The sequence below is a fragment of the Roseomonas sp. OT10 genome (assembly GCF_020991085.1).
GTDB lineage: Bacteria > Pseudomonadota > Alphaproteobacteria > Acetobacterales > Acetobacteraceae > Roseomonas > Roseomonas cutis.
Map to the genome: position 1 here is coordinate 1 of NZ_CP087721.1, position 55,754 is coordinate 55,754.

Sequence of the window (55,754 nt, forward strand, 5' to 3'; positions counted from 1 at the left end):
GGATACCAGGGACACCAGCTTGAGGATTATCCGGGCCATGCTGATGGGGGGTCGTCGGGTGCGGAGCAGCCGAGAAGGCAGCCATGCCGGGCGATCCCGCACCCTGGTCGATGGTCAGGCCGTTCGGCGCTCGTGCGCTGGGCGCCGTAGTGACGTAACCGGCTTGCTGAGCAGAAGCGGTGCCAGGTGCTACAATAGCCGTCAGCATGAGGGCGACGGCGCCTCCGAGGGGCCAAGCGCGGACCGCGCCGCGGAGCTGGCCTATGAAGCCTGAAGACCGATGTAGTGTGTGGACAGGCATCTGAACCTCCTTGGTTGAGCGACAAGCGTTGCTCGCCGACGCAGCCAAGATAGAGGTCGTGCATTGCAGGAGCCTTCCTGGAAGGCGACAAGATATTTCTATGTGCCGGCCATGTGCGGCGCTCGTCACTGCAGCGGCGGCCCCGCGGTGAACGGGGTCGCCGCCGCATCAACTTAGGCGGCCATCGCGCGGCAGGACGCAGCACACTTTCGGCACTGCTCGGCGCATGCCTCCATACCCCCCACGGCGTCGCAGCTCGCCGCGCACTCCTCGCAGATCTCTGCACACTCACGGCAGGTATGCTTATGATGGTGGGTGCCGATCAGCATCATGTTCGCCGAGGTCTGGCAAATCTCGGCGCATGCCATCATGAGCTTAAAGTGGGCCGGTTCGACATGTTGGCCGCCGACCTCTAAGCAATGGTTCATGGCCATGCTCAGGCAGGTGCTGTGGCAGCGCAGGCATTCCTCGATGCAGGCCTGCATTTCGGTGGACATGTGGTGCATAGCGGTTCTCCGAGGACAATGGCGCCTCAATGAGACAGCGAAGGCGGCGTTGGTGGGTTTCGCTGTCGACGGCCGGTGCTCGGTCAGGCTGGCAGCTGGCACCGGCCCGTCTCTCAATCGAGCCTTAGCGGCCAGCTCAGGGTGTGCTGCATGTCTATGACGACGCGGAACGCGGGCGACTTCCCGGCAAATGCAGTGATCCAGCGCAGGATTTCAGAACGTCCATGCAGACTCGTGAGACCCTACGAATGTTACGCCTGGGGTGTGGGCGTAATGCTCACGAAGGACATTGAACAAGGCAACTAAGCTGAAGCCTATGGAGTGCTCGTGCATCGCTAGTGTCTCCGCCGATCCCTGCCATCGGCGCCGACCCGCCTTGACCTCGATCAAGTCGCCGTTCTCGGGCGCAGCGCGGCCTGTCCAGCCATCCTGGTCAATGCCGGGCCCACATCCGGTCAGCTCCACCGCCGAATAGGATGACCTCGTAGGGCGTCCCCGGGATGTCCATGCCCGGTGAGGAGGGCGGCATCCCCGGCGCGGCAAGTCCCTTGGCGCGCGGGCGCTCCGCCAGCAGGCGGCGGACATCGGAGGCAGGGACGTGGCCTTCCACGACGTAGCCGCCGACCGTGGCCGTGTGGCAGGACTGGAGCTTGTCCGGCACGCCGTTGACCGCCTTCACCGCCTGCAGGTCCGCGACCTCATGGACGGTCGCCTCGAAGCCCGCCGCGCGCATGTGCCTGACCCATCCCTCGCAGCAGCCGCAGCTCGGGTCTTTCCACACTTGGAGTGCTGGGCCCTGGGCCCGAACTACGCTGACGGGCAGCGCCGCAGCAGCCAGCCCGAAACCAAGGAGGGAGCGCCGGGCGGCGCCGCCCCTGAACCCCTTGCTCATGACATCGCTCCCTGGAAGCTGCTGATTGTGCTCTTGCCGTTCGCCTGTCGCAGGCTCCCGTCCTGACCGGCGTCATGGCCGCCGGCGGCGCAGTGGTCGCCTTCGGCAATCTCGTCGAGGATCGGGCACTCCGGCCGGTCGTCACCGTGGCAAGCGTCAGCCATACGCTCCAACGCCTCGCACATCCGGGTCATCTCGGCGACTTTGGCGCGCATTTCGGCCGCATGCTCGGTGGCAATGCGCTTCACGTCGGCGCTCGCACGATCCTCGTCCTGCCAGAGGCCAATGAGCCGCTTTATGCTGTCCAGCGGCAGGCCGAGGTCCCGCGCCCTCCGAACGAAGCGGAGGGTACCAATGTCCTGCTCCGAGTACACGCGGTAGCCCGCCTCAGTCCGCCCCGCCGCGGGAAGGAGGCCCACGCTCTCGTAGTACCTCAGCATCTTCGCGGAGACGCCGGACGCCTTCGCGGCCTGTCCGATGTTCATGGGGACCTCCTTTTCAAGGCACCGCAGTCCTGATCACGGCTAAGATGGAGATTCCCACTGTGGGAAGGTCAAGGCATCCCCCAGAGAATCCCCGTTCGGCAGCTGATGGTCCTTGACCTTCCCATCATGGGAAACACCACCTTCCCGGTCACCTGAGCAACGAGGGCCCGCCACGCGGCCCAAACCGGGGCGGCAAGCATGAGCAGTCACCACACCAGTCACGGGCATTCGCACCAGCACGGGCCGGGCTGCGGCCACGACCATCATCACGGTCCCGGCCCGGCCGCTGACGCCGGGCTCGTCACAGATCCGGTCTGCGGGATGAAGGTCGATCCGGCCACCTCGAAGCACCGCTTGGAGCATGCCGGGACGACATTTCACTTCTGCTCAGCTGGGTGCCGGACGAAGTTCCAGGCTGACCCCGACAAATATCTGAAGCCGAAGGAGGCCGCCGCGGCCCCGCCTCCAGCTCCACGGAAGGGCACCATCTACACCTGCCCGATGCACCCCGAGATCCGGCAGGAGGGGCCCGGGAACTGCCCCATCTGCGGTATGGCGTTGGAGCCGCTGGACGTCACCGCTGAGGCCGCCCCCAACCACGAGCTGGCCGACATGACCCGCCGGTTCTGGATCGGGCTGGCCCTCACACTCCCCGTGGTGGTGCTGGAGATGGGGGCTCACATCCCTGGCCTCGGGCTCCATCACCTGGTGCCGCCCAGGATCTCAGTCTGGATCCAATTCCTGTTGGGGACCCCCGTCGTGCTTTGGGCCGGCTGGCCGTTCTTCATGCGCGGTTGGCAGTCGGTCGTGAACCGCAGCCTCAACATGTTCACGCTGATCGCCCTCGGGACCGGCGCCGCATACCTCTACAGCTTGGTGGCGACCTTCGCCCCCGGTGTCTTTCCGGAAGGCTTCCGGGGCATGGACGGCACGGTGGCCGTCTACTTCGAGGCAGCTGCTGTCATCACCGTGCTCGTCCTTCTCGGGCAGGTGCTAGAGCTGCGCGCCCGGGAGCAGACCGGCGGTGCCATCCGCGCCCTACTCAACATGGCGCCGAAGACCGCGCGGCGCCTCAAGGAGAATGGAGAGGATGAGGAGGTTCCCCTGGCGGACGTCCAGGCTGGCGACCGGCTGCGGGTGCGTCCGGGAGAGAGCGTGCCGGTGGACGGCGAGGTATTGGAGGGCGGTGGCGCCGTGGACGAGTCCATGGTTACCGGCGAATCCCTGCCGGTGGAGAAGGCGCCCGGGTCCAAGCTCATCGGCGGCACAGTGAACGGAACCGGCGCGCTGGTGATGCGGGCCGACAAGGTCGGCTCCGACACCATGCTGTCCCGCATCGTCGCCATGGTCGCCGAGGCTCAGCGCAGCCGAGCGCCCATCCAGCGAATGGCCGACCAGGTGTCCGGCTACTTCGTCCCGGCGGTCATCGCCGTCGCGGTCCTGGCCTTCATCGCCTGGGCCGTCTGGGGCCCGTCACCGGCACTCTCCTACGGGCTGATCGCAGCCGTCTCAGTGTTGATCATCGCCTGTCCCTGCGCGCTCGGCCTGGCTACGCCCATGAGCATCATGGTGGGTGTTGGCAAGGGAGCCGGTGCGGGTGTGCTCATCAAGTCAGCTGAGGCGCTCGAGCGCATGGAGAAGGTCGACACCCTTGTCGTGGACAAGACCGGCACGCTGACTGAGGGCAAGCCCAAGGTCGTGGCCGTGGTCCCGGCACTGGGTCTGACCGAGGCCGAGGTGCTGCCCTTGGCGGCCAGCCTGGAGAGGTCGAGCGAGCACCCGCTGGCGGCGGCCATCGTGGCCGCGGCCCGGGAGCGCGGGGTCGAAATGTGGGAACCCGCCGAGTTCGACTCTGTGACCGGCAAGGGGGTCACCGGCACTGTCGGCGGACGGCGGGTGGCCCTGGGGAATGCCCGCCTAATGCAGGATCTCGGCGTGGACCTGGGCGGGCTGGCCACCACGGCGGACGAGCTCCGGCGCGAGGGAGGGACGGCGCTTTTCCTTGCGATAGACGGCAGGCCCGGTGGCGTTATCTCCGTAGCGGACCCAGTCAAGGCGACTACGCCATCCGCCCTGGAGAGCCTGCGCGCCGCGGGCGTCCACATCGTCATGCTGACCGGCGACAATCAAACGACGGCCGGTGCCGTTGCCCGGAAGCTCGGCATTGGCGAGTTCCAGGGCGACGTCCTCCCCGAGGACAAGCACCGCATCGTTCGCGATCTCAGGGCGCAGGGGAAGGTCGTTGCGATGGCCGGTGACGGCGTCAACGACGCCCCGGCGCTGGCCGAGGCCGACGTGGGCATCGCCATGGGCACCGGGACGGACGTCGCCATGCAGAGCGCAGGCGTGACGCTGGTGAAGGGTGACCTTGCCGGGATCGCACGGGCGCGGGCCCTGAGCCGGGCGACCATGCGCAACATCCGGCAGAACCTGTTCCTGGCCTTCATCTACAACGTGCTCGGGGTGCCGCTCGCGGCAGGCGTCCTCTACCCGTTCCTCGGGATACTTCTCAGCCCGATCGTCGCTGCCTTGGCAATGGCGCTGAGCTCGGTTTCGGTGATCGGCAACGCCCTACGACTGCGCACAATCCGGCTGTAGGGCGTGAAATGAGGAACTGCCTGGCACGCGCCGAATACGGCCGACAGGTGTCGTGGTGGCGGCGTCAGCCGCCACCACGGTGCCGATTACCGGGAGCGGGACCGTCCCTGGGACGAGCCGCCCATCATGTTGCAGTGCGCCATCATGGACTGCATGTCCGGCGGGATCGGCCGTCCCGCGCTGGCGTCCGCCTGCATCTGGCGACAGTGCGCCATCATGTCTTGCATGTTCATGCCGGACATGTTGTGGCCCTGCATGCCCGACATCCCCTGCATGTTCCCGTGGTTCATCCCGGGCATGTTGGAGTGGTCCATGCCCTGCATGCCCGCGCTGTCCGGACGCTGCATCGCGGCGCCCGGCGTCGTCGTGGAACGGCCCGCGGGCTGGACCGGAAGTTCCGCGGAAGTGGGTGCGGAAGCCTGTGGCGCGGACTGCGGCGCGCAAGCCACGGCTGTGAGCGCGAGGCCCAGGCCCACGACGAGACGTGCGGCCCACCCACTGCGAGAAGCGGCGTTCATGCGTCCTCCTATTCGCCATGCCACGCCGGACCGGGCTGGCGGATGCGGATGGAATCCCGTGTCCGGCGGGGCGCTCCCGCGAGGGGCGGCAGCCAGGCGCAGCGTACAAGCTCCCTTCCGGGCCGTCGTTGCCGGAAGGCTCGCTCAATTCTTACGTTTTATTGCCAGAGCCTCAGCGCGATTGATGAAGCCGGGGCGACCGTAGATATCCAATGCAACAGGCGGTGATGGTGCACGGCATCGCTCGCTGAGCACGCGCAACCGCAGCGCGCCGTCACTGCCACGCCTCCCGTCATTTCACGAAGGAGCTTCCGAGCATGGTTGAGGTTACGCTGTCGCGGCGCAAGATGCTCGCTGCTGGCATCGCCGCCCTCTCGGCTCCGGCTCTTCCGGGATCCGCCCTGGCTCAGCCGGCCGTCGGGCGGGCGATGCCCCGCGAGTTCAATCTCGCGATCGAGCACGTGTCGTTAAACATCACCGGCCGCAGCCGCCCGGCCATCGCGGTCAACCGCTCCGTTCCGGCCCCCGTCCTCCGCTTTCGCGAGGGCGAGGAGGTAATCATCAACGTCGCCAACCGGCTCCGCGAAGAGACGTCGATTCACTGGCACGGCCTGATCCTTCCGAGCAGTCAAGACGGCGTGCCGGGCATCAGCGATGGCTTTCAGGGCATCGCGGCAGGACAGACGCACCAGTACCGCTTCCCACTCGTGCAGTCGGGCACGTACTGGTACCACAGCCATTCCGGGACGCAGGAGCAGGCTGGCCTCTACGGTCCGCTGGTCATCGATCCGGTGCGCCCCGACCCTTACGGCTACGACCGGGACTACATCATCCAGCTCTCCGACTGGACAGACGAGAACCCGCACCGCGTCATCCAGAACCTCAAGCGCGACGCGGGCTACTACAACTACAACAAGCGCACCGCGGCGAGCCTCGCCAACGAGCTCGCGCGCGCCCCGAACGCACAGGCGCGCGAGGCCATCATCCGCGACCGGCTGATGTGGGGCGACATGCGGATGGACCCGACGGATATCGAAGACGTCACGGGCTACACATTCCTGGTCAACGGCCGGACGCCCGAGCAGAACTTCACTGCGGTCTACCGTCCCGGCGAGACGGTTCGCCTGCGCTTCATCAACTCCGGCGCCATGAGCCACTTCGACGTGCGCATCCCCGGGCTGGAGATGACCGTTGTCCAGGCGCACGGCAACAACGTGCAGCCGGTGGCTGTGGACGAGTTCCGCATCGCCCCAGCCGAGACCTTCGACGTGCTCGTGCGCCCCGCGGGCGGGCGCCAGTTCCAAATCCTGGCGGAGTCCATGGGCCGCCAAGGCTTCGCGAGCGCCAGCTTGGCCACCCAGAACGGTTTACCGATGATGCCGCTGCCCCCGCACCGCGAGCGGCCGCTGCTGACCATGGCCGATATGGGCGGCAACTACGGGCCCAAGGGCCTGGACCGCGGCACCCTGCGTCCCGAGACGGACCGGCCCGGCCAGATCGCCCCCATGGAATCCATGGACATGGGCGGCATGGACCACTCGGGGATGTCCGGCATGGGTTCCAGCAGTGCCCAGGGCGGCATGCAGGGCATGGATCACTCGAACATGCCCGGGATGAACCACGGAAATATGCCGGGAATGAACCAGGGCGCCCCGGCCCGGGGGACGGGCGGTGCTCGCCAAGCCCCGGCCAGGCCCCCGGCCATGGACCATTCGAACATGCCCGGCATGGATCACTCCAACATGCCGGGCATGGGCCGCTCGTCGTCCCTGGCACGGGATCCGGGCTTCCGCTTTGCCGTCGCGGACCTTCCGGTAGGTTCCGTGCCGGGCGCGGGCCTTTTCCGGTTGGCCCAGGCGAGCCAAGGCTCCATGCAGGGCATGGACCATTCGAACATGCTCGGCATGGACCACTCCAGCACGCCAGGGATGGACCACTCGAGCATGCCGGGCATGGGGCGGCCGCAGGGAGGTCAGCAGCCCCGGCCGCAGCGGCAGCAGGGGCGCCAGGGCCAGCAGCCCGCGCAGCGGCGCGACCAGCGTGGCGCCGCCCCAGCTGCGCCGGACCACTCGGCGATGGGCCACGGCGCGCCGGGCACCGGCCAAGTGGGTCAGGTCGATACTTCCGCGGCCAGCGCGCATGCGGGCCACGGGGGGATGGCGCCGCCCGACCCGTTCGCGGTGAACACCGGGGCGCCTCCGGGCACCCGTGTCCTGACATACCGCATGCTCCGGGCGCTCTCGAATCCCTACCCGGTACGCGAGCCCAACCGCATCATTGAGGTGCGCCTTACCGGCAACATGGATCGCTACTTTTGGGCCATTAACGGCAACCGCTTCAGCGAGGCGCAACCAATCGTGCTGAACCTCGGCGAGCGGGTCCGGATGCGGTTCATCAACGAGACCATGATGAGCCACCCGATGCACCTGCACGGCGTCTGGATGCAGCCGCAGGTGGGCAACGGCGCCCAGAACCCGCTGCTGCACACCATCAGCGTCAAGCCTGGCAGCACACTCGATGTGGATGTGGAGGCGGATGCCGAGGGCGGCTGGGCCTTCCACTGTCACATGCTCTTCCACATGGAGACCGGGATGATGCGGAAGGTCGAGATCCGACGTCAGCCGCGCGTCGCGTCTAACGGCTGATCACGAAGGACCGACACCCGATGCGACTTACGACCAAGGCGGCCGCCCTTCTCACGACCCTGCTCGGCTTCACCCTGGCCGGCGGGGCGTCGGCCCAGCAGGCCGCCTCCCAGAACGCGGTACACGATCCGGGCGCGCACGGCGCCTCGTCCCACGAGGTCTACTTCGGCGCCGTCCTTTTCGAGAAGCTCGAATGGGGCGTCGGCCTCAACGGCGCACCGAATATTGCGCGCTGGGACGGTCAGGCTTGGTACGGCACCGACTACGACAAGGTCTGGATCAAGACGCAGGGCGAGCTTGAGCGCGGGCGCCGCGCCGAGAATGCCGAGATTCAGCTGCTCTACTCCCGCCTCATCGGGTACTTCTGGGACTTCCAGGCGGGTGTCCGCTACGACCCGCGTCCGCGGCCGGACCGCACCTACGGCGTTATCGGCATTCAGGGCTTGGCCCCGGGCCTGTTCGAGGTGGACCTCCAGGGCTTCGTGAGCGAGAGGGGCGACCTCTCGGCGCGGCTTGAGCTCTCTTACGACGTCTACGTCACCCAGCGGCTTGTGCTGCAGCCGAACCTGGAGGTGAACGTCGCTGCCCAGCGCGTGCCGGAACTCGGCATTAACAGCGGGTTCAATGACATAGAGGCAGGTTTCCGCCTCAGGTACGAGTTCACCCGCGAGGTCGCGCCCTATGTCGGCGTGAACTATACAAGGCGCTTCGGCGAGGCCGCCAAGTACGCTCGCGCTGAGGGGGGGAAGGCCGAGGGTATTGAATTCGTCACCGGCATTCGTCTGTTCTTCTGAACGGGCCCGTCGAATGAATGCTTGCTGCGAGGACGAAGGTTCCGTCGGAGGGCCGCGTTGACCGAGCGTCCTGGAAGCGACGGTTCCCGCGGAGTGCCCGCCCCCAACCTTCCACCTATGTCGGGAGAGGGGCGACACGTTCTCGTCGTCGAGGACGATGGGGAACTGCGCAAGCTCCTGCTCACCCTTCTGCGCCGCAGCGGGTTCCGCGCCAGCGGCGCCCGCGACGGCATCGAGATGCGACGCCTCTTGGCATCGGCCCAGGTGGACCTCGTGCTGCTCGACATCATGCTGCCGGGTAAGTCGGGGTTCGAGCTCTGCCGGGATCTCCGTGCCGAGGGACGGATCCCGGTCATCATCCTGACCGCCCTGGCCGAGGCATCGGACCGCGTTGTCGGGCTGGAGCTGGGGGCGGACGACTTCGTTGTGAAGCCAGCCGACCCCCGGGAGCTGGTCGCCCGCATCCGGGCTGTCCTCCGCAGGGCCGAGGGCCCTGAGGATAACGCGGGCGGTAAGGGCCGTGAGGTGGCGCACTTCGCCGGGTGGTCCCTGGATACCCGGCGTCGCGAGCTTCTCAGGCCGGACGGCGTCGCGGTCGAGCTGACCAGCGGCGAATATGACCTCCTCCTGGCGTTCGTGGAGCGGCCGCAGCGTATCCTGACGCGGGACCAGCTCCTGGACATCGCCCGGAACCGCCCCTACGGCGGGCTGGACCGCTCGATGGACGTCCAGATCAGCCGGCTGCGGGCCAAGCTCGGATCCAGGCCCCACGAGGACGGGGAGCCGGGCCTCATCAAAACGGTCCGTGGCGTAGGATACCTGCTGTCGAGCCTCGTGGATTGGTCTGGGTGAGAAGGTTCCTCCCCCAGTCCCTTGCAGCACGGACCCTGGCGACCCTGACAATTGGCTTCGCGGTGCTCTTCGCCGCCATGGTCGGCATTCACGACGTGCTGCTCCGCCATGCCGTGGAGCGGGGGACCGAGGAGCTGCTAGCCCAGCGCCTGGCGACGATCCTGGATGCTGTAGCATCGGCACCGGAGGGCGACAGGGACCGGATCGCCCATGCCCTGTCGCGGGCGGACCTGGAGGTGCACTGGCGCCGCGACGCGGCCCCCACCCCCGAGCACCCCTCTCGCGAGGAGTGGCCGACCGTCGCGGCCCGAACAGCGGCCCTGAGCGGCGTGGCGACCGAGTTGCGCGTGCGCCCCGGACGCTACGAGGCCGCGTCGGACCGGCTCGTCGGCATCGGAGCGGTGGCCCGCCTACAAGACGGCTCCTGGCTGGAGGTGGAGCTCGCCTCCTTCACCGTGTTATCGGCCGATCAGGGCGTGCTGCACTCCTACGCGGCTACCGTCGGCTTAGCCCTTCTCCTGGCTGTCGGCTTCGCGGCCCGTTCTGTCTCGGCGCCGGTCTCGGCGCTGGCGAAGGCCGTTTCCCGCCTCGACCCCGAGGGCGAGCCGCCAGCCCTCTCTGCTTCCGGCCCGCGCGAGGTCCGCCAACTCGCGGAGGCGCTGACCGACATGTCCATGCGGACCCGTGACGCTTTCCGCCAGCGGACCCTGGCGCTCGGCGCGCTCTCTCACGACCTGATGTCGCCGATCGCCCGGCTGCGTCTCCGGGCCGAGGATCTGCCGGAGGAGGTTCAGCAGCCGATACGACGCGATCTGGCCGAGATGGAGACGATGGTCTCCGACGTCCTCGCCTACCTCCGAGGCGGGCACGGCGGTGAAGCCGTCCTGCCGCTGTCGATCGCGGCGCTCGTCCGCACCGTGGCCGACGAGTTTGCCGATGCGGGGACGCCGGTCGAGGAAGGGCGCATTGACGACGCCGTTGCCCCGGGGCGCCGGGTCGCCATCAAGCGGGCAGTGACGAATCTGGTCGCGAACGCCGTTCGGCACGGGCGCGATCCATGGATCGAAGTCGAAGCGCTCCCCGACGCAGTGTTGGTGCGGGTGGGCGACCGCGGACCCGGCATACCGCCCGAAGACCTCCCCAGGGTGACTGAGCCGTTCTTCCGGGGGGACCGCGCCCGTACCGCGGGCGGCGGCAGCGGCCTGGGCCTCTCGACCGCCCAGGCCATCGTCGAAGCCCACGGAGGGCATCTTGCCGTCGAGAGTGCGCTCGGGCGTGGGACCGTGGTCACCCTGACCCTTCCTCGCTGGCCGCAGGGCGCCGACGACGGCCAGCCAAGTAATAAAACGATGTAATCCGGCGCCCGCCGGACAGCCGCTGCACGGCGTTAGGGCCAGGCGGATCGGCGCCGGTTCCGGGGCACGTGTCGCGGTACCCCGTGGCAGGAAGTTCTCCCTGAATCGCTAAACTGCGCCGCATAAACAGCGAGGAAGGACGAGCCCGATGTTGACAAGAGGTCACGCTATTCAGGCCACTGCGGCGGCCGCGGCAGCGCTCCTATGGGCTGGCGCCGCGTCGGCCCAGAGCGCCGCGGGCCAGCAAGCCGGTCACCAGGGGGCCTCGGCGGGGTACCATGCTGCCATGGAGGCCATGAACCGCGACATGGCGGCCCAGCCTATGACCGGCAACGCCGACCATGACTTCGCCAGCATGACGGCGCGGCATCACCAGGCCGCCATCGACATGGCACGGGTCGAAGTCGAGCACGGGCGTGATCCCGAGATGAAGCGTAAGGCTCAGGAGATGATCCAGAAGCAGCAGCAGGACATCGCCGAACTGAGGACCTGGATGTCACGGCACCCGGCCCGCTAGGACTTTCGCGGCCCACGGCCCACGGCCCACGGCCCACGGCCCACGGTCTGCGGTCTGCGGCTCTGGGCGGTTGTCGCTGACTGGCCGGACGCCATGCCTGGGCTAACCGGCCCGCGCACGCCGCGGTCGCACCTCCAAGGAAATAGAGATGAGCTACCTCCGCTTCGGCGCGATGATCCTGGTGTCCACGGTCGTCATGTTCGGGCTTATGTACCTGAACACCTACGCATTCGAGCATGTGTTCTACAGCCAGACGCGGACGTGGATGGCCCTCATGATGGGCGGGGCGATGGCCGTCATCATGATGCTGTTCATGCTGAAGATGTATCACAGCAAGCGCGCGAACCTGGCCATTGTCGCAGGTGGGGCGGTCGTGTTCGCCGCGTCACTCTTCCTGGTTCGCAGTCAGGCGACGGTCGGTGATGTGGATTACATGAAGGCCATGATCCCGCACCACTCCATCGCCATCATGACTAGCGAGCGCGCCCATATCCGCGACCCGCGCGTGCGACGTTTGGCAGACCAGATCATCGAGGCGCAGGTCCGCGAGATTGGGGAAATGAAGCAGCTGATCGCCGACCTCGAGCGCAATCCGACCGCTCCAGGGGCGCCGGACCTGGAGCCGCGGGTGGCAAGCGCGGCTATAACAGGCCGATAACGTCGGAACGGGCGCTTCCGCTCCTCCGGACGCCCTCCCCCTCTTGCCTAGGCCGCCCCGTAGCGGAAGCCGGAGCGTGGACGCTTGCCCGGAATCTAGGCGCGCAGGTCTCTCCCCTTGACCTTGCCACAATGGGAAGCCCCACCTCCCGGCGACTGTCGTGGAAAGGGGAATGCCCATGCGCTTCATCGTCGAGAACATGCACTGCGAAGGCTGCGCCAAGGGCGTGACTGCCGTGGTGAAGGAAGCCGACCCTTCAGCACAGGTCGAGGTCCGGCTCGAAGACAAGTCGATTTCCATCAACGGCGGCCGCCTTGGCGGCGAGGCGCTTCGAAGCGCCCTGTACACGGCAGGCTGGAAAGCCGCCGGAATGGCTGGTTGACTGTAGGCGGGCGTCGGCCTGCAGCGGAAATAAATTGGTGCGCGATTGCCGCTGCCGCACTGCGGTGTCCCGCCTATTCATCCTGCAAGGCTTCCGCCGTCATCCCAGTCGCGGAATCGCCTCTACAGGAGAGACCATGCTTTCACGATTTGCCTTCCTTCGGAACGGCGCGCTCGCTGCGGCCTTTGCCGTCCTGATGGCTCCCGGTGCTGCGTCCGCGCATGCGATGCTGCACTCCTCCGATCCAGGCGACGGCGCAACCCTCAACTCGTCTCCGCGCGCGCTGCACCTGATGTTCACCGAGGAGTGCCGCGTGACGTCGCTGCGCCTGCTCGACGAGGCCGGGAAGGAGCGGCAGATCCGCCGTGAGGGCGGGCGGGAGGCGGCGAGCCACGCGACCGCGACCGTTCCCTCGTCGCTCCCGCCGGGAGCCTACCGGATCGAATGGCGGGCCATGGGCGGCGACGGCCATGTCATGAGCGGCGCAGTGCGCTTTGCCGTGACATCTTCGCGGTGATCTTGGAGCTGCTCGGGCCGGAGCCGGACCTTTACCGGGCGCTCTCGGCGGCGTGGCGCATCGCCTTCTACGTCACCTGCTTCGGGGCCGCTGGGCTGGGCGTCTTTGCCATCGGCTTCAGCCGCCTACAGACGCCCCAGGACGCCGCTTCGTGCCGTCGCCTGACCCGGACCATGGTGGCACTGGGCTTGGCGTCCAGCCTACTCTGGCTGGCAACGCAGGTTGCCTTGGCGTCGGACGGGGATCCGTTCGACGCTGAGGTCTGGGACATGATGGTCACCTCCCGTCCGGGGATCTCCGTCCTGATCGCCTGGACGGGCTTGCTCGCGGTGGCGGTTGCTACCTGGATGGGGCAGCCGAGCCTCGTCGTCGGCGCCGCAGGTATCCTGACGATTGCAGCCAGCTTCACAGCCGTCGGCCATACGACGCAGCACCAGCCACGGTGGCTCCTCGCGGCAGCCCTGGTGACGCACCTCGTTGCGGTCTCCTTCTGGTCCGGCAGCCTCTGGCCGCTCGCTCTGGCCTCTAAGCGGGGCGGTCCGGAGGCGGCACGGCTGGTCGAGGGCTGGGCTAGGGCCGCCACTTGGCTCGTGGGTGGCCTGGTTCTCGCCGGGGCGCTGCTGGCGTGGCTTCTCGTGGGCAGCCTCGAGACCCTGCTAACCACGGCGTATGGCTGGGCTTTGATGACCAAGCTGGCGCTGGTGGGCGTCCTGCTCGGCTTCGCGGCATGGCACCGCTTCCGGCTGACGCCTGCCCTTGCGGCCGGCACTCCCGGAGCGGGAAGGCGTCTTGCTGTCTCCATCGGGTGGGAGATCGCGGTCATGGTCTTGGTGTTCTGGGCCGTGGCCGAGATGACGTCCACCAGCCCCCAGGGCGAGGGATAGCTTCCAGCGGTGCCGCGCCTATTCCCTCCCGGTCCAGGCCCTGGACGTGGTGAAGGCGCGGCACCGCGGAATCCGGCCCCACTCACTGGCAGCACGCTGCGTCGGGGAAGGTAAAGCGGCTACTATTGCTCTTCCGGGCGACGTGCCATCAGCGCCATGCGGGTATCCGCACCGGAGTTTGGTGGCAGCAAATTCAGACCCGGAGGGCGCGTCCGAGCTTGCGTCGGTTGGTAGGTCTGCCGACGTGATCGCTTACGCCAATTTCCATGTGCAGCCCCGGGGTTCCACTCCAGTACATGGCAGCGCCAGCCGTTGGCGGTTTACAGCGTTGTCCTATGTGAATCTGGCGGCGGCTTAAACGAAGTTCGCGCAGTTCCCTGTCCGCTCAGTCCACAGGTAGACACTACATCATTTTGTTGCACGGTGATCCGCTGTTCGACTGAGCCGTTCTCATTGGCCGGTCACTGCGGGGGCTTGGAACTGCCTACCCTGCCCGGCCGGTACATTCCTCATCGTGCAAGGAAAACGCTATGGCACATAATCCGCAGCACTTTGGGCTGAGCAGTGGCCGCGATTTCCAGAGAGCGTTCGGTGACTATGACTTGCGCATTGGACAGGCGCACTTCGACTTTTTCTCCGGGTCAGACGCCATGGACGTTCAGTTTGGCCGAGCCAACGCGGACATCCTCCTCGGCAATGCTCAGAACGATGACCTGCTCGGCGGTCGCGGAAGCGATGTCCTCGTCGGCGGTGCGGGTATGGATCATATAGATGGAGGCAAAGGCAACGACCTCCTGATTGGTGGCGACGCCGCCGACGGGCTTCGGGGAGCGGACGGGCGAGACTACCTCAGCGAAGGGGTGGGCCACGGCGACCTCGAGGGCGGCGCTGGAAACGACGTGCTCTCCGGTGGGCTGGGCGGCGATGCGTTCATCGTCGACCCTACCAGCGGCCACGACATTGTCGTCGACTTCCAGGCTGGGCCTGGCATCCTCGATCACATCGCGTTCCGCGAGATCACGCCGGAGGAGCTGACGTTCCAGGACACGGCTGCTGGTGTGAAGATTAGCTGGGCGGATGGAGAGGGCTCGGTGCTGCTGGCGGGTATCGAGAAGGCGGATCTCGCCCAGGACGATTTTATGTTTGCGGATGACCGCTATCTTCTCCAGCCCACCAGTGCCGACGCGGACCACGTATCCGCCGTCAGCTTCGCAAAGGATGAGGGCTTCAACGTTTTCGCGCCGGACATCACCGACAGCACGACGCCCGCCACCACCATCCACTTCGACGAGTTCAATGTGCAGATCGGCGCTGCGCAGGCGGACGCCCTTGCGGGCACGGACGCGCGCGACTTCTACTTCGGTCTCGGGGGAGATGACCGGCTGTCAGGGGCAGCCGAGGACGACAACCTCACCGGTGATGCCGGAAACGACACTCTGGACGGCGGCATGGGCCAGGACCACCTAGTAGGCGGCGCCGGGGACGATCAGCTCTTCGGAGGTGACCAGGCCGACAACCTCATGGGCGAGGACGGGAAGGACACCCTGTACGCCGGTGCCGGTCACGACATGCTCGAGGGCGGGGGCGGCGACGATGTCCTGAACGGCGGGGACGGTGCCGACGCCTTCATCGTGTCTCCCGACAGCGGCAACGACGTGGTCACAGGTGGCTTTGATGCAGGCCCCGGCGCTTTCGACCACATCGCCTTCCGTGACATCACGCCCGATGAGGTCACGGTGGCCGACACGACTGGTGGAGTGCTGGTCAGCTGGACCACGGATCAGGGAACCGGGTCTCTGTTGCTCGAAGGCCTTACGAAGAGCGAGATGGCTCAGGACGACTTCATGTTCAATGCAGATGCAGGTACAAGCGGAGCTTTTGTGAACGATCCCGCCATTACGGATGAGGGCTCGTTGTACCTCTTCCGGGACGGAACCACGACCACTGATGTGCAGCAGGACTACCTGTTGGCCTAGTTCGCTTAGCGGCCCTGCGCCGCAGTGCGTGGCGCAGGGCCCGCGACCGGGGCACCAGGGAAGCCCGCCGGATTCCGCACCCAATCACCTGGAGTTCTCTCCTCCAGGACGAGTCTGGCGTCCCTGCAAAGCGTGCTCCCGTTCCGGCCAAGTGCTCTTAATAAACGCCAGCACCGTGCGGATCTCGGCGTCGGTCAGAACGTCGCCGAAACTAGGCTTATCGTGCGTTGGTTCCCGGCCAGAGGGGCAGGTTGGCCCGAACTGGCTGGGTTTTCGGATGGGCGCCGCGGAACGGGGCGGGGCCGCGCCCTCCCCGGCTGTGCCCGACGCGCGTCCGGGCGGCGGGCATGATCCTCTGGCCGGCACACCTCCCGCTAGTCAGGGCTGACGGGGTCGTCATGTCTCCCGCCCGAGCGTCCACTGCACCCTCGTGGGCGGACATCGAAGCGGCCCGCTGGAGCTCGTCTGCTACGGCGTGGTCTGGCCGATAGCAGCATGGCCGCTCTCGAGATCTGGAAGCGGCGAAGCCGACATAACGCGCTGCCGAGATCCGGTGCTCAGACTCCGCGGCGGGGTCGATCTGCGCCGGGATCGCGAACTCGACGTGTGAGAGCCAGCAGCGCGACCAGGGACAGCGCGGTGAGGGTGCTGGACAGCATGAGCGCCGCGTGCGGTCCGAGCGCATCCAGCACCAGCGCGAAGAGGAGGGGCGCCCCGCCCTGGAGGAGGCGCGCCGGGGCCGCGAGCAGCCCCGTGCGCAGCCCGTAGCCAGCCGGGCCGAACAGGGCGAGTGGCAGGGTGCCGCGCGCGATGGTCAGCAGCCCGTTCCCGGCACCGTGCAGCAGTACGAAGGGGATGGCGACCACCGGCCCGAGGAAGGCCAGGAGCGCCGCGCCGACCGGATGCAGGCCCGCGGCAAGCTGCGCCGTGACGAGGGGCGACGCCTTTCTGAGAAGAGCGAACTCGGCCACCCGGGCCGCCACCTGGGCCGGGCCGACCAGGGACGCCGCGAAGATCGCCGCGGTCGGTGCCGCGCCCAGGGCCTCGATGATCCGCGGCAGGTGGGTAGCAATGGCGGTGGAGACGAAGGTCGTGGCGGCGAAGACGGCCGCCAGGATGACCATGGTCCAGGGCACCCCGCCCGGCGCCGCGTCGGCCGGGACCGCGGCCGCGGCCGGAGGCGGCGGCGGGACCTTGGCGACGAGGAAGCGGTTCAGCGGCAGGGCCACGACCAGGTGCAGCACGGCCCAGGCGAGGCAGGCACCCCGCCAGCCCAGGGCGTCGATCATGAAGGCACTGGCAGGCCATCCCACCGTGGAGGCGAAGCCCGCGAAGAGGGTGATGCCAGTGATCGCGTTGCGGGCCTCGCGCCCGTACAGGCCGGTCACCGTGGCGAAGGCCGCCTCGTAGAGGCCGAACCCCATGCCGACGCCGATCACCGCCCAGGCCAGGGCCAGGGTGACCGGCCCAAAGGCGAAGGACAGCAACGCCAGCCCGGCCGCGAAGACGAGGTTCGAGGCCGCGAGGACGTCGCGGCCGCCGTAGGTGTCGATGAGCCGCCCGGCCGTCGGACCGACGAGGCCGGAGAGCAGCAGGGCGCCGGAGAAGATCCCGAAGAACAGGGCTCGGGACAGGCCAAGGGCCTCGCACACCGGATCCGCGAAGACGGCCGGGAGGTAGTAGGTGGACGCCCAGGCCAGGGTCTGCGTGATGCCGAGAGTGGTGGTGACAACCCCCCGGCGCCGCACGAGATCCGCGGCCTTCATCCCCGCTCGTACCAGCCCTTCGTCCGCATCACGATGTGGACCACCGAGAGCATGACGGGCACCTCGACCAGCACGCCGACCACGGTCGCCAGCGCGGCCCCGCTCTCGAAGCCGAAGAGGGCAATGGCCGCCGCGACGGCCAGCTCGAAGAAGTTGGAGGCGCCGATGAGGGCGGAGGGACCGGCGACGCTGTGCGCCGAGCCGCACTGCCGGTTCAGCAGGTAGGCCAGCCCGGCGTTGAAGTAGACCTGGATCAGGATAGGAACCGCAAGCAGCAGGATCACCAGCGGCTGCGCGAGGATCTGCTCGCCCTGGAACCCGAACAGCAGCAGCAGCGTGGTCAGCAGGGCCACCAGCGACACCGGGTTGATCGCCTTCAGCATGCGCCCGAGGGCCGCCTCGCCGCCCGATGCCAGCAGCGACCGGCGCCAGAGCTGCGCCGCGACGAGGGGCAGGACGATGTAGAGCAGGACGGAGAGGAAGAGGGTGTCCCAGGGCACCGTGATGGCGGAGAGGCCGAGGAGCAGGCCGACCACCGGCGCGAAGGCCACCAGCATGATCGCGTCGTTCAGCGCAACCTGACTCAGGGTGAAGTTAGCATCCCCGTCCGTCAGGCGGGACCACACGAAGACCATGGCGGTGCAGGGCGCCGCAGCCAGCAGGATGAGGCCCGCGATGTAGCTGTCTCCCTGTCCTGCGGGCAGCCAGGGCCGGAACAGCCAGCCGATGAACAGCCAGCCCAGCAAGGCCATGGAGAAGGGCTTCACCAGCCAGTTGATGCCCAGCGTCACGGCGATGCCGCGCCAGTGCCGGGTGACCTGCCCCATGGCGGCGAAGTCCACCCGGAGCAGCATGGGCACGATCATCGCCCAGATCAGGACCGCGACGGGGATGTTGACCTGGGCCACCTCCATGCGGCCGAGCGCCCGGAACGGCCCGGGCAGCACGGCGCCGAGCGCGACGCCCGCCACGATGCAGAGGGCGACCCAGAGGGTGAGGTAGCGCTCGAAGGTGCCCAAGGCCGCCCGGCGGTGCTGGATGGCGGCCTCGCGGTCCACGGCCGCGCTCATGCCGTCAGGCCCTTGGCGACACGCTGACCGGCGGCATCGACCACTGGCTCGCCGTCCTCCTTCGTGAAGCCCCCAAGCTGCGGGTTCGGCAGGATATTGAGTACAGCCTCGGAGGGCCTGCACAGCTTCACCCCGAGGGGCGTCACCACGATCGGCCGGTTGATGAGGATGGGGTGGGCCATCATCGCGTCGAGCAGCTGGTCGTCGGTCAAGGAAAGGTCGCCGAGGCCCAGCTCCGCGTAGGGCGTGCCCTTCTCGCGCAGGACGTCGCGGACCGGCACGCCCATGCGCCGGATCAGGTCGGCCAGGACGTCCCGGGTCGGCGGGGTCTTCAGGTACTCGATCACTTCCGGCTCCTCGCCGGAGTTCCGGATCAGGGCCAGGACGTTGCGGGAGGTCCCGCAGGCCGGGTTGTGGAAGATCGTGATGGTCATGCCGCAGGCTCCGGGGAGGGGCAGGCACAGGCCGAGAGGGCGGCGACCGCGGGGGTGCAGACCTCCGGGTGGCCCTGGCAGCAGTCCCGCATCAAGAAGGCGATGAGGCCGGATAGGGCGTCGTAGACGGCCGAGTACCGGATGGACCGGCCGTCCCGGCGCGACTGCACCAGCCCGGCCGCCTCGAGGTGGGTGAGGTGGAAGGACAGGCGCGAGGAGGTGGCGCCCATCGCCTCGCCGATGGCGCCCGCCGCCATGCCGTCCGGCCCCGCCGTCACCAGCAGACGCACGATCCGGAGGCGGGTCTCCTGCGCGAGGGCGCCGAGGGCATCGAGTGCTTGCGTTTCGTCCATGACCCCTTAATGTCTCAAGACACGTTGAGGTGAAAGAGGGAAGATGAACGCGCCTGCTCTGCCCCTGACCATCGGCTTCGTGGGTGACGCCTCGCTGGGCGCGGTGCTCGACGCCCTCCGGCCCCACGCGGCGCGACGGCTGGTCATCAGCTACGACGGGCGCCAGACCGAGCCCGGCTACCACGTGACCGAGGTGAAGGCGGGCTCCTTCGTCACCCTGGACTGCGGTGGGAACCCGGATGCCTGGCAGGAGACGATCCTGCAGGTGGAGGACCTGCCCGCCTCGGCCGAGAAGCCGGAGCACATGGAGGTCGGCAAGTTCCTCGCCATCCTCGAAAAGGTGGCGTCCCGGGTCAGCCTGCAGCCGGGCAGCCGCCTGACCTTCGAAGTCGGGCCGCCCGGCCGTCCCATGCAGATCTTCGACGTCGAGGCGATCCGGATCGAGGCGACCAGCGCCGTGATCGAGCTCGGGCCCCGGGCCGCCATCTGCAAGCCGCGGCACCGGGCGGAGCAGGAAGCGGCCCAGGCCGCCTCGCCCTGCTGCAAGCCGTCGAGCGGTTGTTGCTGAAACCAGTGCCACACGCCGGGAACATCGGCTGCGACTTCCGCTTTTGGGAGGTCGTGCGCGACCCGCTGATGGCCGGGTCGGGCGCGAAGCCGCCGATCTGGCCTCCCCTGAACATGTGCCGCGCGCCGGTCCTCGCGCCACTTCTCCTCCTGCGCCACGCCGGCCTGCACCAGCACGAGCCGTACCGGCGGCCCCGGCGGCTCCGGGCCGGAGAGGCGCCACGCGCCGAAGGCGGCGAGGGCCAGGGCCGCGGCCCCGCCCGCGAGCCAGGCCCGGCGGCGGTCGGGGAGGACCGGGAGGCCCGCGAGCAGGAGCGTCAGCAGGGAGAGGCCGTGCACGCCGACCACGGCCGCGCCCTGCACTGGTAGCGCCGCGAAGGCCCAGACGCCGCCCAGGGGATTCCACGGGAAGCCGGTGAACAGCACGCTGCGCAGCATCTCAGCGAAGGTCCAGGCCCCGGCGAAGCCCGCCAGGCGGCACCAGCCCGGAGGCAGGAACCAGGCGGCGAGCGCGGGTGGCACCGCGTAGAGAGCCATCACGGCGGCGAGCGCCGGCGCGGCGAGCGGCACGAGCCACCACCAGCGCGCCGGGTCTGTGAGCAGCGCCTCCGTAACCCAGTACAGGCCCCCGAGGCTGTGGCCGAAGCCCCAGGCCAGGCCGAGCCTGCCCGCCCGTCGCCACGACGTCGCGGCGCCGAGCAGCGCGAGCAGCCCCGGTACGGCGAGCAGCAGCACCAGCACCGCATGAAGCGGGGGCAGGGCGAGGGCCGAGAGCAGCCCGAGGGCGAGCGCCGCGGCGAGAGCCCGACGCGGCGGCAGTCCGGCAAGCCAGGTGAAGAGGCGGGCGACCGCGTCCGGTGGCGCGAACCCTTCCCCTCGGCCCGGCGCGGTCCCTCTCCGCCCCCCCGCGGCCTCGGGCTCGTCGCCCGTGCCGCCTCGAGAGGGCGAGGTGGAGGCGACGGCGCTCGGGATCGGGCGGCCCGCGCGCGTCCGGAGGGCGCCGCCGCTCATCCGATCCTCGCGAGCCATGGGAAGGCCACTAGCATCCAGTCCGCGAGCGCGGTGATCTCGCCGGTGGCGATGAGCACCCACATCAGCAGGCCGGAGGCGAACTGCGCGACCCTGACGGTGCCGCAGGAGCTCATCTGGTCAAGGTTGCTGTGGCGTCCATCCAGGCTTTCAGGCCGACCTTGAAAGCGTCCCGGCCCTTGTCCGTCAGGGTGTAGACCTTTCGCTTGCGGCCGGAGACGACCTCGGCTTCGGGGGGGCACGCGGCCGTTGGCTACCAGTTGAAACCTGTGTCGGCCCCGGAGTGCAGTGAAACATGGCGGAAGCGGACCACCTGGGCTTTGTGGTTCATCCGACACTGCGCGAAGATGCCCGAACAGCCGCGGGCACGGGCCAAGAGGCTGACGTTGATATCCGCGACAGCTATCCGGGCTCCGGGCTTGAACCGGGAGGTCTCTGCGAGAAGGACCCCGTTCTCATAGATCGAGGTCTGACCATCCCACGCGAGGTCGGTCGTCGATTCACCCTCGCCAGACGCCGTGTACAGATAGGCCGCCGTGCATCGCGCCGACTGAGCTTGGCACAGCATTCGCCGGGTGTCGGCTTTCCCGACTGTGATGTTGCTAGCCGACAGGTTCACCAGAACAGTCGCACCAGCCAGCGCCGCGATGGCGCTCGGCTGTATCGGCACCCACATATCCTCGCAAATCTCAGCGTGGAACACGAGCCCTGGGCGGTCCTCGGCCACGAAGATGAGGTCGGGACCGAATGGCACGTGCTGCTCACCCAGGCGGATCATGCTGCCTTCCGTACCTTGCCCGGACGCGAAGTAACGGCGTTCGTAGAACTCGCGGTAGTTTGGCAGGTGAACCTTCGGGACCACCCCGGCCACCCGCCCGCCATGGACCACCACTGCTGTGTTGTAGACGCGCCCCGCGTGGCGCAGGGGTGCTCCCACCACCATGACGGGCTGGATATGGACGGAAGCCTCCACAATACGCCTCAGGGCGGCCTCCGCAGCGTCCAGCACAACATCCTGAAGGAAGAGGTCGTCAATGGAGTAACCGGTCAACGCCAGCTCCGGGAAGGCGACCAGGGACACCAATCGTGCGTCGCAGGCACGCGCGGTCGTCAGCAGGGTGTCCGCATTCACCTCCGGGTCGGCAATGCGAACAGGAGTCGTGCAGGCGGCGACCCTTACCTGGGCGTCCGGTCCGGATGGCCCGGTGCTCTGCCCCGGAGGCAGCTCTGGCTGAACGTTCTCAGTCATTGGTTGCCTCACGCAGATCCGTCCTGGCATCGCGGACGATCGACCATGCCGATTGCAGGAAAAGCCCGGCGATGACGACGGCCACGGCGAGATCCGGCCATGCAGTTCCGGTCCACCAGACGAGACCCGCCGCGACCACCACGGCGAGGTTGCCGATGGCGTCATTGCGGCTGAATAGCCAGACAGCCCGGACATTGGCGTCACCCTCCCGGTGCGGGATGAGCACCGCCGCGGAGGCGACGTTGACCACCAGCGCGACGGTGCCGAAGAGGCCCATCAGTTCGGCCTCGGGCTGGTTCAGCACCAGCACCCGGTAGCCAGTGGTGGCGAGCACGCCCAAGCCGAGCGCCGCGAGGAACAGTCCCTGGATGAGGGCGGACCGGGCGCGCCAAGCGAGGCTCCAGCCGATGGCCAGCAGGCCGAGGAAGCTGATCAGGCCGTCGCCAAGGAAGTCGAGAGCGTCCGCCTTCAACGCCTGGCTGCCGGAGACGAAGCCGCCAACCATCTCCACGAGGCCGTAGCCGACGTTGAGTCCCACGACGATCCAGAGCGCCCGGCGGTAGGCGGGCGTGATGTGGCCAAGGTCCCGGGGCAGATCGTCGTCGTCGCTCATCCTATGCGTCCGAGCCCCGGGAAGAGCTCAAGCATCAGGATGGCGAAGTCGGTCAGGTGGCCCGTGATCATGGCCGCCCCCATCACTACCATGACGCCACCCGCTACGATCTGAAGAACACGGCCGAGGCGCCGCAGCCCGCGGAACGGGCCGCGCAGGAAGGCGTCCGCGAAGGCGGCGACCAGCAGGAAGGGCACGCCCAGCCCAGCTGCGTAGGTGGCCAGGAGCACGATGCCGAGGTGGCTGATCTCGCTGGTGGCGGTCAGCGCCAGGATGGCGCCGAGCACCGGCCCGATGCAGGGCGTCCAGCCAAAGGCGAAGGCCAGCCCGAGCACATAGGCGGAGAGCGGCGTGCCGCCGCTGAGGGTCGGCATGAAGCGGAGGTCGCGTTGCAGCGGCATCAGCCGCAGGACGCCCGCGGTCATGAGGCCGAACAGGATGACCACCACGCCGCCCACGATCCCGGCCTCGTAGCGGTAGCGCAGCAGGGCTTGGCTCAGCGCCGAGGCGCCCGCGCCCATCGCCACGAAGACGGTCGCGAAGCCCAGAACGAAGCAGAGGCCGAGGCCGACCGTGGCGAGGCGACCGGGCGCCGCGCGTTCGGCGGCGACCGAGCGACCGGCGACGTAGGAGACGTAGCCGGGCATCAGCGGCAGCACGCAGGGCGAGAGGAACGAGACCATCCCGGCCAGGAAGGCTGTCAGGAGGCCGGACATCTGGAGGAGCGGGTTCACGGCGGTCCCGCCCTCAGGGTCGCGCCGCGGAGGTCGGCGCGCCCGCCGGGTCGCGCCTCCCGCCGACGAGGAGCAGGAGCGCGACGCCGACGAAGATCGCGGTGTCGGCGAGGTTGAAGGCGGGCCAGTGGTACCCAGCCACGTGGAAGTCCAGGAAGTCCGTCACGGCACCGTGCCGCAGCCGGTCGACGACGTTGCCCAGGGCGCCTCCGACGATGAACCCGACCGAGGCCGCCATCCCCGGCCGCCGGTCGCGCGTCGTCCAGACGACGAGGCCCACGACGACGGCGAGCGCGAGGGAGGACAGGAGCCAGGGCGTCGCGGGGTGGTCCGCCGACAGCAGACCGAAGCTGACGCCCCGGTTCCATCCCAGCACCAGGTTGAAGAACGGGGTGATGGGGATGACGCGGGGCGGATCCATGAGATAGGCCAGTACCCACCACTTCGTCGCTTGGTCCAGCGCGAAGGCCAGCGCGGCCGTCGCCGCGCCCCCGGTCCAGGCGAGGCGCGCCCTGGGCAGGCCCTCAGCCATGCGCCACGCCCTTAAAGCGGTATCCGAGCAGACGCAGGGCGTTGAGGGTTACCAGCACCGTCGCGCCGGTGTCGGCCAGCACGGCGGGCCAGAGGCCGGTGATGCCGACCACCGTCGTTACCAGGAAGATCGCCTTCAGGCCGAGGGCGATGGCCACGTTCTGGTGGATATTGGAGAGCGTCGCGCGCGACAGCCCGACCAGGGCGGCCACGTCCACGACACGGCTGTTCAGCAGCGCCGCGTCGGCCGTCTCCAGGGCCACATCGGTCCCGCCGCCCATGGCGATGCCGACTGAGGCGGCCGCGAGCGCGGGCGCGTCGTTGATGCCGTCGCCGACCATGGCAACGGGTGCTTTTTCCTTAAGGGCGCCGATCTCCCGCAGCTTGTCCTCCGGCAGCAGCCCCGCTTTCACCTTGAGGCCGAGCGCCCCGGCGATGGCCTGACCCGTGCGGATGTTGTCGCCGGTCAGCATGACGGCCTCGACCCCGAGGGCGCCGAGCGCCCGGATGCCCGCGGCCGCGTCCGGCCGGGGCTCGTCGCGCACCGCGATCAGGCCGGTGTGGGCACCGTCCACGGAGACGACGACTACCGTCTTTCCTTGGCTCTCCCACTCGGCGACCGTCCGCGCCGCGTCGGCCGGGAGCGGCGCCTGCCCGGCGGCATGAGAGGGCGAGCCGACGGCCACGCGCTTGCCGGTCACGACCGCCTCAACGGCCTTGCCCGGGATGGCCCGCGAATCCTTGGCGGGGCGCAGTGGGATGCCATCGGCGTCCGCCCGCTCCAGGATGGCGCGGCCGAGCGGGTGGCTGGAGCCGTTCTCCACCGCGGCGGCGAGGCCGAGCATGGTACGCTCCGGGCCGGAGAGGGCGAGGAGGTCGGTCACGCGCGGGCGCCCTTCGGTCAGGGTGCCGGTCTTGTCGAAGGCGACGGCGCGGATCCGGCCGATGGTCTCCAGGGCGCCGCCGCCCTTCACCAGCAGACCCCGCCGGGTGCCGACGGCGAGGCCGGAGGCGATGGCCGCAGGCGTCGAGAGGACGAGGGCGCAGGGGCAGGCGACCAGCAGCAGCGCCAGGCCGCGGTAGATCCAGGTGTCCCAGTCTGCGCCGACGACAAGCGGCGGCGCGGCGGCGACCAGGGCCGCCACAGCAACCGCGATCGGCGTGTAGACGGCCGAGAACCGCTCGATGAAGCGGGCGGTCGGCGCCTTGGCATCCTGTGCCTCCTCCACCAGGCGGATAATGCGGGCGATGGTGTTGTCCGAGGCAGGCCGGGTCACGCGGACCTGCAGCGCGCCGGAGGCGTTGATGCTGCCCGCGAAGACGGAGGCGCCCTCGGCCTTGGGGACAGGGACGGACTCGCCGGTCACCGAGCTCTCGTCCACCTCGGACTCGCCCTCGGCTACCTCGCCGTCGGCCGAGACGCGGTCTCCCGGGCGGATCAGGACGAGGTCGCCGACCTTGAGGCTGGCAGCGGGCACCTCCCGCGCCGTGCCATTCTCGATGCGCAGCGCGGTTCTCGGCACCAGGGCGCCGAGCGCCTCGATGCCCGCGCGGGCACGCCCGGCCGCGACGTTCTCGAGCAGCTCGCCAATGGTGAAGAGGAACACCACCACGGCCGCCTCGGAGGTCGCGCCGATGGCGATGGCGCCGACGGTCGCGATCGACATCAGCATCTCGATGCTGAAGGGCGACCCGGCGCGTGCCGCGGCGATTGCCTTGCGGCCGAAGTAGACAAGGCCGAGCAGGGCGGCGGGCAGGTAGACCCAGTGGTCCAGGGCCGGGACAGCGAGCGAGACGGCAAACCCGGCCACCATGAGGGCGCCGATCGCTGCGGCGAGCCGCGCCTTTTTCCCCTTCCACCATGGCTGGCGTGGGCGAACAAGCGCCAGGTCGGCGGCGGCGCCAGGCTCGCCCGCGACCACCCGCGGCGCCTCGACGGGGGCGACGCCGTAGCCGAGCTTACGGATCTGCTCCTCGACGGCCGAGCGCGGCGTGGCCGCCTCGTCCAGCCGGAAGGCCAGAACCTGGCTGTGGTAGTTGACCCGGATGTCTTCGGCCCCGCCGAAGCGGCCAACCGCCGTTTCGATTTTCGAGGCGCAGGACGGGCAGTCCATGCCCTCCACGTGGTATCGCAGGGCCGACCTGGACCCAGGGGCCAGTTGAGCCGTTCCGCCGTCAGCCATCGCCGCCACCCAGTCCTTGCCAGTCACGCCAGAGGCGCGACGCCGTAGCCGAGCTTGCGGATCATATCCTCGACGGCCGAGCGCGGCGTGGTCGCCTCATCCAGCCGAAACTCCAGGGTCTCGGTCTTGTAGTTGACCTGGATGTCCTCGGTGCCGCCAAGGTGCTCCACCGCGTCCTCGATCTTCAAAGCGCAGCTGGAGCAATCCATGCCGTCGACCCGGTAGCGCAGGTCCACCCGCGTCCCGGGCGCCGTAGTTTCGCTGTTGGCCATCGTTTGCCTTCCCTTCCAGGAATGTGCCCGCCGGTTGGCGCGCGGACAGAAGGCTCCCTACATGGACCCTGTAGCCACTACAGGGTCAAGGGAATGGTTGTGGAAAAGCCCCTGAACATCGGCGCCCTTGCTAGGGTGACCGGAACGAAGGTGGAGACCATTCGCTGGTACGAGCGGGTCGGCCTGCTCCCGGTGCCCGCCCGCAGCGCGGGGAACTATCGAACCTACGGCGAGCCGCACCTCGGCCGCCTGAGCTTCATTCGGCGCGCCCGGGACCTTGGCTTCTCGCTGGAACAGATCCGCGCCCTGCTTGACTTGGCCGAGGACCGCGAGCGCTCCTGCGACGCGGTGGACGTCATCGCCCGCGAGCACCTGGACGAGGTGGACCGGAAGATCGCCGACCTGCAGGCGCTGCAGCGGGAACTGGCCTCCCTCATCGGGCAGTGCCGTCACGGCAACGTGGCGGAGTGCCGCATCATCGAGGCGCTTGCCCCGCCGAAGTAGACGTGTTGGATGCGCGTTGTTCTCGATGAATGATCAGGCGGGCCAACAGATCGCTCCGGGCAGGCTGAAGGCCAGCAGCGTCGAGGCATCCCTTCCCGGCGCAGACATGCTGACGTCCCTCATGCCGAGGGCTTCCAGGCGAGGAGGCGCAGGGCATTCAGCGTCACCAGCACCGTGGCGCCGGTGTCCGCGATGATGGCGGGCCACAGCCCGGTCACGCCCATCAGAGTCGTCACGAGGAAGACCGCCTTGAGCCCGACGGCGATGGCGACGTTCGCTTTCACGTTGGCCATGGTGGACCGCGACAGGCTGACGAGTTCGGAGACGCCGGTCACGCGATCCTTCAGGACCGCTGCATCCGCTGTTTCCAGGGCCACGTCAGTGCCGCCGCCCATGGCGACGCCCACCGAGGCTGCCGCCAGCGCCGGGGCGTCGTTGATGCCGTCACCCACCATGGCCACGGAGCCGGACGACCGGAGGGCTCCAATCTCGCGGAGCTTGTCGTCCGGCAGCAGCTCGGCCTTCACGTCCAGGCCCAGCCCCTTGGCGATGGCCGCCCCGGTCCGGGCGTTGTCGCCCGTCAGCATCACGGAGCGGATGCCGATCCGCGAAAGGGCGGCGATGCCCTCGGCCGCGTCGCCCCGAGGCTCGTCACGGAGCGCCAGGACGCCCGCGACGGTGCCGTCCGCCAGGATCACGACGGCCGTCTTGCCCTCGTTCTCCAAGCGGGTGACCGCCTCGGCCAGTCCGCCGAGTTGGGCGCCCGCCTCCGCGGCGTGGCGCGGGCTGCCGACGCTGACCTTGCGGCCGTCGACCGTGGCGGTGACCCCCTTCCCGGGCACAGCAGCCTGGTCGGAAACGGGCGGCGTCGCGACGCCCCGCGCTTCCGCCGCGGCCACGACGGCCTTGGCCAGGGGGTGCGAGGACCCCTGCTCGACCCCGGCCGCCAAGGTCAGCAGGTCGGACTCGGAGGTTCCCTGCGCGGGCAGGATGTCCGTCACCTTGGGATGACCCTCGGTCAGCGTGCCGGTCTTGTCGAAGGCCACGGTCTTCGCCGCGCCGATCTCCTCCAGGGCGGCACCTCCCTTGATAAGCAGGCCGCGCCGGGCACCGGCGGACAGGCCGGAGGCCATGGCGGCTGGCACCGAGATGACCAGGGCGCAGGGGCAGGCGATCAGGAGGACGGCCAGCCCGCGGTAGACGCTGGTCCACCAGTCCCAGCCCAGCAGGAAGGGCGGGACGAGGATGACCAATGCTGAGACGAGCATCGCGCCCGGCGTCCACCAGGTGGAGAAGCGCTCGATGAAGCGCTGCGTCGGTGCACGGGAGGCGGTGGCCTCCTCCACCATGCGGATGATGCGGGCGATGGTGTTGTCGGTAGCGGCTCGGGTCACGCGCACCCGCAGGGCGCCGTCGGCGTTGATGGAGCCCGCCACGACCGCCTCGCCGGGGCCGCGGGACACGGGGATGCTCTCCCCGGTGACGGGGCTCTCGTCGAGCGCGGACCGGCCTTCCTCAATGGTGCCATCGCAGGGCACGCGGTCGCCGGGGCGGACCAGGACGAGGTCGCCGACGGAGAGCTGGTCGGAAGGCACCTCCTCGGTGGAGCCGTCCGCCCGCAGGCGCCGCGCCGTCCGAGGCATGAGGTTGGCCAGGGCCTTGATGCCCGCCCGCGCCCGCCCGGCCGCCACATTCTCCAGCAGCTCACCCAGAGCGAACAGCAGGACGACCACGGCAGCCTCCTCGGCTGCCCCAATGACGGCGGCGCCCGCCGCAGCGGTCACCATCAGGGTCTCGATGGAGAAGGGTGTCCCGGCCCGGGCCAGGGCGAAGGCGCGGCGGCCGAACGGAACCAGGGCCACGAGGGTCGCGGCCAGGAAGAGCGGGTAAGTCAGCCGGGCGGGAAGAACCAGCGACAGGGCATAGGCGCCGAGGACCAAGGCGCCGAGCAGCCAGACCAGGCGTGCCTTGCCCGTGGCGTACCAGGGCTTCGTGGCATCGGCCGGATTCTCGTGGTCGGCATGTGAATGGCCGAAGGTATCGCCGTGGCCATGTTCGCCGTGATCGTGGTCCGCTTGGTCATGCCCGGCATGGTCACGCTCCTCCGCGGCATGGGCGTGACCGTCAGCAGGAGCCACGACATCGTTCGCCGGGAGCGGCCGAGCCGTGTAGCCGAGACCTGCCAGCGACTGCTCGATGGTGGTGGCGTCGGACGCGCCTGGCTCCAGCCGGACCGTCAGACGCTCCGCGATGAGGTTCACCGAGACGTCCTTGACGCCTGGAAGGCGGGTGACCGCCTTCTCCACCTTCGCCACGCAGGAGGCGCAGTCCATGCCCTCCACGCGCCAGGACACGGACTGCCCCTGGCTGCCGTTCCGTGTGCCGTCCATCTAGCGACCTCCTGCTGACGGCTTCTGAGATGGGACCTCCAGTGGCTGGAGGTTCAAGAGAGAATTTGCGGGCCGCCCTGGGGAAACGCCCGCCAGGGTCACCCGTCAGTGGCGGTGCCCTGCTTCCGCGGCGCCCCAGTTGTCCGTCGTGGTGCCCCCGTGGGCGCCCGCCAGCTCGGCCTGGACTGTCGCGTGGGTGATCCCGAACCTCGCGGCCAGCATGGCGCCCAGCGCATCCTCCAGGCGGTCCTCCCGGGCCAGGGAGGGCTCGACCACCACGTGGGCCGACAGGGCCACCTTGCCGCTGGTCAGGGACCAGACGTGCAGATCGTGGATGTCTCGCACCCCCGGCGTGTCCCGCATCGCGGTCTCGACGGCATCCAGATCGATGCCGCGAGGCACGCTCTCCAGCAGCACGTCGATGGCCTCGGACAGGAGGGTCCAGGTGCGTGGAAGGACCCATAGGGCGATGCCGATGCCGAGCACCGGATCCACCCAGGTCCAGCCGGTCGCCCAGATGACCGCCGCGCCGACGATGACAGCGATCGAACCCAGGAAGTCGCTCCAGACCTCCAAGTAGGCGCCCTTCACGTTGAGGCTGCTCTCGCTGCCGCCCGCGAGCAGGCGCATGGAGATCCAGTTCACCAGCAGGCCGAAGGCGGCGACGGCCAGCATGCCGACGGTGCCGACCTCGGCGGGCTCGCGGAAGCGCTGGTAGGCCTCGTAGAGGATGTAGATGGCCACCAGGAACAGCAGCGAGGCGTTGAATGCGGCTGCCAGGATCTCGAAGCGGTGGTAGCCCCAGGTCCGGCGCCTGTCCGCCGGGCGGCGGCCGATGCGGATGGCGACGAGCGCCACGGCCAGGGCTAGCGCGTCGGTCAGCATGTGGGCGGCGTCGGACAGGAGCGCGAGGCTGTTGAAGACGTAGGCGCCCGCCACCTCGGCGAGCAGAAAGGCGCCCGTCAGGGCGAGTGCCTTCGTGAGTGCCGCGGAGTTGGCGTTGCCCGCCCCGTGGTCGTGACCTTGTCCCATCGGACCTCCGCGTGCATTCGGCCGCCGATCCTGTTGAGCGGCGTGGTGCCAGGCGCCTCGCCAACGTTCGGCAAGGCGCCCGGGCCAGGGAGACCTCAGAACCGCGCCTGTCCGCTGCGCCCGGCCGGGTTCTTGATCTGCAGGGTGACGGAAGTCCCGCGGGCAACGGGGGTCGCCGCCGTGCCGGTCATCGTGTTCTCCGCCCCCGGGGCGAGCTGGACCACCTGACGGGACTGGCCAGAGCCGACCAGGGCCGAAGCCGTGTACCCGGCCGAGGGAACCGGCTTTCCGGCCTCGTCGTAGAGATGGACCGTCAGGGTCCGTTCGGCGGTCAGCAGCTCGGCGTGGACACCCACCACGTCCTGCATCTTCCCGCCGTGCGGGCCCTGATCGCCGTGGCTGTGGCCCTGCTGGGCCATGGCGCCGGTGGAGAGGGCGGCGACCGCGATGGCGGCGAGGATGGTCCTGCGCATGTCTGGATCCTTCTGGAAGGTTGGTCAGTTTCCGGGAGCCGCCCGGGAGGACGGCTCCCGGCACGCTCACTCGGCCGGGGCGTGCCCGGCCCCGACGGGGACGGACTCCTCGGCCGCAGGGACCTGCACCCGCCCGAACCGCACGTAGAGGGCGGGCAGCACGAGCAGGGTGAGCAGGGTCGCAGTGATGAGGCCGCCGATGACGACGGTCGCCAGCGGCTTCTGCACCTCCGCCCCGGGGCCGGTCGCGATCGCCATGGGTACGAAACCCAGGGACGCGACGAGCGCCGTCATGGCCACGGGCCGGAGCCGGGTCATGGCGCCCTGGAACACGGCGTCCCGCAGGGACAAGTGGCCGCAGAGGATGAGGTCTTTGATGGAGGTCGCCATCACCAGTCCGTTCAGTACCGCCACGCCGGAGAGCGCGATGAAGCCGACCGCGGCGGGCACGGAGAACGGCATGCCCCGCAACCACAGCGCCAGCAGCCCGCCGGACAGGGCGAGAGGCACGCCGCTGAACACGACCAGCGCGTCCCGCACCGACCCGAGCGCCGCGTAGAGCAGCACCAGGATCAGCAGGAAGCAGGCCGGGACTACCACCATGAGCCGCTCGCGCGCCTTGGCCAGGTTCTCGAACTGCCCGCCCCAGGTGATGGCGTAGCCGGGCGGCAGCTGCACCTGCTCCGCGACCTTGGCCTGGGCCTCGGCGACGATGGAGCCGATATCGCGGCCCCGCGCATTTGCCTGGACGACGACCCGGCGCCGCCCCTGCTCCCGGCTGATCTGGTTCGGCCCCTCCACCACGCGAAGCGTCGCGACCTGCTGGAGCGGCACCGATGCCGCAGGACGCCCAGCCATGGGGGGCAGCGGCACGGGCAGGCTCCGCAGCGTCTCAAAGTTCCCCCGGAGGTTCTCGGGCAGGCGCACCACGATGGCGAAGCGCCGGTCGCCCTCGTAGACCATCCCGGCCTCCCGCCCGCCGATCGCCGTCGCCACCACGGCCTGCACGTCGGCGACGCTCAGGCCGCGGCGGGCCACCTCGGCCCGGTTCACCGTGATCTCGAGGAAGGGCAGGCCCGTGGCCTGCTCTACCTTCACGTCCTCGGCGCCCTCGATGCCGTTCAGGATGCTTGAGATCTGCCCGGCCACCTGGAGCATCGGGCCGTACTCGTCGCCGAAGACCTTCACGGCGAGGTCGCCGCGCACGCCCGCCAGCAGCTCGTTGAAGCGCATCTGGATGGGCTGGCTGAACTCCAGCGCGTTGCCGGGGATACCGGCCACGGCCTGCTCGATGCGCTGGACCAGCTCCGCCTTCGGGAGGGACGGGTTGGGCCACTGGTCGCGCGGCTTGAGGATGATGAAGGTATCCGAGGCGTTCGGCGGCATCGGGTCGGTGGCGACCTCCGCTGTGCCGGTCTTGGAATAGATGACCTGCACCTCCGGCAGGCGGGAGATCCGCCGTTCCAGCACGGACTGCATGGCCTGGGACTGCTGCAGGGAGGTGCTGGGGATGCGGAGCGCCTGCATGGCGAGGTTGCCCTCGTCCAGGGTCGGGATGAACTCCTGGCCCAGGCGTGAGAACAGGGTGAGCGACCCCAGGAAGAGCATCGCGCCGATCGCGATGACGGGGATGGGCGCCCGCAGCGCGCGGCCGAGGACGGGGGCGTAGGCCCGCTTCAGGCCCCGGACGATCGCGACGTCCTTCTCCTGCACCCGACCCGTGATCCAGATGGCGATGAGAGCCGGGACGAGGGTGAGGGAGAGGATGAAGGCGAAGACCAGGGCGATGATGACCGTCATCGCCATGGGGATGAACATCTTGCCCTCGACCCCCGTGAAGGTCAGGAGCGGGGCGTAGACGAGGATGATGATGGCCTGACCGTAGAGGGAGGGCCGGATCATCTCCTTGGCGCTGTCCGCCACGGTCTGAAGGCGCTCCGCGACGGTCAGCAGGCGCCCCTTCTCGTGCTGGCGCTCCGAGAGGTGCCGCAGGCTGTTCTCGGTGATGATGACGGCGCCGTCGACGATCAGGCCGAAGTCGAGCGCGCCGAGGCTCATCAGGTTGGCCGAGATGCCGCCGCGGACCATGCCGAAGGCGGTGAGCAGCATGGTCACGGGGATGACCAAGGCGGTGATGATGGCCGCGCGGATGTTCCCGAGCATCAGGAACAGGATGACGATGACCAGCAGCGCGCCCTCGCCGAGGTTCTTGGCGACGGTGTGGATGGTGGCGTCCACCAGGATGCCTCGGTCGAGGACGGCGACTGCCTCGATGCCCCGCGGCAGGGTCCGCCGGAGATCGTCCACCTTGGCGTGCACGGCCTCAGCAACGACCCGGGAATTCTCGCCGAGGAGCATGAGGGCGGTGCCGACCACCATCTCCTGCCCGTTGCCGCTGGCGCTCCCCGTCCGCGGCGCCTGGCCGATGGAGACGCGGCCGACGTCGCGGAGCAGGATGGGCACGCCCTCCCGGGTGGCGACAACGACCTGCTCCAGCTCGGCGACGTTCGTGACCCGGCCGCCGGAGCGAACCACGAGCCCCTCGCCGCCACGCTCCACGTAGCCCGCGCCGGTCGAGACGTTGTTCCGCTCGATGGCCGTCGAGAGGTCCGAGAAGCTCAGGCCCAGGGCGATGAGGCGGGCCGGGTCGGGCTGGACCACGTACTGCTTAGTGTAGCCGCCGATGGCGTCCACGCCCGCGACGCCCGGCACGTTCCGGATCTGTGGCCGGATGATCCAGTCCTGGACCGTGCGGAGGTAGGTCGCGCGGTCCGCCTCCGTGGCCAGGCGCTCGCGCTCCGGGGTCAGGTAGCTGCCGTCCGCCTGCCAGCCGGGCTGGCCATCCGGCACGACATCGCCCTGGCGGCGCGGCGCGAAGTTCACCGTCCACATGGTGACTTCGCCGAGGCCGGTGGACACCGGCCCCAGGCGCGGCTCCACCCCCTCGGGCATCGCCTCTCGGGCCTCGATCAGCCGCTCCAGCACCTGCTGGCGGGCGAAGTAGATGTCGGTGCTCTCGGTGAAGACCGCGGTGACCTGGCTGAAGCCGTTGCGGGAGATCGAGCGCGTGCTCTCCAGCCCGGGGATGCCCGCGAGCGCCGTCTCGATCGGGAAGGTGACCTGCTTCTCAATCTCGTAGGGCGAGAGCGAGGGCGCCAGGGTGTTGATCTGGGCTTGGTTGTTGGTGATGTCGGGCGTCGCGTCGATGGGCAGGCGCGCGAGCGACCAGGCGCCCACAAGGGCCGCGATGACGGCCAGCAGCAGCACCGTCCAGCGGTTGCGGACGGAGAAGTCGAGGATGGGTCCGATCATGTCCGGGCGGGCCTCAGTGCGCGTGCCCGGCTTCGGACTTGCTCAGCTCGGCCCGGAGCACGAAGGCATTGCCCACCGCGATCTCCGTCCCGGCATCCAGCCCGAAGATGACCTCGTAGCCCTGCGCGTCCTCGCGCCCGGTCTCGACCTCGCGCAGCTCGAAGCCCTCATCGTTCCGCACGAAGACGACCTTCTTGCCCTCGACCTCCTGCACCGCGTCGCGCGGCACCAGGACATCGACGGCCTGCTCGGCGGTAGCGAGATGGGCGGTGGCGAAGCCGCCCGCCCGCCAGTTGCCTTCCGGGTTCGGGATCTCGGCGACGGCCCGCGCGGAGCGCGTCTCGGGATCCAGGACCGGGCTGAGGAAGATGATCTTGCCCTCGGTCCTGGCATCGCCCTCGCCGGTGATCATCACGGTTTGTCCCTGGCGAGCCATGGGTAGGTCACGGGGAGGGATGGTCAGCTCGACCCAGAGAACGGACAGGTCGGCGACCGAGAACACCTCGGCGTCGGCAGCCACCGAGGCTCCCAGCACGGCGTTGCGGGCGGTCACCCGGCCAGCGAGTGGCGCCCGCAGCTCGAGCCTCCGTAGCGTCGTGGCGGGCTGACGGGCCAGCGCACCGATCTCAGCGTCGGTCAGGCCCAGCGCGGCCAGCCGGGCGCGGCCCAGGTCGACCTTGATGCGGGCCTCCTCGGCCGCAGTGCGGGCCTGCAGGAACTCCTGCTCGGCCGAGATGCGCTGGCGCCAGAGGCGGGTCTCACGGGCCAGGGTGGTCTCGGCCAGGGCAGCGGACCGGGTGGCGGCGAGGAACTCGCCCTTCGCGTCGGCCACTTCCCGGCTTTCCAGCACGGCCAGCACGTCGCCCCGGGCGACCTCCTCGCCCAGGGTCTTGCGGACCTCGGCGACGATGCCGCCGAGGCGCGCAGTCACCCGGGCCTGCCGATCCTGGCTGGCGGCCAGCACGCCGGGGACGGCGGCGCGGCTGACCAGCGTGCCGCCCCCGACCGGGGCGACCCGGATTCCTGCGGCCTCGATTCCCTCGGCGGTCATGGCGATGTGGCCCTCCTCGCCGTGGCCTTCTCCCTCGGCGTGGCCGTGGCCGTCTCCCTTCGGGGCAGCGGCAGAGGCGGCGGCACGGGCGGTCCCGGCGGGGGTGGACTGCATCCCGAGGAGGCTGCGCGCGGTGTCGGGGATGGACGGGTAGACGACAGCCAGGGCCAGGCCGCCGATCGCGGCGCCCGCCATGAGGGTCATGCGGAGCATCAACGGGCACTCCCGTTCGGGGCGTTCACGGGCTGGGGGGAGACGGCGGGGAGATCGCCGCGGAGGCGCTGCACCTGCGCGCGGAGGGCATGGAAGGCCTGGATCGCTTCCACCAGCTGGGCACGGGTGTCGGAGAGCGCCCGCTGGGCGTCGAGCACCTCCAGGAAGCTGAAGCGGCCCTCGCCGTAGCCGAGGGTGGCGAAGCGGGCGGCCTGCTCGGCGGAGGGCAGCGCGGTCCGGCGAAGGGTCTCCACGGACCGCCACGTCAGGGCGAGGCGCTGCTCGGCGGCGACGAGGGTGGCGACCAACACGCTGCGCCCGCGCTCAGCCTCCGCCTCGGCGCGGGTCAGCTCGGCCTGGGCACGGGCGATGCCGCCCTGGTTGCGGTCGTAGAAGGGGAGCGGGATGGAGGCACCCGCCACGAAAGCCGTCTCGTTGCTGTCGCCGAAGCGGCGCACGTCTCCGGAGATGGTCACGTCAGGCACGGCGGTCGCGCGCTGGAGGGTCAGGTTCGCCCGCTGCTGGGCGATGGCCGCCTCCAGCCGGGCCAACTCGGGGCTGCCCGAGAGACGAGCCAGCGGGTCCGCCGGGGCCGGGCGGCCGGGATTGGGACCAATGTCGTCGAACCAGGGCTGCCGGGGGGCGAGCTCGACCCGCGGCACGCCGATGAAGACCGCAAGGTCGGCGAGGGCGATGTCCACCTCGCGCTGAGCGCGCTCGGCGGCGATGTCGGCCGTGGCCCGGACCACCTCAGCCCGCTCGGCCTGGAGCAGCGGATCCCGGCCCGCCTCGACCCGGGCGCGGGCGGCCCTGAGGGTTTCGGCAGCCAAGCGTGCCCGCTCGCGCTCGACGCCGACCAGCCGCCGGGCGGCCTCGGCGGTGGCCAGGGCGGTCACCACCTCGCGGGCGATCTCCAGCCGGGCGCCGGCGAAGTCGAGCACCGCGACCTCTCCGCTCCGGGCGGCGAGATCGATCCGGGCGGAGCGCTTGCCGCCCAGCTCGATGCGCTGGGCGAGGCCAACCGTGCTCTCCAGGGCGCGGAAGCCGCGGTTCTCGTTCCGGCCGCCGAAGCCGCCAAAGTTCTCGAAGCTGCCCCTCAGTTCCGGGTTGGGCCGGAGCCGCGCCTGGAGGGCGTCCGCCTGGACGGCCTGCCGGGCCGCCCCGGCGCCGCGGAGGGCCGGGGAAACGGTGAGCGCGGCCTCGACGGCCTGCTGGGGCGAGGTGACGGTGAGGGACGCCACGGGCGGACGGGCGTCCTGCGCGAGGGCCAGGGCCGGGACGACGGCGAGGACCGCCGCGAGCCGGGAAACGCTGAATGACATGAAGGCACCTGGGAAGACGGACCACGAACGGGCCGGGCAGCGCCGCCCTCAGGGGTGGGCGGGCCGGACCAGCGGGAAAGCGTGTTCCGTCAGGCGCGTGGTGGTCTGGGCGGCAGTTCCGTCACGCCGGACAGCAGCACCCGGTCAGGTGCGGCGACCGGCTTGAACTCCGGATGGACGACGGCAGGGGCCGCGGCCGCAAGCACCGGCGGGAGCGGCGTCACCTTGCCACAGAGGTGGTGGGCGGCGTGGCACGGCAAGGCATCCGGCCGCAGCGGCTCGTCGCCCGGGCTGCCGTTCGTGAGCACGATCTCGACCTGCCCTGCCAGGGCCGGAACCGTCGAGGCCCCTGCGTCCGTCGAGACCGCCACGGACAGGAGCATGAGCGCACACATCATCACCGAGAGACCTCGGCGAAGGATCCTGGCGGCCAGCGATGTCGGCAGAACGAGCATGCTGGGCCAAGTCTAACGCCTCTGTAATCCGGTGTCATCGGGTGACGGGTGGACATCTTGTCTCACCACTCCTGTCCGTCATGCAGGGCGAGCCAGGGGGCAGGGCGGAACATTGTCACTGAATCCCCATATCCTCCGGAATGGCCCTGATCGAGGAGACACCATGGCGAGGCTGACGATCGGCAACCTGTCGCGAGAGACCGGGGTGAAGGCGACCACGATCCGCTGGTACGAGGCCGAGGGCTGGCTGCCTCCTCCCGCCCGGACCGAGGGCGGGCACCGCTCCTATGGGGATACCCACCTCCGGCGGCTCGGCTTCATTCGCCATGCCCGCGAACTCGGCTTCTCCATGGAGGACATCCGCTCCCTGCTCGCCCTCGCCGACCGTCCCGGGGCCGACTGCTCGGCAGCACACGCCATCGCCATGGCCCACATCGCCGAGGTGGACGCCCGGATGAAGCGCCTTGAGGCGCTGCGATCGGAATTGCAGCGGATGGCCAGCCAGTGCGTGGGCGGCCACGTGGAGGAGTGCCGTATCATCGAGACACTGGCCGACTTTGGGCATGGGCACTGTACTGTCCCCATACATGGGGAGCCGGCGTCACGTCTGGGCTGAGCGATATATCGTTACGATGTCGTGGTAGTATCGATGGATCGAGGACGGCAGGCCGGCGAAGCCGGCCGGGCGAGTGGAGCGCAACACCTGATCTTTTCAGGTTCGGCCAAATTACGACTCTGTATTATCGTCCTTCACAGTGCCGCCCCGCCATCCTGGCGGCCAAGGCATCGCAGCGTGCGCTTCCGCGACGCGGCGCAGCGCCGCCGCCTCCTCGTCAGATAGGGGCCGTATGCCACGGGGATAGCGCACCCACTCCCCCCTATCGCACCCCATCTGGTCAGAAAACTCGCGTAGCTCGGGCGACAGCGGCGCATGGACCGCTGCCAACCCCTCTAACCATCCGCCGAAGTCGTCGCGGATCTCGTGCCGCCCGTTGGCCATCTGGCGCACCGCCGCTTGCCCCACGTTCAGTCGGCGTGCGAGGCCGCGCTTGGTCCAGCCGATCGTTTCCAGGCACTCGGCGAAGCGGGATGGGGACATAGCCATACGGACGGTAATGACCCGACGACGGCACCGGCCGCAACGTAGAAGGCCGCCCGGAGGCGGCCAGCGGCGAAGCACAGAGCGGGGCAGCGAGGGCGGGCCGAAGCCTGCCCGCACCACCTTGACGCGGTCACGACGAGCCCCCAGCGGCGCCCGGTGTAGCACGATAGGGCGGGATCGCCGCGGCGGCGCGCACGGCCGCGCGTTCGGTCAGCATGGCCAGCAACAGCGCCTCGCTCTCACCGTCGATCAGGTTGCAGATGATGGCGCGGCCGGCGGCATCCTCGACCACGGCAAGGAGGTAGGCGGGATCTTCTGAACTGGTGCCGAGCGCCAGGCCGTTGCCGGCGTCGTCATTGAGTACGAGCGAAATGCCCAGGATAGGCAGAGCGTGGAAATCCATAGTGCGGAGCTTTCGACGGGGTGGCACGCAAGGGCGGAAGGAAGGGCGGGGATCGCTCCCCGCCCCCACTGGTTAGGCGGCGCTCTTGAGGGCCGCCATGCGCTCGCCCAGCATCCACAGCGCCCGGTTGAGCTTCACGTCCTGGTCGATTCCCGTAACCTCGCGCGAGGTGATGCGGCGCCGGCGGTTGTTACCGTCCCTGCCCCAAGCCTGGAGGCCGCCGCGAATGGTGTTTTCCTGCACCCGGTTAAAGGTGCTCCACAGGTCCGCGCCCGTGTCCGCCGCCCGGCGGGCGGTGAGGAACTGTTCCGCCTGAATTGGGGAGGCGACGTTGCCCTCCTCGTCTCCGAAGCGGATCACGCGGGCGGCTTCCGCAAGGATGTTCTGTTCCTCGCGATTAAGGGCGACGCTGGCCGAGGCATCAGCGGCCTCAATGGCCTGGCGCGAGGCGCCGAGGACCTCGTAACTGCCCTCGATCACTTGGCGCACTACGTCGCCCTTGTGCGGCACCTTTACCGAGCGTTCCGGCCCGTCCGACACCACCATCCCATTGAGGCAGGCGAGGCGGAACACGCCTGCGGTGACGTGGTAGGCGCTGGTCCCATCGTGGGAGTTGATGAGCACGACTTCCGGAAAGGTCATGCCGACGCGACGCGGCTGGCTTGCCTGACCCTCGTGGCGGAAGCGGATCAGGTGCTTGGTGTGGCCGCTGCGGTCGGCGTCGCGCGGGCGGGTCTGCCGCGCCAGCACCGGCACAAAGCCTTCGCGTCGCAGACCCGCGATTACGTCCGCTGTCGGGATATAGGCGTAGCGCGCGGAGCGGGAGGAATGGGCCTCTGTCGCGAAGGCAGACGGGGCGAGCTGCATTAGCTCCCCGTCTGACAGTGGGTTAGCGCCCATCGCGGCGCGGGTGGAACCGAAGGAACGAGAAGAACGGAAGAACGTCATGCGGAGCGCCTTGCTCTAACCGCCGAAGCGAAGCGCCTCGGCTGAGAGGAACATTACCCCGACCCAATCCACCGGTCAACGTTTTTAAATTAAAAAATTCATTTATATAGTAACGGGTCCGTGACCTTGTCTGTTGCGGCGGCGTAGGGTTCTACGCCGCCGGTGTGCTCTCGTTCTTGGTGGCAATGCTGGCCGCGATCATGCCTGCGATGATGGCTTGCGGCGTGACATTGCGGCCCGTCTCCATCGAACGACGGGCGCTTTCCTCTGTGAGGGCGAGCAGGTGCGCGCGCGGAATACGGAGCGTCAGTTGCGCCATGTCACCGCCGGCCGGGCGGCCAGGGCGGCGCTTGACCGGGGTGCCAGTGGCCTTGGCGTCGGGGCTAGAGCTGTCTGACATACTGGGATCCTGGAGAACATTCATGGTGGTTGATAAATTAAAAAACTAAACAACCACGATGCCCTCGGATGGGGAAGGCCCTACTGAGATGTCCAGCGCCAAGTGTACAGACGTAATACGCTTTACGCATGGCGACGTACGTTGTAGTCAAGCCGTATTGACGCTTGCTAACTTGACGCACGGCGTCATGCGGTTGGAGCCACCATGTCGATCATCACTGTTGCCAGCTCAAAGGGTGGGCCAGGCAAGACAACGCTGTCCCAGATCATCGCGGGCACCCTCGCGGCGCGGGGGGTGAGCGTTGCCGTGCTCGATGCCGACCCGACTGCCGGCCTGTCCCGATGGGCATCCAGGCTCTACGAGGGAGCCGCCTTTGTCTGCCACCACGAACCGGATGAGGCGAAGCTGGCCCATTTGATCCATCGGATGGCCCAGGAGGCTGAGGTGGTAGTGGTGGACACAGCTGGCTTCGGCAACCGTGCCGCGACCGTTGCCATGACGGCGGCAGACGGGGTGCTGATCCCCATGGTGCCGGGGGAGGGCGACGTGACCGAGGCCGCCCGCACCGTTGAGCTGGTGGCCGGCGTTGCATCGGCAGCCCGCCGCGAGATACCTGCCCGTGTTGTTCTCAACCGCGTGCGGTCCTCGACGGCACTCTCCAAACACGCTGCGGCCGAGGCAGCGACCCTGCCAAAACTAGCCGCCTCCCTGTCTGACCTAGTGGCCTATGGGGAAATGGGCTTCTCAGGGCGGATGCCAGCTGGGAAGGCGGGAGCAGAGGCGGCAGCCCTGGTCGACGAGCTGCGGGAGCTAGGGTGGCTGCCGGGCAATCCCTCAGCGACTGGAAAGAAGAAGACGCCGAGCGCCAAGTTACATGGCGTAAAGGCGAAAGACGTAAAGACGAAAGCCGTAAAGACACAGGAGCCGCACCGTTGAAGGGCCTCAAGAGCACCAGGCCAGCGCCGCCCATTTCCCCTGACGAGATGCTACGGGCAGCCGGCGAGGCCGCACCGCAGCAGCCGCCGGCCATTGCCCAACGCCAGGGCGACGACAAGCCGGCTGTCCTGTCTGTCCGGATGACGGAAGGTACCTTGGAAGCCCTGGCCCGCTTCGCAATCGAAAAGGGCACGACGCAGCGGCGCGTGATCGCGGAAGCCCTGGCCAAGCATGGCGTGCAGGTATCCAGCCATGACTTAGAGGAACGGCCCCAGCCCAGGCGCCGTGGGCGGGGTTAGAACCGCAAAGCGGTCTTGCGTAAAGCAGTAATACGCAAGACAGCTTGGCGCTTGTCAGTCATAGTCATTCCACATGCGGGAAATGCGCGCGCGCAGCCCAAGGCAGAGCATCCCAACAGCCCCACCACCCCAAATCATGCCAAGCGCCTCCCAGAGCGGTTGCCCCGCGTCGAGTGCGGAGCGGATGCCGAGGAGGCCCGCGAAGGCGCATACGATGCCCAGGAAGCCCATCACGGCCAGCAAAACCCTCGCTGGTCCCCGCACCAGGTAGAGCAGCGGGGCGAGCAGCAGCCAGGCAGCGGCGCGGAGTGCAGAGCCCACCCCGCGGATCGCCCGTGGGAAAGGCGCCGCCACTACGAGCGTGGCCCCGCCGGCGCCGCCGGCGGTGGAGCCTCATCCAGCCACAGCGGCACGGCGCAGGCCCGCCGGCCAGCGGCATCGGCCCAAACCGCCCGCCCCTCGCAGCGCGACAGGAGGCCTACAAGGTCATTGCGGCGGATGGCGTCGGCCCATGCCCGAGCCGAGGCCGAGCCGTCCGACAGCGCGGCGCGGATAATGCCCGTGGCCTCGCGCACGTCCGCCGCCTCCGTCGATCTTCCCCACAGATAGCCGCCGCCCAGCGCGCCCAGCAGCAGCACCGCCGCCCCGGCGCCCGACAGCACGGCCAAACGCCGGGACTGCGCGCCGGCCTGGCGCACGAAGTCGGCCCGGCATGCCTTCACGAGCTGGCGCGTCATCTCGGCCTGCGCTGAAGCGTCCAGCGGCTGCCGGCTAGACTCTGCGTGGTCCAGCACTTCGCCCATGGCGCCGAGGCTGGCCCCGAAGGCCTCGAGAACCGGGCCGAGCGGGTCGCCCTCCAGTTGCGCCTTCGAGGCCGCGAGGCGCAGATCGGCCCGCGCGCGGCCGATCGCTGCGCGCGGGTCCGAGGGCGCCGCCGCAGTCGTCGTGCTCACGGAATCCAGGACCGGATCGGCACTAGGGACGCGGCCATGTCCGCCATCCACTTGCGGACGCGAGAGCGGTCGAACGGGCCGAGAATGGCGCCGGGCTGGTCGGCCGGGGCCTGGCCGTCGCGCGCTTGGCCGAAGCGGAGCCGCTTGCCTTCGATCTCGGCTGCAACGCCCGCATCCAGCCGCGGCATCCAGATCGGCACCGCCCCGCGCTCCACGGCGGCCCGGAAAGCGCTGTGCCGTAGCACGCGGGCGAAGGCGTCCTCCCGCGGCATGGTGGGGTCGGCCAGGCCGGCGTTGAGGATCAGCGCCGTGGCCTTGGGCTGAAAGCCCTGCGCCTCGTAGCCGGCCAGCACGCTCAGATCATCGACGCGTGGGGATAGGGTGTAGATCGCGACTGGATGCACGCCGGCCTCTTCCAGGCTGCCGGCCAGGTCAGGCACGTCCTCCAGCAGCTTGCCCATGCTCAGATCGCCGCCGCCCATGTCGAGGAGGGCGCTCTGCTTCTCGGTCATGACGAAGCCGAGCAATTCTTCTGCCCAGCGGGCGACACCGGTGGGATCGTTTGTATCGGGCTGCGCCACGTCGTTGACGAAGGTGGCCAGCGACCGGTTCTGCGGATCGAGCGCCGCGGCGATCGGGGCCGGCTGCCCGGAGCGGGCCTCCTCCAGGATGTAGCGCAGCAGCGTGGTCTTACCGCTGCGGCCCGGCCCCATGACGAACAGCGCCTTGGGACCGTCCCCGAGGTCTACGGCCGGCACAGTGGGCAGGGCTGCAGCGGCGCCGTCGCGAGGACGGGCCGCCGGTCCGACCGGGATCTCCCGCTCGCCCTCAATCGAGCGGGCCCGGCCGAATAGACGAGGGCTAGGAGCCCGTCTCGGTAACCACTTTTCGGGCTGACATTGTGGAACGTTGAGCGGCGCCCGTGGTGCGCCAGCTTGCAGCGCGGGTCATCCTGTTGGTGCCTTGGCGAGCTTGGTGAGGTTGTGGGCGGTGCAGACCAACGCCCACTCGTGTTTTACCTTCTCGAGGCCGCGGAGGAGGAGTTGTCGGAACCCTCGTGCTTGCTTGATCTGTCCAAAGACGGGTTCGACGACCTGCTTGCGTAACCGGTAGCGGCTGCGCCGGCCGGCACGCCTGAGCCGCTGCCGCATGGCTGAAACCAGTGGGCCTCTGCGACGGTCCTCGCCGCCATCGGGGTGCTTGGCGCGACCGGTGGCGACGTAGCCGCGGATCTTGCGCCGGTCGAGGTCGGCCAGGTTGGCCTCCGAGCAATAGCCGCTGTCGGCGGAGACCTCGGTGGGCGTGACGCCGGTGTTGGCCGTGACCGCGTCGAGCAGCGGTCCCAAGGCGTCCTGGTCGGAGGCGTTGTTGGTCAGGTGATGCGCCACGATCACCTGTGCCGTCGCGTCCACCGCGGCCCCAGCGTTGTAGGCCTGCACGAAGCCGTCGCGACCCTTCATGATCCGGCTCTCCGGATCGGTGAAGTTGCGCTGTGCCGTGGGCCTGGGCTCGCAAGGCGGATGCTTCGGCTTGCGTCCGCGACGCCCACGCGGCGAGCCGTCGGCCTTCGTTCCCGGATCCGGCTGGGAGGCCGCAGCAGCAAGCGCCTCGGCCTCCAACTCCGCCTTCGCAGCACGGATCCGCTCCAGGCGGTGCCTCTTGTCGCGCATCCAGTCCGGCATCTCGTCGCCGCGCCGCTCGTCCCCGAGAGTGGCGTCTTCTTCGGCGTCGGCTCCCTCCGCCTGCGCCAGCCATCCCTCGACCTCGGCCGCCAGTTCGGCCTCGGCCGGGCTCATCCGGGCGTAGCTCATCGCCTTGTGCTTGGAGGCATTGGCCCGCAGCTTGGTGCCGTCCACCGCGACATGGCCAAGGCCGACCAGGCCGGCGCGTCGGCACAAGGTGAGCACCTGCACGAAGAGCGCAGCCAGTGCCGGCAGGTGACGCCGGCGGAACTCGCTGATGGTGCGGAAGTCCGGCCTGTTCAGCGCCGTTACTGCCTGGAAGTCGAGCCGTTCCTCGCAGGCGCGCGCGATCCGCCGCGACGAATAGACGCCTCGGCTGTAGGCGTAGAGCAGCAGCGCCACCATCATCGCCGGGTGGTACGGCGGATAGCCACGGGGCTCCGTGTAGGCCGAAAGAATGGCCGAGAGATCGAGTTCCTCCGCCACGATGTCGCGGACCAGATGCGCTGGATGCCCCTGGGGCACGAACTCCTGCACCGAGGGCGGCAGCAGCCAGACCTCGTCCACCTTCCAGGGCCGAAAGCTCTTCGTCATGCCGGCGAGCGAATCACCACCCAACCCACCTGTCGAGCCTATTCAGCCGTTACCGGGACACGCTCCTAGGCGTGGGGGAGGGGTCGGGCTGGGGCGCTACGGACGGGGTGTTCTTCATGGCTGGTACTCTGGTCATTTCAGGGACGCTGGCTTGAACCGCGGGGGCGGCTTCGGATCGAAGGCGCCTTCGGTCGGATCAAAGGCCGGGCGAACTGGTGGGGAAGGTGCCGCTGCGAGGGCAGGAGGCGCGACGGGTGGAGGAGGCGTTGGGGCGGCTGTGGGAGCGGTTGCGGGCGTGCGGGAAGCTCCAGCCTTCGCCACGGCCATTTCCGCCTTGGACCGTCGCCGTCGCTGTCCCTTAGCGTTCAGGGCGCCTGTGACGCGATGGTAGGCCCGCCGCACCGCTTCCGTTTTTGGCGGCTCGCCGTTGGCATCACGGATGCCCAGGTCGGCCAGGGTGCGGGCAATGCTGTCCCAACTCGGCCGAACCGTGTTCATCCGCTCGGTGATCAGGGCATGGTGTTGGCGCATCCAGCCGAGCAGGGGAGAGCGGCCCGGAAGCTGGCCGAATGCCTCCTGCGCCATCTTGGTCGCGGGTGGGGTGGAAGAGTCCGCCAAGCCGATCATCCGTAGTTGCAACTGCTCGGAATCCTGGCCCAAGGGAGCCCATAGGTGCAACCCCGCGTTCCCAATTAGATACGTATAAGGCACCGGTTCGACACCACTAAGAGACGTTTAAGACACATAGAGGGGACGTCGAAGGCATGACGAAGGGACAAAGACAGACAGGAACAGACAGAGTTACCCGCTGAGGAGACATGAGAGGCACAAGGAAGAGATAAACAGGACACAAGAGACGGGGGGAGGGGAGTAGAGAAGGTCACTACAGACCATTGCACCCTAGAAGGTGCTGGTCTCATCCCCGCTGAAGATGGTTAGGTGGCGCCCGACCACCGATACCGAGGACGTTGCTTTGTCAGACGCCATCGCCGCCGAGCTGGCCCGCCTCCGGGACACCGTTGAAACGCTGACCCAGGGGCTGCGGATGATGGTGGAGACGCAGGGCACCCACACCGAAATGCTGCAGGCGATCATGGAGGCGGCGACCGAAGAGGCCGGCGAGAGCCCGTTACCGGGGCTGCTGACGCAGATCGTGCAGCGCTTGGACGAGCAGACCGAGGTCCTGCACCGCATCGAGGCCGCGGCCGGCGGCAGGTCGGTGGATGATAACGGGACCCCTGCCGGCCAGCGACCGGGGCCGGCGTCACAGCAGTAGCAGGTCCGCCGGGTGCTGACCTTCCGCAAGGGCGCAGCCACCGTCATTCCCGGCGGCGCGCGGGCGATGGCCGATCACCTGATGGAGGAGACGCTATCACCCGAGGCGGTGGCGATGGGCGACTACTACACCCGGAACCGGGCGGCCGAGCTGGGGGCCGGGAAGGGACCGGACGGCGAGCCGGGACCGGAAGCGCCGCGCCGAGGCACCCGGCCGCAGCCGCGGCGGGACATGCATCCCGGCCTGGCATCGGCGCTGGGGATCGACCCGCACGGCATCCCGACCGTCGAACAGGTGAGCCAGATCCTCGCCGGCCGGCGCGCCGACGGGGACGAGCTGGTGACGAACGAGGCCGCGACCACGCGCAGCGTCAGCTACATCGACCTATGCTTCTCCGCCCCCAAGAGCGTGAGCCTGGCATGGGCCTTCGCTCCGACCGAGGCCGAGCGGGCGACCATCCTCCAGGCGCACCGAGACGCGGTCGACGCCTCGCTGCGCTACGTGTCCCGCGAAATCGGCCAGGTCCGCCGCGGCAAGGCCGGTATGGGCGGCACCGAGGCCGGGCACGTCGCCTGGATTGGCTTCGAGCACTTCACGGCCCGGGCGACCGCCGAGGTGAAGCGGCCCGACCCCAAAACCGGCGAGGTGACGACCGAGCTGCATACCCTACGGCCCGACCGTGACCCCTCCGGGGCCGGCGATCCGCAGCTCCACACCCATTGCGCGGTGCCCAACCTGGTTCTGACGGATGGCGGTCACCTGGGCGCCCTGGACCTCAAGGCCGCGCACGGGCGCATCCACGAGTTCGGTGCCTTCTACCAGGCGCAGATCGCCGCGAACCTGCGGCGCGTCGGGGTGGCGGTGGAGCTGGAGGAGCGCACCGGGATGGCCAGGCTGCCGGCCATCCCGGAGGCGGTCTGCGAGGCGTTCAGCAAGCGCACCCGCGACGGCACCGAGGCGGCGCGGGCGGAGGCAGCCAAGCGCGGCCTCGATTGGGACGCTATGACACCGGACATGCAGGTGGACTTCCTCAAGGGCGGCACGAAGGCGGCCCGCAAGAACAAGGAGGACGACCTCAGCGACTTCGCCGCTTGGCGCGGCCAGGCCGCGGCCGTCGGCTGGGAGCACCGCGGCGTCGTGGTGCCACGACGCCAAGGCGCCGGGGCGCCACGGGAGCAGAGCCGGGCGGCCCGCCTGGAAGCTGCCTATGAAGCGGCGTTGCCCTTCCTCGAAGCCGAGTTCTCCCGCGCCTCGGTCCTCAACGGGGCGGACCTGCGCGCCGCGGCGGCCCGCGCCCTCATCGCGGCCGGCATGACGCCGGGGGCGGACGGAGGCCGGGCGGACGTGGACGCCCTGACGCGGGCCATGCGCGAGCGCGGGGTGCGCCAGGATGGCCAGCTCACGGGGCTGGTGTGGGGGAGGGAGGGCGAGCGCGACGAGGTGCGGGTGACGACGGCGCTGCACGTCGCCCAGGAAGGCGAGGCCGTGGCCCTGGCCAAGGCCGCCGCGGCGGATCGCGGCCGTGCCCTGTCCCCCGCTGCCCTGGCTGCCGCGGTGGAGCGCAGCGGCTTGGACTTTGGTGACGACCACGGGAAGGCGCAGCACGCGGCCATGGTGCGCCTCGGCACGGGCGGCGCCGTGGGCGTGGCGGTGGGCGTGGCCGGGGCGGGCAAGACCGCCCTGCTGCGCCCGCTGGTGGATGCCTGGAAGGCGCAGGGCGACCACGTGGTGGGCGTGGCCATCGCCTGGCGCCAGGCCGAGCCACTGAAGGAGGCCGGGGTAGGGGATGTCGCGGCGCTCACGGGCTTCTTGCATGGGGTTCGTGCCGGTCGCCTCTCGATCGGGCCACGGACGGTGGTGGTGGTGGACGAGCTGGGGCAGGTGGGTGCCCGGCAGATGCTGGAGCTGCTGCGGCTGCGCGCGGAGCACGGGTTCCGCATCGTCGCGGTCGGCGACGACAAGCAATGCCAGGGCATCGAGGCCGGGCCGGTGGTCAACCTGATGCGCCGGGCGCTGGGATCGGAGGCGGTGCCGGAAATCCTCACCACGCGCCGGCAGCGCACCGAGCGCGAGCGCGAGATCGCCGGGCTGTTCCGCGACGGCAAGGCGGCCGAGGCGCTGGCCATGAAGCGCGCGGACGGCACGGCCGAGGCGGTGCCGGGGGGCTACGACGACGCCGTGCGACGGGTGGCCGAGCTGTGGCGGCAGCGGCGCGAGGCGAACGCCGGCGATGCGGGGTTCTCGATCAGCGTCACGGCGCCAACGAACGCCGACGCCCGCGCCGTAGCCCTGGCGCTGCGCGAGGAACGCCGGGCGATGGGCGAGCTGGGGGCGGACGTGTTCAGCATTCGCGCGACCGACCAGGCCGGCGCCACCTACAACCTGACCTTGGCACCGGGCGACCGGGTGCGGCTGTTCGACCGCCTCAACGCCCGGTTTTTCGACGGCGGCCGGGGCAACATCGGCAACAACGGCAGCGTGCTCGAAGTCCGCGATGTGAACGCGGACGGGATCGTGCTGCGGACGGCCGCGGGCCGCGACGGCGCGGTGTCGTGGGAAAGCCTGGCCGACAAGAAGAACGGCCGCACGCGGCTGGCGCCGGGCGACGTGCTGACCATCGACGCCGCCCAGGGCATCACCAGCAGCGAGCACATCAACGCCATGCCGGCGGGATCGGCGGGGGTGCAGGGCTTTAAGGGCTACACGGCCGAGAGCCGGCATAAGGACTCCGCCTGGCTCATCACCTCGGACGGGGCCGAGCGGCGCGAGGTGATGGTGCGCCGCGCCTTGGGGGATGCCCGGCCGGTGGGCGAGGGCGACGTGTGGGAGAACGTGGCGCGGAATCTGGCGCGACAGCCGGCGAAGGCGTCGGCGCTCGATTTCATGGACCGCGCCCGCGACGTCGGCCGCAGCGCCGCGCACGCCATGCAGGCCGGCTTCCGCCGGGCCGAGGCACGGGAGGCGGCCGGCGAACCGCGGGCGACGCTGGGAGCGCAGCTCCGCGACCGGCGCGACGGCCGGGCGGTGAGCCAGGCGGTGGAGCGGCTGCGGCAGGCGTTCGATGCCCGCTGGCAGGCGGTGCGCGAGCTGGCCGACCGGCTGCGGCGGGCCGGCGGGACCGTTCTGCAGCATCGTGGGCAGGAGGACCGGCGGCGGGCCGAGGGTGAGGCGGGGGCGGTGCGCGACCGGGCGGCGGACAACCAAGCGCGCAGCCGGGCGGCGATCGAGCGGCACCGGGCGCCCCAGCCGAAGCAGGACGATCAGGCGCGGCCGGTGGACGCGGCGGCCTACTGGCAGCGCACGGCGGCGGGAAGGAACGGGTCGCTACGATTGAGCGTGCGGCGAGCAGCGCAGCGCAGGCGCGAGGAGGGCGCTGTGGCCGCGGCCACGGACCGCTTGGCGCTTGCTTTGGACGAGCGCGGCGCCGTCCTAGCGGGCATGGGGCAGGGCAGGGGTCCGAAGCCCGCCCAGGCCCAGGCGGTCCAGGGGCTGCGCCAGGGTCGCGACGGGGCACAGGCCCCCGCCAGCCTCGCGGCGCTGTCTCAGGCCATCCCCGCGCCGTCCCCGGTTATCCCCCCATCCTCCCCGCGCGCCGCCGCAGCTCCGGGACAGCGTGCGGCGCCGCGCTTCACCGAGGCTGATGCCGCGGCGGACTTCGCCGTGGCCCTGCACCGGGCCGGGCTGCGCGTCGCTGGACCGGTGGAGATGGATGGGAAGATGCACAGGGTTCCTGTGGAGGGGGACCGGAAGGGGCAGAAGTCAGGAACCTACGTCGGGCATCTGGACGGTTGGCCGGCGGGCTACATCCGCAACCATAAGACCGGCACCGAGATCCGCTGGAAGGCCGAGCGGCCGGTAGTACAGATGACGCTGGCCGAGCGGGCGGCGTCCGCGGCCGAGGCCGTGGCCAGATCCGTGGAGCGGGCGCGCGAGCGACACGACACCCAAGAGCGGGCGGCAAGGATGGCGCACCGCCTATGGGCCGCGGCAGCGCCGGCCAAAAATCACCCCTATCTCGCGGCCAAGGGCGTGAAGGCGCACGGGCTGCGGCAGGACAGGCGCGGCCGGCTGTTGGTGCCAGTGCAGGGAGTGGACGGGCGGCTTTGGGGGGTGCAGCGGGTGAACGTGGACGGGTCCAAGCTGTTCCTGAAAGGGGCCAGAACTGAGGGCGGGCACGCGTTGATCGGTGGCCAGCCGGGGCCGGGGATGCCGCTGCTGGTGGCAGAGGGATACGCCACGGGGGCGACACTCCACGAGGCGACTGGGCTACCGGTGGCCGTGGCCTTCAACGCCGGGAACCTAGTGGCTGTGGCGAAGGCATACCGGGTGGCCGACCCAACGCGGCCCATCATCATCGCTGGGGACAACGACCACCACTTGCCGAGGCGGGCGGTGCCGCTGCCGAACGTCGGGAAGGAGAAGGCCGAAGCTGCCGCGGCGGCAGTGGGCGGTATTGCCGCAGTGCCGTCATTTCCCGCCGGGGACCGAGGTAGTGATTGGAATGATTCGATGCGGAGGAATGGCCCTGAACACGTCAGTCACGCGATGCAGGCGGCCCTAAAGGCGTTGATTGCTTCGCAAACCCGAGAGGCAAAGGTGCACCGGCGTGACAAGCTGGTGCAGGATGCAACGCAGAATCGCGGCGTTGCTCCACGAGCGCGCTGATCAGCTGCAAGAAGTCAATTGGGGAGCGTTGTTGGTGGCTATAGTAGGGAAAGAGCTGGCTGAGTATGCGAGCGATATTCAAACGGGCATTGGTCCATATGAAGTAAGTGATTTCGACGAACTTAGACTGCTTGGGATGGCGGGTTCGCTAGCTGTCCAACTCAGGGGGTTGCCAGAGATAGAATATGCAGTTTTGGTTAGAGTTTCAGACAGTTTGTTCAATATCCCGTCGCTTGCACTAAAGCCAGTCCTGCGCATTCTCAGCGAGGCAGGCATGGTGCGGCTGTATGAGAGTGGACGTAATATAACCAAGATCGACCCACAGGTTCCTTATTTCGAGAACGTTTACGATACGATCGGCGCATACTCGGCTTCCTCTAGTCTAACTGAAACTGAACAAGCTATGGTCGCTATCATGGCGGAGTTACAAAAGAAGCCCGAAAACAAAGATAGACTTCTCAGTAAACTCGGTATGGAGAGTTCTCTGCTCGATCGCTGCCTGATGATTGGAAATCAGAGTGGGTTAATTTCGAACCATCGTGTTCGAGGGCAAACTGTACTTACAAGTCCTGTCTACTTTGCTGATAACAATCAGGGGTTAGCTGACCTGATAGCAAAAGTGGGAAGTTCCGAGTTCGCCGATGTGATGGAAGTCATACGCCTCCATCAAGGTTGGCCGCTTAGCATGATCATATCTCAACAGAAAGTTGCTGGACGTCCTCTTACACCCGTTCAAATTGATCTTATTCAAATGCTGGCCTCCGAAAACATGCTGAAGCCACCCACAATTGAGATTGGCAAGCAAAGCGAGGTTTTTTTGTTTACTCCGCGGCCTGGGGCTGCGCGCCTTTCGCCAGGCAAAAGGGACATATATGAGCGGGCAATGGCTTTGTTGGCAGCAGTCAGAAAAGGCCAGCTTCTGCCCTTCGCTCACCCCATTAGAAAACCTGCTGTTTTGTTGCAAGCTTTTTTGAGGGACGGTTACTTGGGAGCTAATACGGAGGCCAGAGCACAATACGGCAAGGTAGCAGGAACTTTCAACATCGGCTACTTTAAGGAGACAAAGCCGGGGTGGCACCAGTTTTGGTTGCGAAAGACTGAGGAGAATATTGAGGCAGTTCAAGCCGCAATCGACTTGGCTCAAGGAGAAGAAACTAAAGTCGATATGCGAATGGATCAAGAAGCTAGAGCTCTTTTGCAGATGGATGACAAGTATGTCAGTTCCGTTCTGGGCAGCAAAGGAATGAAGGAAAGGAAGAAAATCGCCCCTAGCGCTGCTGCGAAAGAACAGTGGGATCAACTCACTCTGAGGCTTGTGTGATGGCCAGAACCGACAAGGATGTAGGCGCTAAAGCACAAGCTCTCCGCTTCTGTGTGTCAGCAGGCTTTATACCGTATTTGGAGGTTGATGTTCTAAGTGGAGTAGAACTATCCGCTTCTCCAAAGCGGCTAACCGATATCGATGTTCTTGGAGTGGGATTGCGATCTGATGGAACCGTAGGTCGAACCCTGTTCGATTGCAAAAGTGTGGGTGGGCCTGCCTTCGCAAGAGCTCTTTGGTTATCCGGACTATTAACGTTTACTGGTGGTGACGAAGGTTTTATGTTGATGGGCAAGCCAGTTGAGCGTGCTCATCGTTTGGCCGCGCGAAAGCTTAAGGTTCGGATATTTGGAGCTGATGCTTTCGACGGTTATGCATCTGCAGCAAGCGCCGAGTATAAAATTCTGAAGTCCTATGCTGGTGATATAGAAAACTGGCATCGAGTTAGGGAGACCGCTTTAAAGAATCCCGCAATTTTGGAGATTTTTGATGGAATCAACTATGAGGTTCCGTTGTGTGCTGATGCCCCAAAAGCATTCAGGCGACTAATTGCCAGCTGCCGCAAAAATAAGGGCGAGTTAAATCCCGCAAAGCCGTTGCATATGGCTACTTTTGCCGAAATTGTGCTTGCTGTTTCTATCCTTGTGGCGGTTATGATTGGTGATTTGCGTAACATCATAGAGCTTGCGGACAATGAAAAGGAATTTTCGACTGCTTTGAGATACTATGTTTGGGGTGGTCACGAGAACATTGAACTACTAAAAAGAATGCACGACCTTATCGCTGCTAATGGTTCCCCTTTGGAACAGGAATCTTCTCTGATAGCTTGGCCTCTCTTCGTGCAGCTAGTGCGCGGCATGTTGGAATCTCCCACCCAAGTTAGGAATGCATGCTTTCCTTTGCGGGATATTAGTTTGCGTTATCTTGCGGACACGAACGAAGCTGCCGATCTGCGGGTAGGAAGGCTATTCCTCGCGCCTCGTGCTCGGCAGTTTGCCAAACGTGTGAGTTCCTACGTGGCGGCAGTTTTGAAGTTGCCAAATGAGTTTGCTGAACGTCTGGGCCAAGATATCGATGATCTTGTTATGAAAGCGGAAGCAAAGTTATAGTTTCTTAAAAAGGGTGGCTGGGAGGAGCTTTCAAAAGTTACTCTTGGTATTGGAAGCAGATAGGACCGGCACGCGAGTGCCGGTTTAGGCGCGCATCCCACGTTGACGCCCAGGTGTGACAATCTGAGCTGGCGCCGCGGCGGCCGACTTCGCAGTTCGGCCGGCAGCGGCCACACCCTGCCAGTATTGTGTCGCGGCCGAGGCTTGCCCCTGCGCCGGCTTCGACGAGCTGGCGCCGGCCGCGGCGGACGCTTCCGCTAGGCGTGGTGCCGGGTCGTGCGCCTGGTTGGAGCTCCTGCTGTCGGACATGCCGTTTCTCCTATTCCGCTGCCTGTTTCTGGAAGCGGCTGGCCTCGATAACTACCCGCAGCTCGGGTCGACGGAAGTAGATCGCCCGCCCGCAGCGCAGCGGCTTGGAACCGCGGGCAAAGACGAATGCCTCGTCGCCGCGCACGTCCTGCATCAGTTCATCCGGCCGAATTAAGGCACGGGCTATCTCGTGCCGGTTCATGCTGGTGCCCTTGGAGTGCGAGCCGGCCTCCAGGGGCTTGCCCTGGCTGCCGTCGTTGCGGCCTTCGCTCTCGGCCATGACCGAGTGCCCACCGGCTGCGTCGGAAACCGACTTCGCTGTGTCGGTGTTCTGCACGGCGGCATACATGCGCCAGCTCACGCTATCGAACCAGGCGTTGCGACCCTGGCGGCCCCACTGCTCCACGAGCTGGTCCTCGGCTTGGTAAAGCAGTTGCAGGGTGATGCCGTACTTGCGGCCGGCGTCGCGGGCGACCTCCAGAATTTTCATCGGCCCCAGGCGGCGGACCTCATCGAGCATAAACAGCACGCGGCCCTGCACAGCGCCGTCCGCCTCGTAGAGCGCGTTCAGCAGCGCTCCAACGAGCACGCGGCCGACCGCGGGGGTGTCGCGCAGCACCTTGAGCGGGATTTGCAGGAACACTGTCAGCTTGCCCTCCGTCAGCTCGGCGGTCCCGCAGGAGGGTTCCGCGCCCTCGGCGCCGCCCGAGACAAGATCGGCGTAGGCCGCGACGGATAGCCAAGCGGTGTCGCCCGTGGCGTTGCCGTAGATGCCCGAGAACGTCTCGGAAACGATCTTCTTGATGGTGCCGGCAATGTCGCGCGCCATGGGGCTGTTCGACCCGGTGTGGATGCCTTCCAGCACGTCGCGCATCTGGTCCTCGGGGGTGACGATGCCGGCGCGCAGGGTCCGGAGGGTCTTGGCCGCCGCGGGCATGGTGTCGTCCCACAGCATATGGGCGAGGAGGCAGGCGACGAGCTGCTTGCCCCAGTTACGGAAGAACTTGTCGGCGTCGGAGCTGCCACCCTCGGCCTCCCCGAAGATCCAGCCCACCACGGCGTGAACGTTGGTTTCCGCGAGGGGGTGGGTCACGTCGATCCAGTCGAGGACGTTGATCCCACCCGGCATGCCGGGTTCCAGGGAGACGACCTTGTGCCCCATGCCCTCGCGGGCCGCGGCGAGCATTGGCCCCAGCTCGCGCGAGGGATCGAGCACGACGGCGGCGCCGGTCCAGTGGACGAGGGTGGAGGCGGCCGAGACGGTCTTGAAGCCGCCGGAGCCGGCGAACACCAGGCTATGCGTCGGGCCGATCTTGCAAGGGTCCACCAGCAGCGCGGCCTTACCGCCCTGGCCCCAGGTCTCGCGCTTCTCGGGGTCAAAGGCGAGCTTGGCCACCTTGTCCTGATCCACCCGGTAAGCCTCGCCCACGACCACCCCGCCGAAGTCGGGATGCGGGCCAGGGAAGCGGTCGCGGGCCTCCTTCATGCTCATCCACTCGGCGTGCCCGTGGTTGTCGGTGCTGCCCCGGACGACCTTGCCGGGGCGGGTGACGCGCCCGCCGCGTAGCTGCACAAGGCGGTAGATCACCAAGCCGAGGAACACGGTGGGCGCCCCGGCGCCGAACATCAGCCATCGGCCGACAATGGGGTGGGGCGGCGCGAACAGGGCGTAGCTCCACCACTGGCCGATCCAGGCGGTCCCCTGGAACGGGAAGTAGCGGACCAGGCCGGTGCCCCACAGGAACACGGCCGAGGCCGCGGCGGTCCAGAGCAGGGCGAGGATGGCCAGCAGCAGGCCCCAGGCCACCAAGCGGCCGGGGGAGGGGAGGCGGCGACGTTCGCTCATCGCCCCGGCCTCCGGCGTCCTGATGCTGGACGGCTAGACGAAAGACGTACAGCGTCCATCGTATATCTCTCTTCCAGCCCGATGCAGGGCCTCCCTAAGACGGTCCAGCGTTAGGTGGCGCGCAGCAGATCGGCGGCGACCTCGCCGCGGCGGGCGGCGTCGTCAGCGAACCAGACCTCGCGGATGGAGTAGGTGCCGGCGTCGTTGTGCAGGGGCACGATGGCATCCACTGCGGTCCCGATCATGGCGGCCAGGGTGTCGTCACCGTAGGCGGCGCCCTGCGGGGTGCCCTTCACCAAATTGAACAGCCGGCGCATGGCCTGCGGCGCGTCGGCGCCGTGAATGGTGGTGAGGCTGCCGGGATGCCCGGTCATGACCTCGTTAAGATAGACCCAGGCCGCGTCGTCGCGCAGCTCCTGCAGCAGTACCCGGTCGGGACGCATCCGCAGGGTGGCCTGCAGCAGGGCGTCAGCGGTGA

Annotated in this window: 51 protein-coding genes and 1 pseudogene (1 of these 52 running past the window's edge); 20 read left to right on the forward strand and 32 right to left on the reverse strand. The window is 68.4% G+C overall.

Annotation, left to right across the window (positions count from 1 at the left end):
- Window positions 1–474: 474 nt before the first annotated feature.
- From LPC08_RS25690 to cueR, 3 genes are all read right to left on the reverse strand, one after another.
- Complete coding sequence (locus LPC08_RS25690) at window positions 475–807, reverse strand: four-helix bundle copper-binding protein (RefSeq protein WP_230453417.1); 333 nt, start codon at window positions 805–807, stop codon at window positions 475–477.
- A gap of 433 nt (window positions 808–1,240) precedes the next feature.
- The gene (locus LPC08_RS25695) at window positions 1,241–1,540 is read right to left on the reverse strand and encodes a DUF411 domain-containing protein (RefSeq protein ID WP_312862054.1); all 300 of its coding nucleotides are present in this window, start codon (window positions 1,538–1,540) and stop codon (window positions 1,241–1,243) included.
- Between the two features lie 155 nt (window positions 1,541–1,695).
- Window positions 1,696–2,184, reverse strand: a complete 489-nt coding sequence (gene cueR / locus LPC08_RS25700; protein WP_075823366.1) for a Cu(I)-responsive transcriptional regulator — start codon at window positions 2,182–2,184, stop codon at window positions 1,696–1,698.
- A gap of 198 nt (window positions 2,185–2,382) precedes the next feature.
- Here cueR and LPC08_RS25705 point away from each other — a divergent pair, with 198 nt between their 5' ends.
- Window positions 2,383–4,782 (forward strand): heavy metal translocating P-type ATPase, encoded by a 2,400-nt coding sequence (locus LPC08_RS25705; RefSeq protein ID WP_255702373.1) that lies wholly within the window; start codon window positions 2,383–2,385, stop codon window positions 4,780–4,782.
- Between the two features lie 86 nt (window positions 4,783–4,868).
- Here LPC08_RS25705 and LPC08_RS25710 read toward each other — a convergent pair whose 3' ends face one another.
- Window positions 4,869–5,300, reverse strand: a complete 432-nt coding sequence (locus LPC08_RS25710) for a hypothetical protein (protein ID WP_126281746.1) — start codon at window positions 5,298–5,300, stop codon at window positions 4,869–4,871.
- 317 nt (window positions 5,301–5,617) lie between these two features.
- On the opposite strand from LPC08_RS25710, the gene LPC08_RS25715 reads away from it, so the two are divergent.
- From LPC08_RS25715 to LPC08_RS25760, 10 genes are all read left to right on the forward strand, one after another.
- Window positions 5,618–7,945: a copper resistance system multicopper oxidase gene (locus LPC08_RS25715; protein WP_230453418.1), complete on the forward strand. Its 2,328-nt coding sequence runs from the start codon at window positions 5,618–5,620 to the stop codon at window positions 7,943–7,945.
- Between the two features lie 20 nt (window positions 7,946–7,965).
- On the forward strand, window positions 7,966–8,739 hold the full coding sequence (locus LPC08_RS25720) for a copper resistance protein B (RefSeq protein WP_075822445.1): 774 nt from the start codon (window positions 7,966–7,968) through the stop codon (window positions 8,737–8,739).
- A gap of 117 nt (window positions 8,740–8,856) precedes the next feature.
- Window positions 8,857–9,591, forward strand: a complete 735-nt coding sequence (locus LPC08_RS25725) for a response regulator (protein ID WP_230453436.1) — start codon at window positions 8,857–8,859, stop codon at window positions 9,589–9,591.
- A 62-nt stretch (window positions 9,592–9,653) separates the two neighbouring features.
- On the forward strand, window positions 9,654–10,946 hold the full coding sequence (locus tag LPC08_RS25730; protein ID WP_230453419.1) for a sensor histidine kinase: 1,293 nt from the start codon (window positions 9,654–9,656) through the stop codon (window positions 10,944–10,946).
- A gap of 148 nt (window positions 10,947–11,094) precedes the next feature.
- Window positions 11,095–11,463: a DUF305 domain-containing protein gene (locus tag LPC08_RS26405; RefSeq protein WP_230453420.1), complete on the forward strand. Its 369-nt coding sequence runs from the start codon at window positions 11,095–11,097 to the stop codon at window positions 11,461–11,463.
- Between the two features lie 148 nt (window positions 11,464–11,611).
- Entirely contained in the window at window positions 11,612–12,121 is a 510-nt protein-coding gene (locus tag LPC08_RS25740) for a DUF305 domain-containing protein (protein WP_075822441.1), read from the forward strand.
- Window positions 12,122–12,299: 178 nt separating this feature from the next.
- Window positions 12,300–12,503 carry a heavy-metal-associated domain-containing protein gene (locus LPC08_RS25745; RefSeq protein WP_230453421.1) on the forward strand — a complete coding sequence of 68 codons (204 nt, stop codon included), beginning with the start codon at window positions 12,300–12,302 and terminating at the stop codon, window positions 12,501–12,503.
- Between the two features lie 136 nt (window positions 12,504–12,639).
- The gene (locus tag LPC08_RS25750) at window positions 12,640–13,020 is read left to right on the forward strand and encodes a copper resistance CopC family protein (protein WP_075822439.1); all 381 of its coding nucleotides are present in this window, start codon (window positions 12,640–12,642) and stop codon (window positions 13,018–13,020) included.
- Window positions 13,017–13,904, forward strand: coding sequence for a CopD family protein (locus LPC08_RS25755; RefSeq protein ID WP_230453422.1), 888 nt, complete (start codon window positions 13,017–13,019; stop codon window positions 13,902–13,904). Before LPC08_RS25750 ends, LPC08_RS25755 begins: the two co-directional genes overlap by 4 nt.
- 530 nt (window positions 13,905–14,434) lie before the next feature.
- Window positions 14,435–15,880, forward strand: a complete 1,446-nt coding sequence (locus LPC08_RS25760; protein WP_230453423.1) for a calcium-binding protein — start codon at window positions 14,435–14,437, stop codon at window positions 15,878–15,880.
- A gap of 557 nt (window positions 15,881–16,437) precedes the next feature.
- On the opposite strand, the gene LPC08_RS25770 is transcribed toward LPC08_RS25760, so the two are convergent.
- The 4 genes from LPC08_RS25770 to LPC08_RS25785 are packed head-to-tail and all read right to left on the reverse strand — an operon-like array spanning window position 16,438 to window position 19,503.
- Window positions 16,438–17,646: an MFS transporter gene (locus LPC08_RS25770; RefSeq protein WP_230453424.1), complete on the reverse strand. Its 1,209-nt coding sequence runs from the start codon at window positions 17,644–17,646 to the stop codon at window positions 16,438–16,440.
- Window positions 17,643–18,665, reverse strand: a complete 1,023-nt coding sequence (gene arsB, locus LPC08_RS25775; RefSeq protein WP_230453437.1) for an ACR3 family arsenite efflux transporter — start codon at window positions 18,663–18,665, stop codon at window positions 17,643–17,645. Before arsB ends, LPC08_RS25770 begins: the two co-directional genes overlap by 4 nt.
- Before the next feature lie 47 nt (window positions 18,666–18,712).
- A complete protein-coding gene (arsC, locus tag LPC08_RS25780) occupies window positions 18,713–19,150 on the reverse strand; it encodes an arsenate reductase (glutaredoxin) (protein ID WP_230453425.1) in 438 nt (145 codons plus the stop codon).
- Entirely contained in the window at window positions 19,147–19,503 is a 357-nt protein-coding gene (locus tag LPC08_RS25785) for an ArsR/SmtB family transcription factor (protein ID WP_099781010.1), read from the reverse strand. Before LPC08_RS25785 ends, arsC begins: the two co-directional genes overlap by 4 nt.
- A 43-nt stretch (window positions 19,504–19,546) precedes the next feature.
- On the opposite strand from LPC08_RS25785, the gene LPC08_RS25790 reads away from it, so the two are divergent.
- Window positions 19,547–20,071 carry a DUF6428 family protein gene (locus LPC08_RS25790; RefSeq protein ID WP_099781011.1) on the forward strand — a complete coding sequence of 175 codons (525 nt, stop codon included), beginning with the start codon at window positions 19,547–19,549 and terminating at the stop codon, window positions 20,069–20,071.
- 308 nt (window positions 20,072–20,379) lie between these two features.
- On the opposite strand, the pseudogene LPC08_RS25795 reads toward LPC08_RS25790, so the two are convergent.
- The 8 genes and pseudogenes from LPC08_RS25795 to LPC08_RS25835 all read right to left on the reverse strand — a co-directional run.
- Window positions 20,380–21,099: pseudogene (locus LPC08_RS25795) on the reverse strand (hypothetical protein); the annotation flags it as partial.
- Window positions 21,078–21,215: a hypothetical protein gene (locus LPC08_RS25800; RefSeq protein WP_193009548.1), complete on the reverse strand. Its 138-nt coding sequence runs from the start codon at window positions 21,213–21,215 to the stop codon at window positions 21,078–21,080. The pseudogene LPC08_RS25795 and the gene LPC08_RS25800, both read right to left, overlap by 22 nt.
- A 137-nt stretch (window positions 21,216–21,352) precedes the next feature.
- On the reverse strand, window positions 21,353–22,348 hold the full coding sequence (locus LPC08_RS25810) for a nitrilase-related carbon-nitrogen hydrolase (RefSeq protein WP_248668980.1): 996 nt from the start codon (window positions 22,346–22,348) through the stop codon (window positions 21,353–21,355).
- Entirely contained in the window at window positions 22,341–22,961 is a 621-nt protein-coding gene (locus LPC08_RS25815; protein ID WP_230453426.1) for a cation diffusion facilitator family transporter, read from the reverse strand. The genes LPC08_RS25810 and LPC08_RS25815 overlap by 8 nt, the downstream gene beginning before the upstream one ends.
- Complete coding sequence (locus LPC08_RS25820) at window positions 22,958–23,677, reverse strand: cytochrome c biogenesis CcdA family protein (protein WP_230453438.1); 720 nt, start codon at window positions 23,675–23,677, stop codon at window positions 22,958–22,960. Before LPC08_RS25820 ends, LPC08_RS25815 begins: the two co-directional genes overlap by 4 nt.
- A 31-nt stretch (window positions 23,678–23,708) precedes the next feature.
- Window positions 23,709–24,227 carry a signal peptidase II gene (lspA, locus tag LPC08_RS25825; protein WP_230453427.1) on the reverse strand — a complete coding sequence of 173 codons (519 nt, stop codon included), beginning with the start codon at window positions 24,225–24,227 and terminating at the stop codon, window positions 23,709–23,711.
- Complete coding sequence (locus tag LPC08_RS25830) at window positions 24,220–26,409, reverse strand: heavy metal translocating P-type ATPase (RefSeq protein ID WP_255702376.1); 2,190 nt, start codon at window positions 26,407–26,409, stop codon at window positions 24,220–24,222. Before LPC08_RS25830 ends, lspA begins: the two co-directional genes overlap by 8 nt.
- A gap of 23 nt (window positions 26,410–26,432) precedes the next feature.
- Window positions 26,433–26,681, reverse strand: coding sequence for a heavy-metal-associated domain-containing protein (locus LPC08_RS25835; protein ID WP_083755472.1), 249 nt, complete (start codon window positions 26,679–26,681; stop codon window positions 26,433–26,435).
- A 93-nt stretch (window positions 26,682–26,774) separates the two neighbouring features.
- Here LPC08_RS25835 and LPC08_RS25840 point away from each other — a divergent pair, with 93 nt between their 5' ends.
- A complete protein-coding gene (locus LPC08_RS25840) occupies window positions 26,775–27,185 on the forward strand; it encodes a MerR family transcriptional regulator (RefSeq protein ID WP_073140505.1) in 411 nt (136 codons plus the stop codon).
- Window positions 27,186–27,304: 119 nt separating this feature from the next.
- On the opposite strand, the gene LPC08_RS25845 is transcribed toward LPC08_RS25840, so the two are convergent.
- The 7 genes from LPC08_RS25845 to LPC08_RS25875 all read right to left on the reverse strand — a co-directional run bounded on the left by LPC08_RS25845 (window position 27,305) and on the right by LPC08_RS25875 (window position 37,433).
- Complete coding sequence (locus LPC08_RS25845; RefSeq protein ID WP_230453429.1) at window positions 27,305–29,575, reverse strand: heavy metal translocating P-type ATPase; 2,271 nt, start codon at window positions 29,573–29,575, stop codon at window positions 27,305–27,307.
- A gap of 105 nt (window positions 29,576–29,680) precedes the next feature.
- Window positions 29,681–30,607, reverse strand: a complete 927-nt coding sequence (locus tag LPC08_RS25850; protein ID WP_230453430.1) for a cation diffusion facilitator family transporter — start codon at window positions 30,605–30,607, stop codon at window positions 29,681–29,683.
- A gap of 95 nt (window positions 30,608–30,702) precedes the next feature.
- Window positions 30,703–31,080 (reverse strand): hypothetical protein, encoded by a 378-nt coding sequence (locus LPC08_RS25855; protein ID WP_230453431.1) that lies wholly within the window; start codon window positions 31,078–31,080, stop codon window positions 30,703–30,705.
- A 66-nt stretch (window positions 31,081–31,146) separates the two neighbouring features.
- Window positions 31,147–34,392 carry an efflux RND transporter permease subunit gene (locus tag LPC08_RS25860; protein ID WP_230453432.1) on the reverse strand — a complete coding sequence of 1,082 codons (3,246 nt, stop codon included), beginning with the start codon at window positions 34,390–34,392 and terminating at the stop codon, window positions 31,147–31,149.
- Window positions 34,393–34,405: 13 nt separating this feature from the next.
- Complete coding sequence (locus LPC08_RS25865) at window positions 34,406–35,656, reverse strand: efflux RND transporter periplasmic adaptor subunit (RefSeq protein WP_230453433.1); 1,251 nt, start codon at window positions 35,654–35,656, stop codon at window positions 34,406–34,408.
- Entirely contained in the window at window positions 35,656–36,978 is a 1,323-nt protein-coding gene (locus LPC08_RS25870) for a TolC family protein (RefSeq protein WP_230453434.1), read from the reverse strand. Before LPC08_RS25870 ends, LPC08_RS25865 begins: the two co-directional genes overlap by 1 nt.
- A gap of 89 nt (window positions 36,979–37,067) precedes the next feature.
- A complete protein-coding gene (locus tag LPC08_RS25875; RefSeq protein ID WP_230453388.1) occupies window positions 37,068–37,433 on the reverse strand; it encodes a hypothetical protein in 366 nt (121 codons plus the stop codon).
- A 163-nt stretch (window positions 37,434–37,596) separates the two neighbouring features.
- Between LPC08_RS25875 and LPC08_RS25880 the strand changes: the two genes are divergently transcribed.
- Window positions 37,597–38,049, forward strand: coding sequence for a MerR family transcriptional regulator (locus LPC08_RS25880; protein ID WP_230453389.1), 453 nt, complete (start codon window positions 37,597–37,599; stop codon window positions 38,047–38,049).
- Window positions 38,050–38,665: 616 nt separating this feature from the next.
- On the opposite strand, the gene LPC08_RS25885 is transcribed toward LPC08_RS25880, so the two are convergent.
- The 3 genes from LPC08_RS25885 to LPC08_RS25895 all read right to left on the reverse strand — a co-directional run bounded on the left by LPC08_RS25885 (window position 38,666) and on the right by LPC08_RS25895 (window position 40,286).
- Window positions 38,666–38,938, reverse strand: coding sequence for a hypothetical protein (locus tag LPC08_RS25885; RefSeq protein WP_230453390.1), 273 nt, complete (start codon window positions 38,936–38,938; stop codon window positions 38,666–38,668).
- Between the two features lie 72 nt (window positions 38,939–39,010).
- A complete protein-coding gene (locus LPC08_RS25890; RefSeq protein ID WP_230453391.1) occupies window positions 39,011–39,886 on the reverse strand; it encodes a DUF932 domain-containing protein in 876 nt (291 codons plus the stop codon).
- A gap of 151 nt (window positions 39,887–40,037) precedes the next feature.
- Entirely contained in the window at window positions 40,038–40,286 is a 249-nt protein-coding gene (locus tag LPC08_RS25895; protein WP_126281748.1) for a hypothetical protein, read from the reverse strand.
- Between the two features lie 204 nt (window positions 40,287–40,490).
- Between LPC08_RS25895 and LPC08_RS25900 the strand changes: the two genes are divergently transcribed.
- Together LPC08_RS25900 and LPC08_RS25905 are read left to right on the forward strand one after the other, a co-directional pair.
- Window positions 40,491–41,222, forward strand: a complete 732-nt coding sequence (locus tag LPC08_RS25900; protein ID WP_230453392.1) for a nucleotide-binding protein — start codon at window positions 40,491–40,493, stop codon at window positions 41,220–41,222.
- Window positions 41,219–41,521: a hypothetical protein gene (locus LPC08_RS25905; protein WP_075822881.1), complete on the forward strand. Its 303-nt coding sequence runs from the start codon at window positions 41,219–41,221 to the stop codon at window positions 41,519–41,521. The genes LPC08_RS25900 and LPC08_RS25905 overlap by 4 nt, the downstream gene beginning before the upstream one ends.
- 54 nt (window positions 41,522–41,575) lie before the next feature.
- On the opposite strand, the gene LPC08_RS25910 is transcribed toward LPC08_RS25905, so the two are convergent.
- From LPC08_RS25910 to LPC08_RS25925, 4 genes are all read right to left on the reverse strand, one after another.
- Window positions 41,576–41,842: a hypothetical protein gene (locus tag LPC08_RS25910; protein ID WP_230453393.1), complete on the reverse strand. Its 267-nt coding sequence runs from the start codon at window positions 41,840–41,842 to the stop codon at window positions 41,576–41,578.
- A 32-nt stretch (window positions 41,843–41,874) separates the two neighbouring features.
- Window positions 41,875–42,474: a hypothetical protein gene (locus tag LPC08_RS25915; protein WP_230453394.1), complete on the reverse strand. Its 600-nt coding sequence runs from the start codon at window positions 42,472–42,474 to the stop codon at window positions 41,875–41,877.
- Window positions 42,471–43,232, reverse strand: a complete 762-nt coding sequence (locus LPC08_RS25920; RefSeq protein WP_230453395.1) for a DEAD/DEAH box helicase family protein — start codon at window positions 43,230–43,232, stop codon at window positions 42,471–42,473. The genes LPC08_RS25915 and LPC08_RS25920 overlap by 4 nt, the downstream gene beginning before the upstream one ends.
- 189 nt (window positions 43,233–43,421) lie before the next feature.
- Window positions 43,422–44,750 (reverse strand): IS1182 family transposase, encoded by a 1,329-nt coding sequence (locus tag LPC08_RS25925; protein WP_230450761.1) that lies wholly within the window; start codon window positions 44,748–44,750, stop codon window positions 43,422–43,424.
- A 973-nt stretch (window positions 44,751–45,723) separates the two neighbouring features.
- On the opposite strand from LPC08_RS25925, the gene LPC08_RS25930 reads away from it, so the two are divergent.
- From LPC08_RS25930 to LPC08_RS25945, 4 genes are read left to right on the forward strand one after another with little or no spacing between them, the layout of a single operon-like run.
- Window positions 45,724–46,026 carry a hypothetical protein gene (locus tag LPC08_RS25930; protein ID WP_230453396.1) on the forward strand — a complete coding sequence of 101 codons (303 nt, stop codon included), beginning with the start codon at window positions 45,724–45,726 and terminating at the stop codon, window positions 46,024–46,026.
- A 12-nt stretch (window positions 46,027–46,038) separates the two neighbouring features.
- Window positions 46,039–50,691 carry a MobF family relaxase gene (mobF, locus tag LPC08_RS25935; protein WP_230453397.1) on the forward strand — a complete coding sequence of 1,551 codons (4,653 nt, stop codon included), beginning with the start codon at window positions 46,039–46,041 and terminating at the stop codon, window positions 50,689–50,691.
- Window positions 50,672–52,012 (forward strand): hypothetical protein, encoded by a 1,341-nt coding sequence (locus LPC08_RS25940; protein WP_230453398.1) that lies wholly within the window; start codon window positions 50,672–50,674, stop codon window positions 52,010–52,012. The genes mobF and LPC08_RS25940 overlap by 20 nt, the downstream gene beginning before the upstream one ends.
- The gene (locus LPC08_RS25945) at window positions 52,012–53,121 is read left to right on the forward strand and encodes a hypothetical protein (protein ID WP_230453399.1); all 1,110 of its coding nucleotides are present in this window, start codon (window positions 52,012–52,014) and stop codon (window positions 53,119–53,121) included. Before LPC08_RS25940 ends, LPC08_RS25945 begins: the two co-directional genes overlap by 1 nt.
- A 319-nt stretch (window positions 53,122–53,440) precedes the next feature.
- Here the strand turns inward: LPC08_RS25945 and LPC08_RS25950 are convergent, their stop codons facing one another.
- Both LPC08_RS25950 and virB11 read right to left on the reverse strand, forming a co-directional pair.
- On the reverse strand, window positions 53,441–55,276 hold the full coding sequence (locus tag LPC08_RS25950) for a type IV secretory system conjugative DNA transfer family protein (RefSeq protein WP_230453400.1): 1,836 nt from the start codon (window positions 55,274–55,276) through the stop codon (window positions 53,441–53,443).
- Between the two features lie 110 nt (window positions 55,277–55,386).
- Window positions 55,387–55,754: the final stretch of a P-type DNA transfer ATPase VirB11 gene (gene virB11 / locus LPC08_RS25955; RefSeq protein ID WP_230453439.1), read on the reverse strand. It continues 670 nt past the right edge of the window; 368 of the gene's 1,038 nt are visible here — the last part of the coding sequence; its start codon lies off the right edge, out of view — the gene reads right to left on this strand; it ends in the stop codon at window positions 55,387–55,389.

Excerpts from the sequence above, each read along its gene's own strand:
- LPC08_RS25690 (WP_230453417.1), bottom strand. The coding sequence starts at position 807 with ATGCACCACATGTCCACCGAAATGCAGGCCTGCATCGAGGAATGCCTG.
- LPC08_RS25695 (WP_312862054.1), bottom strand. The coding sequence starts at position 1,540 with ATGCGCGCGGCGGGCTTCGAGGCGACCGTCCATGAGGTCGCGGACCTG.
- cueR (WP_075823366.1), bottom strand. The coding sequence starts at position 2,184 with ATGAACATCGGACAGGCCGCGAAGGCGTCCGGCGTCTCCGCGAAGATG.
- LPC08_RS25705 (WP_255702373.1), top strand. The coding sequence starts at position 2,383 with ATGAGCAGTCACCACACCAGTCACGGGCATTCGCACCAGCACGGGCCG.
- LPC08_RS25710 (WP_126281746.1), bottom strand. The coding sequence starts at position 5,300 with ATGAACGCCGCTTCTCGCAGTGGGTGGGCCGCACGTCTCGTCGTGGGC.
- LPC08_RS25715 (WP_230453418.1), top strand. The coding sequence starts at position 5,618 with ATGGTTGAGGTTACGCTGTCGCGGCGCAAGATGCTCGCTGCTGGCATC.
- LPC08_RS25720 (WP_075822445.1), top strand. The coding sequence starts at position 7,966 with ATGCGACTTACGACCAAGGCGGCCGCCCTTCTCACGACCCTGCTCGGC.
- LPC08_RS25725 (WP_230453436.1), top strand. The coding sequence starts at position 8,857 with ATGTCGGGAGAGGGGCGACACGTTCTCGTCGTCGAGGACGATGGGGAA.
- LPC08_RS26405 (WP_230453420.1), top strand. The coding sequence starts at position 11,095 with ATGTTGACAAGAGGTCACGCTATTCAGGCCACTGCGGCGGCCGCGGCA.
- LPC08_RS25740 (WP_075822441.1), top strand. The coding sequence starts at position 11,612 with ATGAGCTACCTCCGCTTCGGCGCGATGATCCTGGTGTCCACGGTCGTC.
- LPC08_RS25745 (WP_230453421.1), top strand. The coding sequence starts at position 12,300 with ATGCGCTTCATCGTCGAGAACATGCACTGCGAAGGCTGCGCCAAGGGC.
- LPC08_RS25750 (WP_075822439.1), top strand. The coding sequence starts at position 12,640 with ATGCTTTCACGATTTGCCTTCCTTCGGAACGGCGCGCTCGCTGCGGCC.
- LPC08_RS25760 (WP_230453423.1), top strand. The coding sequence starts at position 14,435 with ATGGCACATAATCCGCAGCACTTTGGGCTGAGCAGTGGCCGCGATTTC.
- LPC08_RS25770 (WP_230453424.1), bottom strand. The coding sequence starts at position 17,646 with ATGAAGGCCGCGGATCTCGTGCGGCGCCGGGGGGTTGTCACCACCACT.
- arsC (WP_230453425.1), bottom strand. The coding sequence starts at position 19,150 with ATGACCATCACGATCTTCCACAACCCGGCCTGCGGGACCTCCCGCAAC.
- LPC08_RS25785 (WP_099781010.1), bottom strand. The coding sequence starts at position 19,503 with ATGGACGAAACGCAAGCACTCGATGCCCTCGGCGCCCTCGCGCAGGAG.
- LPC08_RS25790 (WP_099781011.1), top strand. The coding sequence starts at position 19,547 with ATGAACGCGCCTGCTCTGCCCCTGACCATCGGCTTCGTGGGTGACGCC.
- LPC08_RS25800 (WP_193009548.1), bottom strand. The coding sequence starts at position 21,215 with ATGAGCTCCTGCGGCACCGTCAGGGTCGCGCAGTTCGCCTCCGGCCTG.
- LPC08_RS25810 (WP_248668980.1), bottom strand. The coding sequence starts at position 22,348 with ATGACTGAGAACGTTCAGCCAGAGCTGCCTCCGGGGCAGAGCACCGGG.
- LPC08_RS25815 (WP_230453426.1), bottom strand. The coding sequence starts at position 22,961 with ATGAGCGACGACGACGATCTGCCCCGGGACCTTGGCCACATCACGCCC.
- LPC08_RS25820 (WP_230453438.1), bottom strand. The coding sequence starts at position 23,677 with ATGTCCGGCCTCCTGACAGCCTTCCTGGCCGGGATGGTCTCGTTCCTC.
- lspA (WP_230453427.1), bottom strand. The coding sequence starts at position 24,227 with ATGGCTGAGGGCCTGCCCAGGGCGCGCCTCGCCTGGACCGGGGGCGCG.
- LPC08_RS25830 (WP_255702376.1), bottom strand. The coding sequence starts at position 26,409 with ATGGCTGACGGCGGAACGGCTCAACTGGCCCCTGGGTCCAGGTCGGCC.
- LPC08_RS25835 (WP_083755472.1), bottom strand. The coding sequence starts at position 26,681 with ATGGCCAACAGCGAAACTACGGCGCCCGGGACGCGGGTGGACCTGCGC.
- LPC08_RS25840 (WP_073140505.1), top strand. The coding sequence starts at position 26,775 with ATGGTTGTGGAAAAGCCCCTGAACATCGGCGCCCTTGCTAGGGTGACC.
- LPC08_RS25845 (WP_230453429.1), bottom strand. The coding sequence starts at position 29,575 with ATGGACGGCACACGGAACGGCAGCCAGGGGCAGTCCGTGTCCTGGCGC.
- LPC08_RS25850 (WP_230453430.1), bottom strand. The coding sequence starts at position 30,607 with ATGGGACAAGGTCACGACCACGGGGCGGGCAACGCCAACTCCGCGGCA.
- LPC08_RS25855 (WP_230453431.1), bottom strand. The coding sequence starts at position 31,080 with ATGCGCAGGACCATCCTCGCCGCCATCGCGGTCGCCGCCCTCTCCACC.
- LPC08_RS25860 (WP_230453432.1), bottom strand. The coding sequence starts at position 34,392 with ATGATCGGACCCATCCTCGACTTCTCCGTCCGCAACCGCTGGACGGTG.
- LPC08_RS25865 (WP_230453433.1), bottom strand. The coding sequence starts at position 35,656 with ATGCTCCGCATGACCCTCATGGCGGGCGCCGCGATCGGCGGCCTGGCC.
- LPC08_RS25870 (WP_230453434.1), bottom strand. The coding sequence starts at position 36,978 with ATGTCATTCAGCGTTTCCCGGCTCGCGGCGGTCCTCGCCGTCGTCCCG.
- LPC08_RS25875 (WP_230453388.1), bottom strand. The coding sequence starts at position 37,433 with ATGCTCGTTCTGCCGACATCGCTGGCCGCCAGGATCCTTCGCCGAGGT.
- LPC08_RS25880 (WP_230453389.1), top strand. The coding sequence starts at position 37,597 with ATGGCGAGGCTGACGATCGGCAACCTGTCGCGAGAGACCGGGGTGAAG.
- LPC08_RS25885 (WP_230453390.1), bottom strand. The coding sequence starts at position 38,938 with ATGGATTTCCACGCTCTGCCTATCCTGGGCATTTCGCTCGTACTCAAT.
- LPC08_RS25890 (WP_230453391.1), bottom strand. The coding sequence starts at position 39,886 with ATGACGTTCTTCCGTTCTTCTCGTTCCTTCGGTTCCACCCGCGCCGCG.
- LPC08_RS25895 (WP_126281748.1), bottom strand. The coding sequence starts at position 40,286 with ATGTCAGACAGCTCTAGCCCCGACGCCAAGGCCACTGGCACCCCGGTC.
- LPC08_RS25900 (WP_230453392.1), top strand. The coding sequence starts at position 40,491 with ATGTCGATCATCACTGTTGCCAGCTCAAAGGGTGGGCCAGGCAAGACA.
- LPC08_RS25925 (WP_230450761.1), bottom strand. The coding sequence starts at position 44,750 with ATGACGAAGAGCTTTCGGCCCTGGAAGGTGGACGAGGTCTGGCTGCTG.
- LPC08_RS25945 (WP_230453399.1), top strand. The coding sequence starts at position 52,012 with ATGGCCAGAACCGACAAGGATGTAGGCGCTAAAGCACAAGCTCTCCGC.
- LPC08_RS25950 (WP_230453400.1), bottom strand. The coding sequence starts at position 55,276 with ATGAGCGAACGTCGCCGCCTCCCCTCCCCCGGCCGCTTGGTGGCCTGG.